Genomic DNA, 57671 nt, shown 5'->3' with positions numbered 1-57671 from the left:
AATGTTGTAGATAGGGTTGGAATTGATAGTGTGGTTCGATTTCCGGATAATTTATTTAGAAATGCGAGTATTGGATTGAAACCATTAAATTCCGGAATTATCAGCTGGTATGTGATCAGTATGGTGCTTGGACTGCTTTGTTTTTTATTGTTGTTTATGATTTAATTCTATTGGTATGAATTCAGTTTTACTGTTGATACTTTTTCCATTGATTTCTGCTGTTCTTGTTTTTTTTGCCGGCAGAAAATCAGCAGGAAAAATTGCCCTTACTGCTAGTGTATTAAGTCTGTTTATTTTTTTATACCAGATGAGTTCGTATCATCCGCATAAAGGGGTGACAGGTAGTTTTATATTCAATTGGATTCCGGGCATTAATGCAGAGTTTCACATGGGCCTTGATTCACAAAGTCTCATTCTGATGTTGCTTACCTCTTTGGTATTTCCCATCGGAATAACTGCATCTTTACCTAAAGCAGAAGAAAAAGGAGCAACATATTACGGCTTAATGCTTTTAGGTTTATCCGCATTGCTTGGATTTTTTGCGGCACAAAACGCCATTACATTTTATGTATTCTTTGAAGCGGCCCTAATTCCTTTTTATCTCATTGTACTTATGCATGGTGGACCTGAGCGGAAAAAAGCAGTTTTCAAGTTTTTTATATATACGGTTTTTGGAAGTTTGCTGATGTTGGGTGCGATCATTTATTTTTATTCATTGATTGGAATTAATAAAGCTGGTGATTGGTCTACTATTTATTTGATAGATCTACCATTGGATGCGCAAATGTGGATTTTGGGTGGCTTGTTTGTAGCGTTTGCTATAAAATCACCATTGTTTCCATTTCATACCTGGCAGGCTGATTTATATGCACAGGCAGATCGTCCGACCGTAATTCTTATTGCTGCTATCCTATCAAAAATGGGTGTCTTCGGCATGTTGAGATTTTACAATGTGGTACCGGAAGCAATTGATTCCATGAGGTATGCATTGATATGTCTTTGTTTGATAGGTGTAATATACGGGGCTTTGGTTGCATGGAGGCAATCAGAGATGACCCGAATAGTTGCGTATTCTTCCTTATCACATATGGGCATGATTGCAGCTGCATTATTTTCAGGAACGGTTTCCGGATTAGAGGGCAGTTTGTTTCAAATGTTTACACACGGAATATTGGCAGCCGGTTTATTTTTTGTAATTGATGTTTTGATGCAAAGAAATAACAACCCAAGTATTTATGGATATACCGGTTTGGCAAAATCTCAACCCAGGCTTGCTGTTTATTTTTTCGTGATTGTACTTGCTTCAGTGGGATTGCCTTTGACGAATGGATTTATTGGTGAATTGTATATGTTGTGGGGAATAACGGAATATAATTTATGGTTAGGCGCCATTGCAGGTGTAAGCATTATACTTGGCGCTGTGTACATGCTGCGCTTTTTTCAAAAATCCATGATGGGAGAGTCCTTACAGGAAAACAGTTCCTTTGCTCCGTTGAAAATTCAAGAAGATTATATTTTTATAGTGATGATATTCATCATTTTGAGTTTTGGTTTTTTTCCAAAAACCTGGCTCGAACTTTCCGAATATGCTGTTGCACAATTTGCTCATTTTAAAATCTAAGGTTTAAGCTCATGTTGCCATTAATTATACTTACCATTATAGGCGTGTTGATTTTGTTTCTTGGATTTACCAGGAAAACGAAACTGATTGTTCCCATTGCTATCTTGGGCGTACTAGGTGCAATAGCGGCTTATCTTGCAGCAACAAAAATGTACAATGAATGGATGGGAGGAATGATGAGTCTGCATGGTCCACCACTAATTTTTAATTATTTGATTTTAGTAATTGCATTGTTCATACTTCCATTTATAAATGTATTCAGCAAAAGAGGTTCTGAGGAAGTAGCTGATTTTACGGGACTCATTTTATTTTCATTGATAGGAGGGATCATGATGGTTTCTCATCTGGATCTTATTGTTCTGTTTCTTGGAATTGAGATCATGTCCATTGCCATGTACATATTGGCGGGAGCTGACCGAAGGATTTTACAATCCAATGAGGCCGCTCTTAAGTATTTTATTTTAGGTGCATTTTCAAGTGCGATTTTACTGTTTGGAATAGCCTTGTTTTATGCATCCACAGGCACTTTAAAAATATATGATCTTCATGTAGGCGATTCACCTATATTTCAATTGAGCGTGCTGATTATTTTCTGTGCGTTTGCTTTTAAAGTTGCACTGGTGCCATTTCATTTTTGGGCACCTGATGTTTATCAGGGATCTCCAACCATTTTTACAGCAACCATGGCTACAATCGTCAAGATTGCTGCTTTTGGCGCTTTGTTTCAATTTTTAAGGTACCTTGGAAATAATGTTGGCGAATGGATGTTTTGGTTGATGAGTATTGTTGCTTTGGCGAGTTTAGTTCTTGGCAACATCATGGCATATACACAGACCAGTGTGAAGCGTCTATTGGCTTATTCCAGTATCGTGCAGGCGGGATTTATTTTAATTGGTTTTCTTCAACTCAAACAAGAGGATTCATGGCCAATACTTTATTATTTGGTAGCCTATTGTTTAGCCTCTTTGGTATGTTTCTTTGTTTGTTATTTTGTAGAGAACAAAAAGGGGTCTGACCACATTGACGAGTTTGAAGGTTTGTTTTATGCGAATCCGGTTTTAGCAGTTGTGATGACCATCGCGCTCATTTCACTTGGCGGGGGGCCACTTACGGCAGGATTTATGGCAAAACTTTTTGTTTTAAACCATGCCGCCTCTGTAGGTTCAATCGCTTTGGTTGTGATGGCTTTGGTTTTTGCAGTGACTTCCATGTATTACTATTTTAAGATCATAAACAGGATGTTTACAAAAAATTCCGAACAAGCTGTATGGTCTGTTTCATGGACCTATCAAGGGGTTCTTATACTTATGTCAATCCTTACTTTCATTGCGGGTATATTGCCATTTTGGATTGTCAATTTATTCAAATAAAACAGCAGACATTTCGCTTCTTTCGTTTGAATTTTGGTTGCATTGATTTTGATGGTAGTGATACAATTAAAAATTATAAGCACCGCCATATATATTCATCTAATGTCAGCTGCAATTTGAATTCAATTATATTTGTTGTGTCAATCAAAGAATAGATGTTATTTGGAGAACCAGAAGTTGTTGTTGTCGATCATCCAAAATTTTTATGGTCTGATGAATTGATTGGACAACAGACATTAACAGAACATGTCAAGACCGTTTTAAGTCAGGACAGATTTCCACATTGCAGTTTGATAAGTGGGTCCCCGGGTAGTGGGCAGTTGGTTTTTGCATTATCGATCATTCAGACCATGTTGTGTGCTGCGGAGGACAAACCTTGCGGAGTCTGTAGTTCATGTTATAAAGTGGGCGGACTGATTCATCCTGATGTTCATTTTTCCTTCCCACTGGTAGGGTCTGGAGAATTGTGCAAGGAACATTATGGAGCTTTCAGAATTGCTGTGAAGCAAAACCCATACATGAGCATTCAAAACTGGTTGAGTTATGCCGATAAAGAAAACAAGCAAGCAAATATTGGCGCTAAAGAATCCAGATCAATTATTGAAAGGCTATCTCTTAGACCATTTGAATCTGATCGCAACATCATGTTGGTATGGTTGCCTGAGTATTTGGGAAAAGAGTCAAACATATTGCTGAAGTTGCTGGAGGAACCTCCTGGACATGCTTATATTATTTTGGTGACAGAGGATTCCAAATCTTTACTGACCACGGTACTTTCCAGAACGCAAGAATTCAGATTAAGCCCCCTGGATGATTTTATGATTGCGTCCCATTTGGAAAAATCTTTAAATCTAAGTTCGGATTTGGCACTTGGATTTGCGATGGCATCAGAAGGCAACTATGCACAAAGTCTTGAATGGGCAAAGGACACACAAATGAATTCGTTGCAACTGTCTCAAAGTTTACTTCAAATGGCTTTTAAAAAAGATCCTTATGAAATGATGAGCTGGATGGACACCTTTGCACAATTGAACCGGGATGGGCAAAGGCAGTTTCTGGCATTTCTCAATCAACTCCTTAGTCTGAGTTTAAGATTAAAATTTGGGGTGATAGACCAAAAGGATCCATCCAACCCGATTCTAAGCTATGCGGCAAAAATTTCTGGTAATTTAACTCCGTTGCAGGTTGAAACCATTGCGGATCTATCGGATGAGTGCTCATATGGTATTCAAAGGAATGCAAATATTCGTATCTTGCTGCTTGATTTCCTGATAAAATTGTCGGGAATATTACGTAACAAGCAGACATAAAGACAGTTAGCTATAATGGGATGTTCTGGATGTAAGACAGGTGATAATGGGATGCCTGCAGGATGCGGAGATAAAGGACATTGTTCCTCAGGGGGCTGCAATAAGCTCAATACTTTCGATTGGTTGACCGTAATGGATTTGGAAGATCCGACCGTTTGTGAATTTGCTGAGGTAAGTTTTAAGAATGGCGCACGGAAGACTTTCTATAAAATGAGTAATTATTACCGTTACACCACAGGAGATTTAGTGGTGGTAGATGCAGGTCATGGGGGATTTGATGTCGGCAGAATAAGTTTGATGGGGGATCTTGTCAAGCTGCAAATGAAAAAAAAGAACTTCAAGGAAGATCGCATTGCTACAGAAGTATTAAGAAAAGCTAACCCAAGAGATATTGAGCGAATGACCGAAGCTAGGAATTTGGAGAAACCTGCTTTGGTGAAAGCCCGTGTAATTGCGCGAAATCTTGGTCTCGATATGAAAATCGGAGATATTGAGTATCAGGCAGACTTGAAGAAAGCAACCTTTTATTATACTGCTGACGGGTGGATAGATTTTAGAGAATTGGTAAAACAATATGTGAAAGAATTCAGGATTAAGGTTGAAATGCGTCAAATTGGATCCAGACAAGAATCTGCCAGAATAGGGGGTATTGGATCTTGTGGACGTGAATTGTGCTGTTCAACCTGGCTTACTGATTTCAAATCTGTAAACACCACTGCGGCCAGATACCAAAACATTGCTATCAATCAATCTAAGTTATCCGGCCAGTGTGGACGTCTGAAGTGTTGCTTGAATTATGAGTTGGATTTATATGTAGATGAATTAGAGAAATATCCATCGAACGTAGAGAGGCTTAAAGCCAAAAATGGACAGGCTAGCCTTGTAAAAATTGATATTTTCAAAGGCATGCTTTATTATTTGTATGAGCCTTCCAAAGGTCGCAGTACGGTAATGCCATTGGCTCCTGATGAAGTGCGGAGGATTAAAGCCATGAATGAACGTGGTGAATATCCTGAGGACATTGTAGCAGCTGAAGAGGCAAGCCCTGCAGTAAATCCGGATGATCAATTTGTAGATGTAACCGGTGCAGTAGAATTGCCTGCTGAAAAGAGGAAGAAAAAGAAGAAAAAGAAAAAAGGTGGAAATCCGGAAGGCCAGGCAAATTTACAGCGGCCACCTTTAAATAATCCACGCCCTCCAAGAGAGGGACAAACCCCTCCAAATTCTGATCGGGAAAACAAACCTCAGGACAATTTCAACAAACCGGGAAACAGGGAAAATAACCGGCCATTTAATAAAAACAGAAACAGACCCCAATCTGACAGACCACAATCTGACCGGCCTCAAAGGGATCGACCACAATTTGATCGCCCACAAAGAGATAAATCCGAGGGAGACCAACCACCTTCAGACAAAGCTCCAGTCGAATAATAGGATTTTTATTCTTTTTTTTAAAATAGCTCCTTTCAAAACCAAGCCGGGTTTTGATCGTTTATCACCTATAAATCTTTCAAATGACTGATCTTGCAATTATTGGCTCCGGCCCCGGGGGATATGTTGCAGCCATCCGCGCAGCACAATTGGGCTTTCAAGTGACCTTGATTGAAAAGTACCCGACATTGGGCGGAACCTGTCTCAATGTAGGGTGTATTCCATCCAAGGCTTTGTTGGACAGTAGCGAGCTATTTTATCAGGCAAAAAAAACTTTTGACACACATGGCATTAAACTCACCAATCTGGACATAGAGGCTTCGCAGATGTTTAAACGAAAGGCAGATGTTGTAGCCCAAAATACCAAAGGGATTGAATTTCTCATGAAAAAGAATAAAATCAATGTGGTAAGAGGTAGCGCATCTTTTTCCGGTCCAAATGAATTAAAAATTGAAGACGGGAATGGAAAAGTGGAAAAGCTCGAATTTAAAAAATGTATTGTTGCTACCGGTTCCAAACCAAATATTCCTCAGGCATTTAACTATGATAAAAAAAGAGTAATTAGCTCAACTGAGGCACTAAGTTTGAATGAAATTCCGCAATCCATGGTGATCATTGGTGCCGGTGTTATCGGACTTGAATTAGGGTCAGTGTTTGCAAGGTTGGGCACGAGGGTGAGCATTCTGGAATATATGGATAGCATTTTACCCGGTATGGATTCAGATTGTTCAAAAGAATTGCAAAAGAGTTTACAAAGTGTAGGGATTAAGTTTTATTTGTCTCAATCTGTTGAAAGTGTTTCCGTCCGGACAAATAAAACTTTTGTAAAATACCGTTCAAAATCAGGCGGAGAAACCTCGGAACTGGAATCAGATTATTGTTTGGTTTGTATCGGCAGGAGACCTTATACCGAAAACTTGCATCCTGAACTTGCCGGGATAGAGCTTGATGAGCGGGGAAAGATAAAAGTGAATCAAGAGCTTCAGTCTACTAATCCAAATGTTTATGCTATAGGTGATGTGGTCCAAGGAGCCATGTTGGCTCATAAAGCTGAGGAGGAAGGAGTATTCGTAGCTGAAATTCTTGCCGGGCAAAAGCCACATATTGATTATAACTTGATTCCCGGGGTTGTGTATACATGGCCTGAAATGGCCTTTGTTGGAAAAACTGAGGAACAATTAAAATCAGAGGGCAAAATGTATAAAACCGGAAAATTCCCTTATAAAGCTTTGGGCCGGGCTCGTGCGAGTATGGATATGGATGGTATGGTGAAAGTGATCGCGGATGAAAAAACAGATGAAATACTTGGTGTCCATATGGTAGGTGCAAGAGCAGCAGATATGATCATGGAAGCAGTGGCTTTAATGGAATTCAGGGCTTCTGCAGAAGATATGGCCCGAATTTGCCACCCACACCCTACCTACACCGAAGCTTTAAAAGAAGCTGCTTTGGATGCTACAGCTAAAAGAGCGATTCATTTTTAGTACGTCCTTGACTTAATAAGAATATCCATCTTTGTCTCGACTATTCAAGCCTTTTGAAAAACTGCGCTGATATGGTGTATTCCTAATATGGAATCTGAATATGAGTTACAATTCAGAGTTGAGCTTATGAATTCACGCCAACAAGTCTATTGACAGGAGACTTTCCGGATAATTCATCCAAATTGACAAATTGATATCCTTGTTCAGAATAATAATTCAAAACCCTTGGGAGTACAAATTTTAGTTTTTCAAATGACTTGATGCTGTCGTGAAAAACGACGATAGAACCCGCAATGGTGTTTTTCAGCACATTTTGCAAACATTGCTCAGCGCTGATATTTGGATCAAAATCCCCACTCAGTACATCCCACATTACAATCCGATAGTGGTGTTTAAGGAATCGGGTTTGTGAGGGACGAATTTTGCCATAAGGTGGCCTGAAAATATTCGATTCACATATTTTAGAGGCCTTTCTCACGTTGAGCATGTAATCCAGATTATCAGAAGCCCAGCCTGAGATATGGTTATAAGTATGGCTACCGATGGTATGTCCCTGAGACTTCAACTGATGGAAAATATCTCCATATTTTTCGACATTTTGACCTACACAAAAAAAAGTAGCTTTTGCACCGTACTTGTCTAACTCATCCAATACCCATGGCGTAACTTCAGGGATAGGACCATCGTCAAAAGTTAAATAAACTTTTTTTTCTACGGATTCCATCCTCCATATCAGCCCGGGAAGTAATTGCTGAAGAAATTTTGGTGTGAAGCTTAGATACATGAAGTTATTATTGCTGGAGGAATGACTATTTTTGCGCTGAACGGTAAGAATAAATACAAATTTCTTATTTAAAGGTTTAGTTTCGTGTTAAATGATGCCTAATAATTACTAATAATTGACAAAACCAAATCATTTGATGAATCCGGTAAGAGTACGATTTGCCCCAAGTCCGACAGGGGCCTTGCATATAGGTGGTGTACGAACTGCACTATATAATTACTTGTTTGCGAAACAGAATAAGGGCACATTCATACTAAGAATAGAAGATACAGACCAAACCAGATATGTCCCCGGTGCCGAAGAATATATTTTGGAGAGTTTGCGGTGGACAGGATTGATTCCTGATGAAGGATTGGGTTATGGCGGTCCTTATGGTCCATACCGACAATCTGAAAGAAAGGCAATTTATTTAGATTATGCAAAGCAATTGATCCATCTTGGTTATGCCTATTATGCTTTTGATACTACGGATGAGATTGAGGAAATGAAAAAACGACTTGCGTCTGAATCCAATCCAATGCCAAAGTATGATTACCATACAAGGGGGCAAATGAAAAACAGTCTTACAAGGAGTGCTGATGAAGTTGAGAATTTATTTAATGCCAACACGCCATGGGTGATTCGACTGAAGGTGCCTCCATCAGAAACAGTGAGCATTGTGGACAAAGTAAGAGGAGAAGTTAATTTTAATTCAGAGGAGTTGGATGATAAAGTTTTGATCAAATCAGATGGAATGCCTACTTATCATATGGCAAACGTTATTGATGATCGGTTGATGAAAATCACCCACGTTATTCGTGGGGAAGAGTGGTTAAGCAGTACAGCGCACCATGTGTTGTTGTATAGATTTTTTGGTTGGGAAGCCGAAATGCCAGAGTTTGCGCACTTGCCATTGATTCTAAAGCCGAATGGAAATGGAAAATTATCCAAACGGGATGGTGCTCAATTTGGTTTTCCGGTTTTTCCTATAGATTGGAAATCAGAAGAGGGTGAAAATTTTTCAGGATTCAGAGAAGCGGGATTTTTGCCAGGCGCTTTGATCAATTTTTTAGTACTGTTGGGATGGAATCCGGGAACAGAACAAGAAATTTTTACAATGGATGAATTGATTCAAATGTTTTCATTGGAGAAGATTATTAAATCAGGAGCGAGGTTTGATTACAATAAAGCAAAATGGTTTAATTCAACTTACATTCAAAAGGAAGACTTTCAGGTTTTACAAAATCAAGTCAAAGCAATTTTTTCAGAACATGAATTGGATATTAGTGAAGATCAGCTAAAAACTATTTATCATTTGTATAAGGACCGTGCAGTTTTAGTTACTGATTTTTTTCATATGGGTAAATATATTGTATTGCCACCAAGTTCCACCGATGATGAATTCAAGACAAAAAAGTGGAAGCGTGAATGGGCAGATGCATTTATAAATTTAGGAAATGGTTTTAAAGATTTGAAGGAATGGAATCACGATAGTTTGGAAGCAAAGATTAAAGAGTTCATGAATCTGTATCAAATGAAAATGGGAGAGGTCTTGCCATCTATTCGGGTAATGTTATCCGGGACTCCTATGGGGCCGGATGTGTACCAAATGCTTATGGCAGTGGGAAAGGAAAAATCGATTGAAAGAATATATTCAGGAGTGCAACAACTGAGCAATGAATAACTTGCATTCAGTCTTAAATTAAAAGAGTAAAAATGAAAATAAAATTTTGTGGAGCAGCTAAAGAAGTGACCGGTAGTTGTCATTTACTTAAACTGGAAAATGGATTAAGAATTCTTCTGGATTGTGGATTATTTCAAGGAAGAGTGGACAACATAGATCAATTGAATAATGATTGGTTATTCGATCCCAAAGAAATTGATTTAATGATTTTGTCTCACGCGCATATTGATCATTGCGGAAGGATTCCGAAATTGGTAAAAGATGGATTTAAGGGAGATATCTTCTGTACACATGCGACGAGAGATTTGGTTTCCATTATGTTGATGGATGCTGCACATATTCAAGAGCGTGATGTGGAATTTTACAATAAAAGACTTGCAGAAAAAAAACGCAAAAACCCAAAATATAAAGGTCAACATAGAGAACCACTTTATTCTGCTAAAGACGTTGCCAATGCAATGACTCTATTTGTGGGGATGTCTTATGACAGGTTGATAGAAATTTCACCCGGCGTACATTTAATTTTTACCGATGCAGGTCATATACTCGGATCTGCCAGTGTTAATCTCCGGATCAAAACGCAAGGGGATGATCTTCGTTTTGCATTTAGTGGAGATATCGGCAGACCAGACCGGCCAATTCTGAATGATCCACATTTTATGTTGCCTTCAGATTTTATCATTACGGAGTCTACTTATGGGGATAAGTTGCATCTTGAGAAGCCTGCAGAAAAAAATCACCTCATGGAGATCATTCAGTCCACCTGTATCGATAACCAGGGAAAAGTGATCATTCCTGCTTTTAGCTTGGGTCGGACTCAGGAACTTGTTTATATTTTGGATCAATTGGTCAATGAAAAGCGATTGCCAAAAATTCCTGTTTATGTGGATAGTCCACTTGCAGTTAATGCCACCGAAGTGTTCAGAAGTCATTCAGAATGTTTTGATTTCGACCTACACCAGTATATGATTAAAGATCCAGATCCATTCGGATTCAATCACCTCTATTATATTCATGATGTGGCAGAATCCAAAAAACTTAATTTCAGTAAAGAACCTTGCATTATTATTTCTTCTTCAGGAATGGTTAATGCAGGAAGGATCAAACATCATGTTTTCAATAATGTAGAGGATCCTCATAATACCATATTGTTTGTGGGATATTGTTCGCCTGAAACACCGGGTGGAATCCTGAGATCAGGCGCTGAGTTTATTAAAATGTTTGGTGAAGTAAAAAAAGTAAATGCCAAAATTGAAATTATGGATTCATTTTCTGCGCATGGAGATCAAAAAGAGATGAGTCATTTTCTATCTAACCAGCAAAACACAGTGAGCAAAGTTTTTCTAGTTCACGGAGAAGAGCAAACACAAATTGCCTACAAAGGGCATTTAAATAAGATTGGGTTTGATCATGTAGACATTCCGGATCTTGGGCAGGAAGTCATCATTTAGAAAGGAATAAGACTTAATCCGTTAGCAGAAATTTCATTGGATTCTGTGGCGTTTTTCCTTTCCAAACTTCAAAATGTAATTCATGCCTTCCCTGTGGGGTAGCTTTACATTGACCTATGTGGTTTCCTTTTGCAAGGGTTTCTCCAGCCCTGACAAGGACCTTGTCTAAGTTAGAATATACCTGATAGAAGTTTCCTTCTTTACATAAAACCAAGTAAGTCCCGTTAGCAAGTTGACGTATTTGTAATACTTCTGCATTATTGACGGCAGAAACAAAAGAGTTTTTGGATTGGATATCTACGCCGTTGTTTTTTATTTTGACTGCTCGATTATTAGGATCATTTTGGGTGCCAAAGGTGGATACTACAATTCCCTCTTTTAAAGGGAATCGCCAATCTGATTTTAAAGAAGTTGAAATATTTTTATTTTTTGAAAGATCTAGGTTGTTTTCTTTAATTCCACTGCTGACAATGGATTCAATTTTGCTCATTTCTTTTTGATACTTTTTGATTAAGGTCAGCCATTCTTGTTTTTTAGTTTGGTTTTCCGAAATCATAATTTGTTGCTTCTTCAAGTCTTCGGCCAGTTTATTTTTCTCTGTTTCTTTTGAATGAAGCAATTCTTTTTGAATATTTATTTGCTTGAGTATTTCATTTTGTTTTTCCAAAACAAGTTCCTGTGATTTTTTAAATTGAGTATATTTTTCTTTTCTTTCTCTATCCAATTGGTCATACCAGACCCATGACTTTATGATGGCATTTAATTCTGAATGAGGTGCAAATAAATAATTTGCCTTTACCGTATTTCTCTGCATCCATTTTCTGCGAAGGCTCTTAAAGTACTCTTCTTTTAATATTTCCAGTCTATTCAAATTTTCGTGATGTTCTGATTTTAATTTGGTAAGACTTTGGTCCAGTTTTTCTAATTCTTTGGCTGTATTTTCAATGAGCTCATTCCTGTTGGCAATCTGTGTAATCTGGATCTGCATATTTTTAAAAGCAGTCATTTTTTCTTTTTCTGACTGCAATAAAATTTCTTCTGTCTTTTGGATTTGTTTGGATAGGTAATTTCTTCTTTCCGAAGCTGTCTGTGCTTGTAGAGAGTTACTATAGTTCCATGGGCATGAAAACCAAAAAACCATCAAAGGCAGTACGTATCGAAATTTGAAATTATTCATTTTGGACTACCTTGTTTCGTTGGTGTAACTTGCCGGAATGGTAAATTTAAAACTTTCTATTTTTCTGGTGTGTATTTCACTCCATTTTAATTTTACATATTGAATTTCAGAATTGTCTTCATCATAGGTCAATTGAAGGTTGACTGGAATTAAAAAGTGGCCAGATTTTGACAACTCCTTAATAATCATCTGCGCATGTTTACCCGATTGATGAAATGAAGTATTTAATGGAGCATATTCATTAGAAAGCAAAGATGACTGTAAAGAATAGTTTTCAGCTACTCCGTCAACCAATAATGTATCCCTTTTTTGTTGGGTGGTATATTCGGGACCAACAGGCAGATGAATTCCAGAAATAAGTATATTTTGAATGCCATAAAAATCAATTGGTATATTTAATTTTTCACTCCAAACTTTAGTGTCCAATTTTACCCAACTCTGGTTAATTCGATCTATGATAATAATGCTGTCCGGCTGAATAAGCGCACGGGCAACCTCAAAACCTAATTTGCGCAGGCTAAGTATAATAAGGCTATCTTTTTTACTTTGCAGGGTGACTTGAGCAGAAGTGCTGATATCCTGGTTTTCGAATTCCATGTTCCCCTTGAGTGTGAGGTATAGATAATCCTGTCTGAGTTTTAATTCTTCGGTTAATTTATTAATATTAATGGGGGGGTGAATGTAACCGGATTCAGATGATTTTCTTTTTGTTGTACTGCAAGAAAACAGGGTTAACATTATCGCTGAAGCTGCAAATAGAAAATTATCTTTCAAAGGATTAATTTATTTTTTGAAGTAAGGCATTATATTTTAACTTATCTTCTGATAACTCAACAGCTTCTAAGATATATTTTTTTGCATCTGTCGAATTGTTTGATGCAGTGAGAATATAATATGCCAGTTCAAGAATTTCAGGGATATGGGCCTGAGGAAAATTCAAAGCATTTATTATAGATGCCAAGGCAGAAGGATAATCTTTTTTCAGGTAATAAATTTCAGCCAACTTATAATTTCTGAAATATTGAGGAATTGAAATATTATCAGCTGCATTTTTTAGTGCTTCAGCAGAGTATTCCTTGCCGTTTTTTTGACAGTAAACCAGATATTCAAGTTCGCCGCCACTTGCTTTGTTTTTTATTTGCCTCATGGCTTCCCATTGTACATTCGCCTGGGTTTCATTTTTCATTGCGAAGTATATTTTTGCAAGGATCACATGGGCAAGCGATTTATTTATTTCATTTTTTCGGTTGATCAACAAGAAATGTTCTGCGTTTGTAAGTGCTTCTTCGTAGTGGCTGTTGTGATATTGAGTAATTGCTAAAGCGTAATAAGGATAACTGTTGTTAGGGTACTGATCCAAAGCAAGATTGGCATATTTTTCTAAACTTTTCCAATGACTTAGCTGGTATAAACAAAAGATAAGGTTGTCCCAAACCGGATAGGGAACAGAGCCCAATGCAACAGATTTTTTATACCATTCCGCAGCCTTCCATAAATTATTGTGGTGAAAATATATATCTCCTACCAATGCTGCAGATTTTGGTTCTTTTGGGTAAAGTTCTGTCAGCTTTAAAGCAGGTGCAAGCAAAGTTTGTTCCTGAAGACTATCCTGACCATCGGCCAGTTTTTGTAAGGATGGAATCAATATTTTAATAGCCTCATCCAAATTAATTATTCGCTCCACTATACTTTTCATCAAGTCAGCAGAAGACATATTTGCAGGAGGTGCATCGGATTGTTTACGAAAAAGGGGATGTTCCGGATCCAAAAATTTTAGTTTGGCGAGTGCAGCATCTTTTTCCTGAATTTTGTTTTCCGCACTATAACATTCTATCAAACTTGGATACAATTCTTTATGATTTGGGTAATCTTTCAAAGATAATTCTAAAGACTCTGCAGCTTTTTTATATTTCTTTTGGACTTTCAGGATCTCCGCTTTTTTTAAAACCAGGGGAGGCATTGGACCGAATTTGATTTGGGCCTGGTCGAGGATGGTTAATGCCTTTTCGGATTTCTCAGCCTTTAAGTAGTTAATGGCAGCCAAGTCATAGAAAGTATAATTCTGGGGTTCGATTTTGACAAGTTCTTCAAAGACACTTGCCACCTGTTCATATCGTGCAGTTTTTTCCAGCAGATTTGCTTTAAAAACCTTAAACCATTTATTGCCTGGATCGGCAAGTACACTTTCTTGAATCGCAAGAAGAGCTTCTTCATGTCTGGAACTTTTTTCATACAGTCTTGCGAGATAATAATTGACTGTTGCTTTAGTTTCGGGTTCATATCTCATTTTTTCTAAAATGAGGATCGCCTTCTCAGGATTTCCGATTTCTTCTTCCTTGATGGCATCAATAAGTTTGGATTCCAGTTCTATTTGTGTAGTTGTTTTTTGACTGAGGGCAGGTAATTGAATTAGGCAATATAACCCGAATATAAAAGGTATCCGGATACCAATATATCTGGTAAAAAGTAAGAATTGTTTAAATGAGTATAAAATTCCGGCTGTATTCATGTAACTGTCAGACATTGCTTTTTGATAACGAAAAGAAAGACTTTTTATTCGACCTCGGTTACTTTGAGCATGTTAGTACGAAGTTTTTTATGTACAGGCATACTTCCTGTATTCACAATGAAATCGCCGGATTTAACTTTGCCATCCGTCTTTAGAATTTCCACAACATCCTCGATGGTATCATCAGTTGAACTCATTTTGTCATAATAATAACATCTTACGCCCCAAACCAAATTCAATGTCCCCAACATGTGGTGTGCACTGGAAAAGATATAAATGGGGCAGTTTGTTCGGTAAGAGGAAGTTTTAAATGCAGTATATCCGGAGACGGTCAACCCAATAATGGCAGTTGCTTTAATTTCCTCAGCTGTTTTTGCTGCATTAAAACAAACAACATCACTAATAAAAGTGGAAGACTTCTCGGAAGGTTTTGGTCTTCGTGTCTGGAAGGCATAATGTTTTTCAGCTTCCGAGATGATTCGGTTCATGGCTTCCACTACAATCACCGGATGTTTACCCACAGAGGTTTCTGCACTGAGCATTACCGCATCCGCGCCATCGAGTACAGCATTTGCCACATCTGTAACTTCTGCACGCGTAGGGGATGGGTTAGTAATCATACTGTCCATCAATTGTGTGGCAACGATTACCGGTCTGGAACGCTGGATGCACTTGTTTATGATCATTTTTTGCATTGCGGGAAGTTGTTCAATGGGCATTTCTACTCCGAGGTCACCGCGCGCTACCATGATTGCGTTACTGACTTTAATGATGTTATCAATATTGCGGATGGCTTCCGGTTTTTCAATTTTAGCGATCACTTTTGCATAATGACCAGCTGCCGCGATTCTTCGTTGGAGATCTTCCACATCAGAAGACTTCCTCACGAAAGATAGCGCAATCCAGTTGACCGGTTTGGTCAGGATAAATTCAAGATCGGCCAGATCTTTTTCCGTCAAGCAGGGTAAGCTAACTTCGGTGTCTGGTAAATTAACTCCTTTATTGGAAGACAAAATCCCTCCATAAAGACAAATCAGTTTAACAGTATCCTTAAAATTGGTTTCCAGGACTTCAAAAACCAGTTTGCCATCGTCGATCAGAATTTTCTCACCTGGTTTGACATCTCTCGCAAAATGGTCATAACTCATATAGATTTGTTGGGCATTGCCCATACATTCTTCATCTTTAAATGTCAAAATGTCCCCCGGATTCACAGGAAGAGCATTATTCTCAATTAGGCCGATTCTCAATTTTGGTCCTTGCAGGTCGGCCAAAACGCCCACGTGCATGTCAAATTCTTCGTTAATTCGGGTAATATGCTCAATGACAGAGGCATGATTTTCATGTTTGCCATGAGAAAAATTAAGCCGAAAGACCGCTACACCAGCCAAGGCAAGATCTCTCAAGGCTTCATAAGAACTTGACGCTGGGCCGATTGTAGCTACAATTTTTGTGTTATGTAATGACATTTATAATATTTTATCAAACTATGGAACAAAATTAACCCCTATGCATGTTTAGTAGTTGCATAAAATACTTGATAAATTTTAGCTCATTTATTTGAAATGGCTTTTGATATTCATTATTTTTGCGCTCTTATAAAAAAATCTTAATAAAAATGTCAACAATTGCTGAAAGAGTAAAGAAAATCATTATCGATAAATTGGGTGTAGATGAAGCTGAAGTTACGCATGAGGCGAGCTTTGTCAACGACCTTGGCGCCGATTCATTGGATACGGTAGAGCTGATAATGGAATTCGAAAAGGAATTTGACACTTCCATTCCAGACGATCAAGCAGAAAAGATCCAGACAGTGGGCCAGGCTGTAGAATATTTAGAGGCCAACTGCAAATAAGGGAGTTTTTTCAGGAAAACGATTTACCTTTATGATGTCTATCCGGCAAGCCGTCGGAGGGCTTTAACTTAATTGAACTTTTGCATGAGAAGAGTTGTAGTCACTGGTATTGGTGCTTTAACACCTATTGGCAACAACAAGGATGCCTTTTTAAATGGGATAAGGAGTGGCAGCAGTGGAGCCGGACCCATTACTCGTTTTGATGCAACTTTATTCAAAACCCGCTTTGCCTGTGAGCTTAAGGGATTTAATCCGGAAGACTTTCTGGATAAAAAGGAGGCTCGCAAATTGGATCCCTTCGCACAATACGCTTTGGTTGTAGCAGAAGAATGCATCAAAGATTCGAATATCGATCTGGAGTCCGTCAATAGAATGAAGTTTGGCGTAATTTGGGGATCCGGAATTGGTGGTTTTTATACCTTAGAAACAGACCTCTCCGAAGCAGCATTGCACACAGGTGCTCCGAGATACAGCCCTTTTTTGATTCCAAAATTAATTTCTGATATTGCCCCGGGACATATTTCCATCAAATATGGACTTATGGGTGTAAATTATGGAACCGTATCTGCTTGTGCATCGTCCAGTCATGCAATTTCAAATGCATTTGATTTTATACGCCATGGCAAGGCCAACATTATATTGGCAGGTGGTTCGGAGGCAGCCATTACCAGAGCAGGTGTTGGTGGGTTTAGTTCCATGAAAGCGCTTTCAGAAAGAAATGATGATTATGCAACAGCTTCCCGTCCTTACGATAAGGAGAGGGATGGATTTGTTCTTGGCGAGGGTGCCGGTGCATTGTTGCTTGAAGAATATGAACATGCAGTGGCCCGCGGTGCAAAAATTTACGCTGAGCTCTGTGGTACAGGGTTAACCGCAGATGCCTACCATATTACTGCGCCACATCCTGATGGCATTGGCGCTAAGGCAGCCATGGAACTCGCTTTAGAAGAAGCCGGCATGCAACCAGGGGATATTGATTACATCAACACACACGGAACTTCAACACCACTTGGGGATATTGCAGAAGTTAAAGCGATTCAACAAGTTTTTGGAGATCACGCATATGGACTGAACATCAGTTCGACTAAATCCATGACAGGCCATTTGCTTGGTGCAGCCGGCGCTGTGGAATGTATTGCAGGGATTCTGGCTATGAATCACCACTTCATCCCACCTACGATCAATCACTTTACTGACGATCCGGATTTGGATCCGAAACTTAATTTTACCTTTAACCAAGCGGAGCAAAAAACCATTAATGCGTTTTTAAGCAATACCTTTGGATTTGGGGGGCATAACAGTTCAGTGATATTTAAGAGATGCTAGGGTTCTTATTCAGGTTTTTTAAGAGAACAAACCATAAGTATTTTTCAAAGGATAAGTTTTTTGTTGAAAGGCTCAGGACGGTATTGGGCTTTACGCCTTCGAACATTTACCTTTTTAAACTGGCATTTTATCATAAATCCACGCTTAACAATCAAAACAACGAGAAATTAGAATTGTATCAGTCAAACGAACGACTGGAATTTCTGGGCGATGCCTTGTTAAGTTTTGTGGTTGGTGAATATTTATTTAATAAATACCCAAGTGCAAATGAAGGTTTTTTGACCAAGATGCGTTCAAAAATCGTCAAAAGAAAGACCCTGAATGATTTAGCTGAACAAATGGGATTGGATAGATTAATGATGGAATTTAACCAGACTGCGATTTCACAATCCATGTTGGGCAATGCTTTGGAGGCTTTAATTGGGGCCATTTATCTAGAGCGCGGATTTGACTTTACCAAGAGATATATTCTCAAAAAGATACTCCGGAAATACATCAACATTGTGCAACTTGAAACGTATGATGACAATTTCAAAAGTCAACTTTTAGAATGGTGTCAGAAAAATACCAAGGAGATAGATTTCAGAGTAATCAGTAAATATAAAACAGATAAACGCGATCGATTCAAAGTAGGTGTTTTTGTGGATGGCGTAGAAATTGCTTCTGCCGAAGATTACAATAAAAAAAGTGCAGAACAAATTGCATCTGAAATTGCCCTAAATCAATTAAATATTTAAACTTATCCAATGTCTACATGAACTATCCGGTCTTTAAAGCAGGGCGGCTTCCTTCGGCAAGATCAAAAAGGATTGCCGATGGATTAAAGTTGCTTGAAGATTGGATAATTCATTTGTTGAGTCAGGGATTCGAAGTACTTCAAAAGGATGAATCCAGAATTCAGGAAATGGCAACCCGGGCAGTGGATAGCGGCATGCCTGCTATTGGCCGCAGATTAAGAACTCTTCCGTATAAAATAAAATCAGGAAAAGATTGGGTGGAGGAGCTGATGAATGAAATCGGATTAATTTATTTATTTCTGCAAATGGTTAAGGCCAGGGAAAAACATGACTTTATCCATGAAGAAGATCTGCTGGCATTCATGGGCGTAAGTATAAAGAAATCAGATCTCATTAAAGAGACTACACCTGTTGAGGATGATTGGATTTATTTAGGTACGCACCGGGAAAAAGAAGAGAATATTTTAATCCATCGCCATTGGTTTTATGGTCGCAACCAGCATAAGTTTGGACTGTACTTAGAATTTCAGATCAATCGTTTTGTTCAGATTAGAAATTTTGATTTTGGAAAAATGTATTGTGGTTATGTACACTTTTATCCATCAGCTTTGCCCATCAGAATGCATGATGTACCAGAGCAGCATCACATTATCCCGGAGCAAATATCCTGGAAGACTCATGACGTTAAAGAATATCTCGATGTCTTGACCAAGGCTTTATTGCGTAACCCTTTCCTGAAACAAATGCCGGCTTTAATCAGAGATTCTAAAACGATCAAGATTGAGGACAGATGGTTTTTAGTTGGGGTAGATGGAGTTTCTATTGAATTAAATGCAACAGTGGATAAAATATGGCATTTAATGTCTTACCAAATGGATGACACGACTGTCGTCATTGGTGAATATGAGGATAGAAAAATTTTTCCTCTTGCTGTTTATTCTCATGGATACCTCAGAAAAATTTAATGGAAGTATTCTGTTAATTTTTATTTACAGATTTCCCATTTACCTAAATAAGTATTTTTTTTTAGTGTATATATTCCGACTTAGAGTAATTAAAAAATTGATTCAATATTTGTATAAGAGAATTTTAATTTTCAATTTATAGTTTTAACTCTTTACCCTTCTATAAGAGAATCCAATTAGAATTATAAAGAAAACAGAATTATAGGATTAATTCCATCTTACTTTTGAAGCAGCGTAAATTGTAATCGCGATAAGCAGTCCATAAAATGAATATAAGACAAGGTTAGCTGCTTTTTGATGATGAACCTTATGGAAGTAGTACACCAAGGCAGATACGAGTCCGCATAATACAGTTATTGAGCCAAAGGTCAGTTTTGTATTCAGGCTCGCATCTTTAGAACCTGTAGGCATGTTGAATAAGATAAAACAGTTATAAAGGAATAAGGCTGTAATTCCGAGCAACCCATAAAATAGGAATTTAAACATCTAGATATCTATTTTAAATCAAGGCATTAATATATACCTCTACAAACCTAATCATTATTACTCCACCGATTAAATTTGATCGCCTAAATTTGAAGGTTAAATCAAAATAAAAGTGAATGGTCAAGTTTAAAAGCCATAAATAAGCAGAGTTGCGTTGTATTCGGGAGTTAATTGTAAAGTATACCAAATAAACAAATCATCGGGGCAGATGTTAGTCCTCCGATTTCAAAAGAAAAAATTAATACGTGGATTCACTGACTCAAATGGTTTTGGGAGCTGCATGCGGAGAAGCGGTTCTAGGAAGAAAAATTGGAAATAAAGCTTTGATATGGGGTGCATTTGCCGGCACCATACCAGACCTGGATGTGCTGTCCAATTTTTTTATGGGAGATCTCGATGCGCTTGCCTTCCACCGTGGACCAATGCATTCCTTATTGTTTGCCTGCATCATGCCTTTTCCATTGGCCTGGATGGTATTGAAATTTTACGGTTCCGGAATCTACAATCGAAAGGAATATCGGACGGTTGGTTTTATCACGAGTACTTTATTTTTTATACTCATGGCAGGGATATTGAGCTTTCTACTCATCTTCCTGATTGGATCTAAAGGATATTTTCTACCTGTTTTATTGGCCATTGGTTTGTATTTTCTAATCAAAGATCTGTATAAGGAGTATTTAACAAAAGACCAGGAACATCCACAAGTTTCTTATAAAGAGTGGGCATGGTTGTTTTTCTATGCCATTGTCACGCATCCGATTCTGGATGCTTTTACCACCTTTGGAACCAGATTGTTCTGGCCTTTTTCGGATGTAAGAGTTTCTCTTTCCAACATCTCTATTGTAGATCCTATTTACACCATTCCTTTTCTCGCTACTGTAATCGCCTGTGGTTTTTATTCACGTACAGATCGCAGAAGGCAAATTACCAACTGGGTGGGGATTGGGGTGAGTTGTTTCTACATGATGGCCACTATGTCCACAAGAAAGCATGTAGATAAAGTTATGGAATCATCACTAAGTAAACAAGGAATTGTACCTGATAAGATGATTTCTACACCTACTATTTTTAACAATATTCTTTGGTTTTCGATAGCCCAGAAGGACAGTAATTATTACTGTGGGTATTATTCCTTATTCGATAAGGAGCGGAAAATTGATTCAATCAGGGTATTACCCCAAAATCAATACCTGGTTAAAGAGTTTATGGATCAGAAAGAGTTAAAAATTCTGACTTGGTTTAGTGAACAGTACTACAATCTGATGGATTTGGGGAATGGTCGTTTACAATACAACGATTTAAGGTACGGGACGCTTAGTTTTAAATTTGATGATCCCAAAGATTTTATTTTTCATTTTAATCTGACAAGAGAGGGAGACCACTTAAAAGTATTGCCTGAACGGGAGAGGCCTAATCGAGACCCGGAGGAATTGCAAAAATTCTGGGAGCGATTAAAGGGAAACTGAAGGACGAAATAATTTAACTAAGAAATTATTTTCTTTCAACCAAATCAAACCTGACAGCCTTCAAGCCAGGAAATGAATCTACTCTTGAATACTGTTCTATTTTTAATCCATAATCACCCATTACCGGAAACACCGTATTCAAAATGAGTGGGATTTCTGCAGTGCAGGTTCCCATGTTGCAAGTCCCATTTGGTTTTCCGGCAGCATCCAGCAATTCAAGAGATACTTCCTGGGTTTGGACCGATTTATCAGGATAAGAAGAGTGACACCTGACATAAATATTTTGGTATTTCAGTTGGTCATCATGTCGCACATACAAAATCAGGTCATAGGCTTTATGAGTATCCTGAATGGACCAGTTGTATTCGAGCGGTTGATTGTATGTCCAGATCTCTTTGGGAAATTTTATTTCTTTTGAATAGAATGGCCTTCTGCAGGACAGGAAAGAGAGAATGCCAAAGGTCAAAACAAATAAGAGGCTAGATGTCGTTCTATGCATTGAAAAATTCTTTCATCCGGTCGAAAAAGCCTTTTTCTTCAGCGGAAGGATGCGGCTGAAAATTGTTCATACCTCTCATTTTTTCCAACATGGCTTTTTCTTCATTAGTGACACTCTTTGGTGTCCAAATATTTACATGGATCAAATGATCACCTTTGTCATAAGATTGCACAGATGGAATGCCAAGGCCTTTAAGGCGGAAAATTTTTCCACTTTGTGTTCCAGGCGGAATTTTTATTTTAACAGGATTTCCCAGAGTTGGGACTTCAAATTGATGGCCTAAAGCAGCGTCGGCAAAATTGATGTATAGATCATAATGGATGTTCATGCCATCCCTTGAAAATAATTCGTGAGGTTTTTGTTCGATATTGATCAACAAATCTCCGGTCATGCCTCCATTGGCCCCTGCATTTCCTTTACCCCTTAAGGAGAGTTGCATGTTGTCTTCTACTCCTGCAGGGATTTGGATTTCGATCGTTTCCTCACCCATTTCGACGCCACTACCTCGACAACTTGTACAATTGTTGGCTATTTGTTGACCTGTTCCATTGCAAGTAGGACAGGTTGTGGTGGTCTGCATCTGACCCAGGAATGTGTTTTTAATTTGTCTTACGTATCCTGAGCCATTGCAACTTCCGCAGGTTTTTACCGATTTAGCATCCTTAGCACCACTTCCGTGACAGGTCTTGCAGGTTATTTGTTTTTTAACCTTTATTTTTTTGGTCACGCCGGTAGCGATCTCCTCCAGTGTCATGCTAACCTTAATGCGCAAATTACTACCCTTCTGGCCACCGGATCTGCCGCCTCTACCTCCTCCTCGTCCACCGAAAAAGGCATCAAATGGACTTCCTCCATCCCCAAATATATCTCCAAAATTTTCAAAAATGTCTTCCATGGTCATTCCGCCATGACCATTGAAACCTCCACCTGCCTGAGGATCTACTCCGGCATGTCCATAGCGGTCGTATCGGGCTTTCTTGTCGGGATTGCTAAGGATTTCATAGGCTTCTGCAGCTTCCTTAAATTTATCTTCCGCAGCTTTATCGCCCGGATTGCGGTCCGGATGATGTTGCATTGCCATTTTTCGATAAGCTTTTTTGATCGTATCCTCATCCGCATTTTTGGAAACGCCCAATACCTCGTAAAAATCTCTTTTTGCCATATGGTCTCTTTAAGAAAAGTCTGATAATGGAGTATGGAAAAAATTATTTTCCAACGACCACCTTTGCAAACCTTATTATTTTATCGTGCATGTAATATCCCTTTTCCACGGTATCTACAATTTTGCCTTTCATTTCTTCAGAAGTGACAGGAATTTCAGTGATTGCCTCATGGATGTTAGGGTCAAAAGGCATACCGTTGGATTCCATGGCTTCCACTCCTGAATTTTTCATAATGCCTATTAATTTGTGGTGCATCAGTTTCATGCCTTCAGGAAAAATCAAATCATTTTTTTGTTCCTCTGCCAATTTTTGTGCCCGGTCAAAATCGTCTAACACAGGAAGAATGGTTTGCACAAAATCCTGCGCCGCAGTCTTAATTAATTCGATGCGCTCTCTGGTGGTACGTTTTTTATAATTATCAAACTCAGCAAATAACCTGAGGTATTTGTCTTTTTGTTCAGCCAGTTCTGCTTCAAGCTTTTCCTGTGAATCTGTCTTGTTTTCTGTATTTTGAGGTTGAGATTCCTGAGGGGTAGTTTGGTCTATATGCTCGATCTCAATTTCATGTCCTGACATTTTATGCTCTTCTGAACTCATAATTCTTAATTGTTTAACGAATATTTATCTGCTCAATATACTTGCCATTTTGATTTTTCGGTCAAATTGTCAGTTTGCCGGGTGGTCTTTTGCCAGGTAGTCGTCCAGTTCCTTAATGTCAGGGTCAGAAAGGATTATTTTGCCACCGGGCCCGATCAGAAATTTGGTGGGCACTTGTTTGATGCCAAAAATAGAAGCCATGGGGCTCTTGAGCATTTGGGTTTCGACGATGTGGCCAGGCCAGACCAGGCCATCTTTTTCAATGGCTTTTAAGGCAGATTCCCGATCTTGTTCGAGGGCCACGCTTAAAAATTTTATCCCGGAAGCCGACTTGAATTTCCTGTCCTTGTATTTGTCATACATCATGGCAAGAATCGGGTTTTCTCGTCGACAGGGTGCGCACCAACTTCCCCAAAAGTCTAGTAGAAGGTAGTAGCCCCGGTAATCTGAAAGGCTGATATTTTGGCCATTGATGTCCGTAGTGGTAAATGCAGGGGCATCTTCACCAAACACCAGCATAGGCTTGAAGTAGAAATACCTGACAATTAAGAAAGATGCAATTAACGCGAGTCCGATGAGAAAGGATCTAAACATATTTTATAAAGCTTACACAGAGTTAATGGTTTTAATTCCAAAAAGTTGACAGATGGAGATGCACAGGCTTTAAGTCTAAAGAACTACTTTTGGAAAAAATTAAGGATCCGCCAGAATTATGAAAAAAACTATTATCCCGGGCACCCTTCCCACATCTGATCTCCATCAATACTTGTTGGGATCCGTTGCGCCAAGACCCATTGCATTCGTCAGTACTATAGATGAGCAAGGAAGAACCAATCTGGCTCCATATAGCTTTTTTAACGCCTTCAGCAGCAATCCTCCCATCCTTGTGTTCTCCTCAAATCGCAGAGTGGAAGGCAATACCACAAAAGACACCTTGCACAACATTATGGTCGGCAAGGAATGTGTAGTCAATGTGGTTAATTATGAAATTGTGCGGCAGATGATGGTCTGCAGTGTGGATTTTCCACATGAAATCAGTGAGTTTGAACAATCGGGATTGACACAAGAAAAAGCCAGTCAGGTAAAAGCTCCGATGGTTCTTGAATCTCCGGTAAACATGGAATGCGTAGTTCAGGAAATTATCCCATTGGGAGACCAGGGTGGAGCGGGTCATCTGATTATTTGTAAAGTGGTGTGCATGCACATCCGGGAATCGGTACTTGATGAGAATGGCCGGATAGATCCGCATAAGATTGATCTGATGGGCAGGATGGGTAGAGCATTTTATGTAAGGGCCAGCGGAAAATCAGTGATGGCAATGCCTCAGACACAACATCTACCTATCGTAGGATATCCAAACCTTCCAATGCATATAAAAACGAGTAAAATTCTTACCGCAAATGATATTGGTATTCTATCCGGGTTAAAAAATTGGCCGGATAAAATTCATTCTCTGGAGCTACTTAAAGAGGAAGAACAATATGATCTGCTTGTCAAAAATAAAGAGGACATTACAGCTCATCACCAATTAGCCAGGAAATTTTTTGAGGAAGGGAAGATTGAAAAAGCTTGTGCAGTGTTGGCTGTTTGTTAGTTTTGTTAGTTAAACATAAATTCTTTTAAATTGGCAAAATATCCTGATTCTTTCCAGCTGATTCTACAAAATGTGTCCAGACACATTAGCCTGAATGCAGCAGAAATAGAGCGTTTTTTTTCAGTGCTTCATGTTAAAAAATACAAAAACAAACAATTGATTTTATCTGAAGGTGAAATATGTTACAATACCTGGTTTGTTACAAAGGGATGTCTCAGAGGCTATACCACAGATCAAAATGGTTTTGAACATGTGTTAAGTTTTGCTCCGGTAGATTGGTGGATTGGGGATATTTACAGTCTCATTTCACAAAAACCAGGGACACTTAATATTGAAACATTGGAGGCTTCAGAAGCCATATTGCTGCACAGAGAGCATCAAGAATTATTGTATGCTGATGTGCCAAAGTTTGAACGTTTTTTTAGAATTATCATTGAAAAATCTCTGGTACACAACCAACAAAGATTGATAGAAAATCTGAGCCTTTCCGCGGAAGATCGCTATGAAAAATTCTGTCTTCGATATCCTCAATTGGTCAACTATCTGCCTCAAAAACAAATCGCTTCCTATATTGGTGTTACACCTGAGTTTTTTAGTAAAATGAAAAGCAGATTTTACAAAAAGTAAATTTATAAAAATAAGTCATTGAGAATTCTGCTGGATTTATACAAAATGAAAACACTGAACAGTGGTCTGGGTCAGTTTTCCAAGAATTTTGCTGAAACGGCATTGCGATGGACACCTTCAGAATATCAATTGAATTTTTTATTGCCTGCGGGATCAAATTTTGATACACAGCATACCCCTGCGATCAGTGCCAATTTATGGAGAAGATATTTTCCGCAATTCAATCCAAATTATGATTTGTGGCATAGCTTACAACAGTATCCGTCTTTTTTTCCTAATTCAAAGACCAAACAGTTACTTACCGTCCACGACTTAAATTTTTTAATTGAAAAATCAAAAGTCAAACAGCAAAAATATCTGGATATCCTAAAACGAAATATCGAAAAAGCTACCGCGATAAATTGCATTTCAGAATATACAGCTTCGGTATTAAAATCCAGGATAAATGTAGAGGGGAAACCGATGCGGATAATTTATTGTGGAAGTAAAGTGCAAGAATTTCCGGAATTCGTTCCAGATTTTCCCTGGCTGAAAAAGAAATATTTTTTTAGTGTTGGCATATTTAATGCAAAGAAAAATTTTGAAGTGTTGATTCCGTTGATGAATTATTTTGAAGATTATATGCTGGTTATAGCTGGGAATCATCAAACAGCCTACGGAAATAAAGTAAAGGATCTAATAGAAAAGCACCAGCTTCAAAATCGGGTAATGCTCCCGGGGCAAATTAGTGAAGAGGAAAAGTATTGGCTATATGCACACACAGAGGCATTATTATTTCCATCCTTGGCAGAAGGATTTGGATTGCCAGTAATTGAATCCATGAGTCAGGGAAAGCCGGTTTTTCTCAGCAGAGAGACCGCCTTACCGGAATTTGGAGGTGATTTAGCTTATTATTTTGAATCCTTTCAAGCAGAGGAAATGGCGAATTTTATCCAAGAAAAATTGAGTTTATTTTCTCAAAATGGTGTTGAACTAAAGGGAAAATTGAAAGATCAGGCAGCAAAATTCAGTTGGGAGAATTGTCTGAATGCATATTTAAGTTATTACAGTGACATCCACTCCATGAAGAAGTAATATTTTATTAGCGGGTGATCACTATTTTGGATACTGCCCCTTCACTCGTTTCAAAATCTTGTGTACTGTTGGCGAACACTAAATAAGTTCCGGAGCTTACGGGTTTGCCAAGATAATCCTTTCCATACCAAATTGCCGTTCCCCCATTTGCTAAAGTTTCAAAAACAAGTCGACCTGTGAGGTCTGTGATTTTTACGCGGGCATCTCGTGCAAGACCTGAGATGGCTACCGGGCCGGTATAATCCGCATGAACCGGATTGGGATAAACAAGAATGTCCGTCGTGAAAACATCTTTGGCAAATGTAGCCTCTGTCCGGTAAACTTGGATTCCTCTTTCTGTACCAATCCAAACATCACCATTTTTCTGATTGATGGCAATATCAAAAATAGCGTTACTCATCAATGGGCTATTTTCTGTATTAAAAATATACACTTGCTCATCACCGGCAGAAGACTGAACGTATAATCCATTTCTTGTACCAATCCATTTGCGGTTTGCTCCGTCAATTGCGATACTCAGGATATCTTCTGTTTCCAATAAATAACCAATGATACCATCCTGATCCACTTTCCTTCTCGAGCCTTTACAATTGCCCTCAAAAATGGAAGCGCCGCATTCAAAAATGACCGGACCCTGATTAGTCCCCACCCAAACATCACCATCGAGATCTACTTCAACTGTATTGATTAAATTGGAGGTGAGTGAGCTATTGGAAGTATTTAAAATTATGCTGCGGTCGTCTCCCGGATTTGCAGGATCTCCTTCATCAAAAACCATCACTCCGGATTCTCTTCTTGGAATGATCCATTTGTAACCATTACGGTCTACTGTGACACCGATGATTTCCGTGCTAAAACCCGGTAGGTCATACGCCTGCCAGTTGCCATCTTTAGATAAAGAAACCAAAGGTTTTGTTGCCAGAAAATCACATGCCCATAAGGACTTATCTTTTGGACTGATGGCAATGCTGCTTACACGCACTCTGGTCTCATCTCCTTCTGCAACGCCAAGGGCAGAATTGGTTTGATCAAAAAGTGTATATTCATTTTTAGCACGATCATATTGCAAAATGCCTCGGTGGTAACTTGCAAAATAAATTTTTGAACCATCGGCTGTTTCTGCAACATCGACAATATCCCGTATATCTTTTTCATTAAACAAGGGCAAGTTGGATCCATTTATCACATCCCATTTCTTATCCTTATAGGTGTATATACCTGTAGTTTTAAACCGATATTCAAAACGATTGACGATCGATCCACTTGCAATATAAATTCCGTCCGAACCGCTGAATATTTTTTGATAATCTTCATTGAATGGTCCGCTGATGTAAATGGCTTCGCAAGATGAATTAAAATCATTCATGTATCTGAAACCCCAACGATTATCCGCATACCAGATTCTTCCATTTTCTTCCTGCTCCATGCCAAGATTCATGGAAGCGCATTCACCGGTATATTCTTGCCATCCGGTCGATTCCTGGTAATACGCAATTTTTGTATTGCAGTTGGCATTACACTTTAAGTTTAAAATCAAATGTTTTGTTCCCGCTTTCACAAGCTGAGGAGAATATCCCTGACTGGAGTAAGAAGGAATAAATTGTACATCATCTGTAACAAATAATCCAATTGAATTGGCGGTATAAAGTTTATTTTCCCAAATAGCCAGCGAGGTGTATTCTATTGTTGGGTTTAATCCTTCGCTTACACCCAGTAGTTGCCAACTTCCAAAATCCTGTACCAAAAGATTTTTTTTCAAATCAAATTTGTACAGGCCTTTAGCGGTGGCGCTGTATAGAGCATCCTTAAATTGAATAGTAAAATTAATTTTAAGGTTTGGGGTGAAAGCTGTGTAAGCTATGGCACCTGTTATTAGATTCAGGTAACTGATGCCATAATCTGCATTGATAAAAACATGTTGTGCATCCCCATGCGAAATGGATCGGATGGTTTTGTTGATGGGCACATTGTTGTAAATTTTTATATCCGGAACTGCAGATACTCCATCTTCTTTTACCAAATCCAACAGTCCATCAGAGTATGCAACAATAAGGGTTTTGGATTCAGGATGAAAATAAATACAATTTATCTGGCTGCCGGATAAACCTTCCGTGCGTGTGATTTTCTTTGAACTGAAATCACTTTTGTCTATTTGCAGCAGGGAGAAAGCGGTTGCGTAGTAAATATAATCCTTACTTTGGGTGATTTGAAGACCATTGTTGTAGGGAAGATGAGTAACCCACTGGCCTATAAACAATTCAGATTGCGCGCACGCAAACAAAGGAAGAAAAAGGATTAGCAGAAAAGGCTTCAGCATATTTATTGCATTTAACAGCTAGGTATTAACGCAATTTGAAAGTAAAAAGTCTAAGCCTGAGTAAATTTTATCTCAAGCTTAGACTTGAAATATGTGCTCAAAAATTAATTCAAGTTTTCTGGCTGGTCCGGTTTCATTTTTTTGGAAGCCTGTTCTACATCTTTGGTCGCCTTCGTAAGCGCGTCAATCTGAGATTTGCGATCAGATTCCCTATGCAACGCAATACCGGTTGATTTGCCATTAAAAGTGAAGCCTTTGGCATCTGTATCTAAGGTAATGCTTTCATCCTTGACAAGGTCGTTAGAAAGAAGCAGCTTGGCCAATTCGTTGACCACTTCTTTTTGAATCACCCTTTTCAATGGTCTGGCACCAAATTGAGGATCGAATCCAAGATCAGCCAACAGATTTAATGCGTTATCCTTTATGATCAATTCGACACCTTGTTCTTTGAGATTGCGGGTTAAGCCTTTCAATTGGAGCCCGGCAATTTTTTTGATTTCTTCTTTGGTCAATGGCAGGAACATGATTTTATCATCTATCCTGTTCAAGAATTCAGGCCTTACACTGGATTTTAATTTTTCAAAAACTTCTAATCTCGTTGTCTCAATGATTTCTGTGCGGTGTTTATCGCCGACAGCTTCGAGGTCTTCAAAATTCTCCAGAATAATTTCCGAGCCAACGTTAGAGGTCATGATAATGATGGTGTTTTTGAAATTGGCGATGCGACCTTTATTATCCGTCAAGCGCCCATCATCCAATACCTGAAGCAGAATGTTGAAGGTATCCGGATGTGCTTTTTCAATTTCATCCAGCAGCACGATAGAATATGGTTTGGTGCGAACTGCTTCTGTCAATTGACCTCCTTCATCGTAGCCAACGTAGCCTGGAGGAGCGCCTACTAATTTGGATACGGCATGGGATTCCATGTATTCACTCATGTCGATGCGGGTCATGGCTTTCTCATCATCGAACAGCACTTCGGCCAAGGCTTTTGCGAGTTCGGTTTTACCAACACCTGTTGGGCCAAGGAAAATAAATGAACCGATTGGTCTGTTGGGATCCTGGAGACCTGCTCGACTTCTTCTTACGGCATCAGAGACAGCACGCACAGCTTCAGCCTGACCGATCACCCGTTTGCCCAATTCTGTTTCCAGCTCAAGAAGTTTTTCACGTTCTGATTGCAACATTTTTTGGAGTGGGATTCCGGTCCATTTACTGACTACCCCGGCAATGTCATTTGCGGTGACGGTATCAGAAGTAAAACGGCTTCCTTCCGGAAGAATTTTTAATTTATCTTCAGCAGTCTTCAATAAGAGTTCCTGTTCTTTCAGGTCACCATATTTTAACTTAGCCACCAGACCAAAATCAGATTCACGTTCTGCTTTTTCGGCGGCAATATTTATTTCGTCAATTTTTTTCTTGATGACCTGGATTTCATCTACGATTTCTTTTTCAGCCTGCCAGCTTGCTTTTAAGGAAGCAAGTTTTTCTTTGGCATTAGCTAATTGTTCTTCGATGAATTTTATTTTGACATTTTCTTTTTCCCTTTTTACGCCTTCACGCTCAATTTCCAATTGACGCACTTTACGATCCATCTCATCCACTTCTTCTGGAACGCTGTCCAGTTCCAAGCGTAATTTTGCACAAGCTTCATCAATTAGGTCAATGGCTTTATCAGGGAGTTGACGATCGGAGATGTATCGATGAGATAATTCTGCAGCTGCAACAAGCGCTTCATCCAAAATAGCAATCTTGTGATAGACTTCATATTTATCCTGTACACCCCTAAGGATAGAGATGGTATCTTCTACAGAAGGTTCATCAATGATTACCGGCTGGAATCTTCTTACCAGAGCCTTATCATTTTCAAAGTATTTTTGGTATTCATCCAGTGTAGTGGCACCGATTGTGTGTAATTCTCCCCTTGCAAGTGCAGGTTTTAGAATATTTGCTGCATCTATGGAACCGCTGCCACCGCCGGCACCAATGAGTGAGTGGATCTCATCAATGAAGAGAATTATTTTACCATTGGATTCATTAACTTCTTTAACGACCGCTTTTAATCTTTCTTCAAATTCACCCTTGTATTTTGCACCTGCAATCAATGCAGCCAAATCGAGTGTAAATATTTTTTTCTCTTTAAGATTTTCGGGAACATCATTCTTGACAATCCGCCAGGCAATACCTTCCACTATTGCAGTCTTACCAACCCCGGCTTCTCCAATGAGTATTGGGTTGTTCTTTTTTCTGCGTGAAAGAATATGCAGAATCCTTCTAATCTCTTCATCTCTGCCGATGATGGGATCCAGCTTTCCACTTTCCGCGGCGGCATTTAAATTTACGGCAAACTTGTTCAGTGCGTTGTATTGTTCATCACCACTTGCTTCACTGACCTTTTTTCCCTTGCGCAATTCGATGATGGCCTGCTTCAGGTTCTCATAGTTGACGTTGTTTGCTTTTAGAATTTTAGAGACGCTGTCATTGCCTTTTAAAAAAGCCAACAGAATTAACTCTAATGAAATAAACTCGTCGCCAAACTCGGTCATTATTTTTTTGGCATTGATCAAGACCTGATTGGCCTCATTGGAGAGGTATTGTTTATCTGCACCGGAGACTTTTGGTAGTTTTCTGATTTCAGCATCCAACTCTGATTTAATTTTTGGGAGTTTGGCGCTCATTTTTTGGAAGAGAAAATCACACAGGGATTCATCTACTTCGATCACACCTTTACAGAGGTGCAGGGAGTCCACCACTTGCTGATCCAGGTTTTGAGCAATTTGTTGAGCTCTTAGAATAGCATCTTGAGATTTGATGGTAAAATTTTCGTATGTCATTAATCAGATTTTAGCTAATCGCATCAAAAAATTATCCAAACTTACTTTTCGGAAAATTTGGCAGTGAATCTACTGTAAATACTGACAAATTTACTTGATCTTTGAAGTAAAGTAGGAAATAATTTCCGATTTAATTTGTGGGAATATAAAGAAGAGATTTTTGGATTGATGCTGAATTTATGGTAAGAACTTCTTCGTATTGATCTTATTACTTCTGTTTACTAAAATGATTAAGTCCACGAAAGAATTAGAGAATTAGAGAAATTGAAAATTAGCCAATTAGTATTCACGTACCTTTTAATTGGTACTACTTTAAATAAGTATAAAGTTTGACGCTTTGAAGCATCAAACAACCGTGGTTATTTCGAGCTTCCGAGCTTGAAATTCACAGGGAGTTTTGCAGGTATTATTTGTAATCTTCATTATTAAAATATTAGCTAATTTTCAAATTCTCAAATTCTCTTTAGTGCGTTGGTTATTTCGAGCTTCCTAGCTTGAAATTCACGTGGTGTTTAAAAGCCCCAATTTTTATGTACTTTTTTTATTTGCGTTTAGTTTGACGCTAGGAAGCATCAAACAACCACGCCGTTAGTTTGACGCTGGGAAGCATCAAACAACCACGAAATAATTTTCAAATTCTCTAATTTTCAAATTTACTTGTAGTCGCTTTCCATAAAATCTTCTGCAATCAGGCGCAATACTTTTTTTGCGAGGGAGAGGTTATCATTAGTAATTACGTAATCGAAGTATTTGCAATATTCCAGCTCTTCGGCAGCACGTTGTAATCTTTTTTCTATAACCTCCGGAGATTCTGTGCCTCTTTTTGTCAGACGATCTCTTAAAACTTCTAGTGAAGATGCTTTTACATAAATCGTAAGCACATTTTCATAACCTTGTTGTTCGACAAAGTGAGCGCCCTTTACATCAATATCAAAAAGCGCCATTTTTCCTGCTTTCCAAATTCTTCGGATTTCTGAATGCAGGGTACCGTAAAACTGGTTTGTATATACTTCCTGATATTCGAAAAGTTTACCTTCGCTGATCAGGTTTTTAAATTCATCGGGCGATACGTAATAGTAATTTTCTCCATCCACTTCACCGGGTCTGGGGCTTCTGGTGGTGGCAGAAACAGAAAAGGAAAGATTTTCAAATGTCTCCAGCAAGTAATTGGCGAGGGTGGTTTTTCCACTTCCGCTGGGTGCAGTAAGAATGATGATCTTTCCCTTCAGTGTACTCATAGAATGTTGGCAAGTTGTTCTTTTACCTTTTCCAGTTCGTCTTTCATCACCACCACCATTTTTTGCATGGGAGAGTATTGAGCTTTTGCCCCGAGTGTATTTATTTCTCGGCCCATTTCCTGACTGATGAAATTGAGTTTCTTAGATTTGCTCAACACTTTAGTTTTGAGTTCGTCAATAAAGTAATCGCAGTGTTGTTTTAGTCTCACTTTTTCTTCCGTGATATCCAGGCGTTCAAGGTAGTAAAGCAACTCTTGTTCGAATCTGTTTTTATCTATATTTTCATTTGCGAAAGTAGAGTTGAGCGATTTCAATATTCTGTCTTTCAACATCTGCATTCTGTCCTGCTCGTATTGTTCGAGATCTTTAAGATGGTCCATGATGATTTTCAACCGAAGGATAAAATCATTTTCGATAATGGTCCCTTCGATAGATCGGAAGTCGTTCAATTTTTCTATTGCCTCATTGAGTACCTGCAAAGTAAATTCAAATTCTTCCTCATCCAGATCCGTCTCATGGGATTCTATGACATTAGGAAACTGGAGGATGGCATTCAGGATGTCTGTTTTACCAAGGTCTATTCCAAGTTCCTGGATCTGATTGTAAAAAGAGGTGAATAATTTTTTATTCAGGCTAAATTCTTCGTCTCCTTTTGATGATACCACCGAAATAACCACATCTAATTTTCCCCTGACGACAGATTCGTTTAGCAATTTACGCAACTCCAATTCCTTTTGTTTGTAGGCATTTGGAAGTTTGAGACGAAAATCATTGATTTTAGAATTCAGACACCGGATTTCTACGGTAATTTCTTTGTCGCCATATTGCGATTTTACGTGGCCGTAGCCGGTCATTGAATAAACCATGCAATTATTTTTTGCGAAGGTAGGAAGATTCGCTTAATGTGGGCAGAGTTATCGGGGAGCGAAAATTTGTTGGGTAAGTTTTGGAGATTTGGATTATTTTTGGCTTATTCCTGTCTATGTGGTATTCTATCTTATTGATAGAGAAAAGCTTAGAAAAATAATTTTTACAAAAAAGTTGGTTAAAAATTTTGAGTTCGGGTTAAAATTGCGAAATTTGCACACTCTTTTAAGAGAAAAATTCATAACTGTCTAAATATCAAGCAAATGAGAAAAGCTGATTTGGTCTCAATAATCTCGGATAAGTCTGGAGTGCCTAAGGTTGATGTATTGGTTTCCCTTGAAATGTTTTTCAAGGAAGTTAAAAGTTCTTTGGCAAACGGGGAGAATGTCTTTATCCGTGGTTTTGGTTCTTTTGTAGTAAAAAAACGGGCAAAAAAGATAGGCAGACACATTAAAAAGAATGTGGCCATTGAAATTCCAGAGCATTTTATCCCTTCCTTTAAGCCTGCAAAAATATTTGTGGACCATGTGAAATTGGGTACTGAACCGGAGGGCGCTGCTTACGAAGATGATGTAGAAGAATAGGCATGTTGAGGAATCCCGGCCGAATAGCTTTGCTTTTTTTAGGATTTATTGTCTTCAGTTATTTTGCTTTTGACATTGTGTCCGCTGATTTAAAGAGTTCAGGCGAAAAGGGTGATCGCAAGTTGTCTGAGACTTCCGAAATAAATAAACTAGCTGAACAGGCTACTAAGGATCTTAATCCAGATCAGAAAGCTGAGCTGGAAGAATTGAAAAAGAGTTTGAATTCTGGAGAAGAGGATTTGGCTAAGTCAGCATCTTTAAAAGCGATATCCGGATTCTGGTATCGAATGCAAAGAATGGACTTGGCAGGGGGATATGCAAATCAGGTCGCTGAAATTGAAAAGACAGCAGAAGCCTGGGGTATTGCCGGGACGACATTTCTGGCCGGTCTGGATCAGATGAAATCAGAGAAGGATAGGCTTTATTGTCGGGAGAATGCGGAAAAAGCATTTGATTTAGCGATTTCTTTGGCACCGGACGAACCACAGCACCAGATGAATAAAGCCTTATGCTTGGTAAAAATGCCTGATGAAGAGCCCATGAAGGGAATTATGGCTTTGTTGAATCTGGATAAAAAGTATCCTGATTATCTACCCTTGCAAATTACCTTAAGCCAACTGGCGATTCAGACAGGTCAATGGGAAAAGGCCAAAAAACGACTTGGGGTTATTTTGGAAAAGACTCCGAATCAAAGGGAAGCTAACTGTCTGATGGTAGAACTGATCACAGGAGGACAATTGAACGAAGATCCAGAACCATTCAGGAAATTATGTGAGGTGAAATAGAAAATTAAGCACTTCACCGACAAAAAGATTTTAAAGAAACTATATATAAATTTATAATTATGCCTTGCGGTAAGAAAAGAAAAAGACATAAAATCGCGACTCACAAACGTAAGAAGCGATTGAGAAAAAACAGACATAAGAAAAAGAACAGATAGATTGATCAGGCGGGACAGAGGTGTTTTCCGAAGAGTTCGTGATTTAACCTTGACCAGGTGGAAGATATCATCCCAAGTCCAAATTATTCTTTCTGAAGCTTGATTGATCAAGTGCAAGTCTTCGGAAACGATCCAAGAACCGATAAGAAATTTTTCTTGGGATCTTCCGGATCTTTCGCCATTCTGTTTCTATTTATCTGCCTCCTACCCGCATCTAAAAAAGATGCATGGACAAAGAGTTAATTATCTCCGCCCACCAGGGTACTGTTGAGATAGCGTTACTTGAAAATAAACGGTTGGTTGAGCTGCACAAGCAGAAAGCCAACACGCTCTATAATGTAGGGGATATCTTCCTTGGGCAAGTGAGGAAACTCATGCCCGGTTTAAACGCTGCATTTATCGATATAGGACATTCAAAAGAGGCCTTTCTCCATTATACAGATATGGGTCCTGTTTTGAATTCTGTCAAAAAGTACACTCACGATGTCATTCATGGAAATCAGACCAGTCCCATGTTGGATCAGTTTGAAATTCAGGCAGACATCAATAAAAATGGTAAAGTTTCTCAGGTTCTGGACAAGAAGACCTTTCTTTTGGTACAAATCCTTAAAGAACCTATTTCTACCAAAGGCCATCGATTAAGTTGTGAGATTACTATTCCAGGTAGATTTGTAGTCCTTACTCCTTTTAGCAACACCATTGCAATTTCTAAAAAAATTGCAGGCACGGAGGAGAGGGAGCGACTATTTAATCTGATAGAATCCATTCGGCCGAAAAACTTTGGGATTGTGGTGCGTACTGCAGCTGAAGGAAAAAAAGTTGCAGAGCTTCATGAAGAAATCAACCTTTTATTGGAAAGATGGAAGCACATGCACCAGCAATTGGTCAAAGCAAGACCTCCATTAAAGCTGCTGAGTGAGCTGGATAAAACTTCCAGTATGATCAGGGATTTGCTGAATAAGAATTTCACGGGAATTCATATTAACGACCGGGAAATGTACCTCAGCATAAAGGATTATCTCAATACCAATCTTCCGGAGAAAAACAACATCCTTCATTTTTATAAAGGCACTAAATCAATTTTTGATGCCCATGGTGTCAAAAGACAAATCAAGTCATCTTTTGGAAAAACCGCTACACTACCAAGCGGGGCTTATGTAATTATAGATCATACAGAAGCGATGCATGTGATCGATGTAAACAGTGGCCCAAAGGTTCAAAAGATGGATCAGGAAAATGCATCGATACAGGTAAATCTGGAGGCTGCGGAGGAAATAGCCAGACAGCTGAGGTTAAGAGATATAGGTGGGCTTATAGTGATAGACTTTATTGATATGAAAAGCAATGAAAATAAATTGTTGCTTTATAAGAAAATGAAGGAATACATGGAAGGTGATCGCAGTCAGCACACCATTCTGCCTTTGTCAAAATTTGGATTAATGCAAATCACCCGTCAAAGGGAAAAGCAGGAAATGAGTATTGACACTGCTGAGCTTTGTCCGTGTTGCAATGGATCCGGAAAAGTAAATCCAACGATCCTTTTAGTAGATCAGATAGAGAGGGATTTGGATTTTATCATGCATACAAGACCACCAAAAGATCCAATATTAAAGGCACATCCTTTTGTGATTGCATTTCTCAAGAAAGGTTTCTTTAATTTTGGCTGGAAATGGTATTTTAAATATCAGAAGAGGGTAAAGCTGGTTGAAGACCAGGACTTGGGGATGATACAATTTAAGTTTTATGATGGTTCTGAGGATGAAATACGATTAAACGAATAGATATTCCTTTTTTTCTAATTTTACCATCGCAAAGTTGTAATCACTTTGCAGGAATATATGCCGACTGCATCCCGTAAAAACGTACTTATCGCACCACAACATTGGGGTCTTGGTCATGTTACAAGAACTATTCCTGTCATTCGTTATTTTATCAGAAAGGGTTATGAGCTCGTACTCGCTTCCTCAGGCGCAGGAAGTAATTTATTAAGAAAGGAATTTCCAGAACTTGTGGTTTATGATGTTCCGGATTACGGAATTACTTATCCCAGCAGAAACATGTTTTGGAATATGACCTTTCAGATTTTTAAATTGCACAAGGCAATACTTTTAGAAAAAATTGCCCTCGGCAAAATATGTAAAGAACATCAAATTGATTTGGTAGTATCCGATGCCAGATTAGGTGCAGCTCAAAATGGAATTGCATCTGTTATCATATCACACCATCTTCATATTCCACTAGGCTCGAAATTAATTGAATTTATTTCAGATACCTGGATGCGTTTTTTTTATCTTCAGTTTAATCAAATTTGGGTTCCGGATTTTGGCGGCGACCATAATCTATCCGGAGATCTTGCTCACCAGTTTAAATCAAGTAAGCATTTTTTTATAGGTCCGTTAAGTCGTTTCAGGACAATGGACTTGCCACAGCGCTTTGATATTTGTTTTATGTTGTCCGGACCCGAACCGCAGCGAAGGTTCTTTGAAGAAAAGATCCTCAGCCAAATAAATGATTTGGGTCCGGCCAAGATGATTTTGATCAGAGGTACAACAACAGGCGCGGTTTTACCTAAATATGTAAATCTGGAAGTGAAGGATCTTGTCACCTCTGAAGAATTAAATGAAATCATGTGTTCTTCAGGATTAATCGTATGCAGAAGTGGATATTCTACTTTACTGGATCTTTCGGTCATTCAAAAAAAGGCATTGCTCATACCCACTCCGGGCCAACCAGAACAAGAATATTTAGGCCGTGGATTAATGGCGAAAAATCTTTTTCTCAATGTGGATCAGGACGATTTAAATTTAAAGAAGCATGTTAAGGAGGCGTTGGCCTATCCCGGCTATTTAGAATTTCAGCCAAGCTCTGGGCTAGAATATTATCTGGATCCACTGATCCAAAAAATGTTACCCGAGCAATAGCTAAATCTTTTTGGAATATATAGAACCCTGGAATCATTTCCAACCATTTTGAAAAAAGACAGTTGCGAGTTTGGACAGAAGGCAAACCGAACCCAGCAAAGGCAATCTCCATTTTTAACATTTCTTTAATAACCAAGTTGAAAGATAAGTTAATACCTTTGCCATCTGTATAAACCTATGTCTTGTATCAAAGGAATTTTATTGTTGTTGGTCATTTTGGGGGATGTGTCCTTCAGATGCATTCAGCTTATGGATTCGTCCTTACTCTATGAGCTTACAGATTGCAACAGCGACAATTCTGAAAAGGAGACAAAGGTTTTTGATGAGGACAATTTTTACCACGTTCGATTAGCACTATCTCCGCATCATTTTGTTTCCGAATTGGAACAACAGAACACCTCTGTTTTTTCAGAAATTAATGGATACATTTCCACTTCTGATCCAAAACTACAGGATATACCACCTGAATATTTTATCTGATTTTCAGATAATCATCCTCTAGCTTTTAGCTCAAAATCAGAGAGCCTGGCAGTTTGCAGGATTATTTAAATTTATTTCATCTTAATTTATTTGTCATTCATTCTTGAAGTTTTCTGACTCTGTTCTAATTTGATAAAATCAAAAAAAAATTGGAATATGAATCAATGAATACCATGATTGACCGTAGGTATTGCAAAAAAGAAATTCGTTATTCATGAAAAAGTATACTAATTATTTTTGGAAAGACATCCAGGCAGGGTTGGTGGTGTTTCTGGTGGCATTGCCACTATGTCTTGGGATTGCATTAGCCAGCGGGGCGCCACTGTTTGCAGGTATCATCTCAGGGGTTATTGGAGGTGTTGTGGTAGGCTTTTTAAGCAACAGTCAATTGAGCGTAAGTGGTCCCGCAGCCGGGTTAACTGCAATTATATTGGTTGCCATCAGCAGTCTTGGAGATTATAGTGTTTTTCTGATGGCCGTGGTGATTGCTGGACTGATTCAGTTAATATTAGGTTTTGCAAAGTCAGGTACAATTTCTAACTATTTTCCATCCAATGTTATTGAAGGGATGTTGACGGCCATAGGGATCATTATCATCTTGAAACAAATTCCACATGCCATTGGATATGATAAAGATAATGAAGGTGATTTTTTCTTTATCGAAAAAAATACAGGTCACAATACTTTTTCAGGAATTATAGATGCCATTAATTTCTCTCATCCGGGTGCTACGGTGGTATGTCTGGTTTCTATCGCCATTCTGGTTTCTTTCAATAAAATTAACTTTTTAAAAAATATAAAAATAATTCCAGGCGCTTTAGTTGTGGTTATTTCAGGAATTGTAATGAACGAAGTATTTCGTCATTTTCTTCCTGAGTTTCTAATCGGTTCTGAACATTTGGTTAGTCTGCCGATTCCGGGATCCATCGAAGAGTTTTTGGGCCAGTTTTCTTTTCCATCATTTGAATCCATTTTACGTCCGGATGTGTGGATTGTTGGTGTAACCATAGCGATCGTAGCATCTATTGAAACCTTATTATGCATTGAGGCTTCAGACAGACTTGATCCTTTGAAACGATTTACCAATACCAACACCGAACTCATTGCACAGGGTGCAGGAAATATCTTAAGTGGATTGATTGGAGGAATACCAATGACTTCAGTTATTGTGCGTACATCAGCTAATATAAATTCAGGAGCGAAAACAAAAATTTCTACTATTGCCCATGGAATTTTGTTACTGCTTTCCGTTTTGATTATTCCTGGCCTCCTCAATAAAATTCCTTTGGCTTCTCTTGCTGCAGTATTGATTATGATTGGATTAAAGCTAGCTAGTCCTAAGGTTTTTAAACATATGTGGGATAGTGGTAAATATCAGTTTATCCCTTTTTTAATTACCGTACTTGCAGTAGTATTTACAGACCTGTTGAAGGGGGTTGGAATTGGTTTAATCGTGAGTATTTTCTTTATACTTCGTGCTAATCTTAAGCTTGCATATTTTTTTAAACGAGAAAAATATCATGAGGGAGACATCATCACCATGAAACTAGCTCAGGAAGTTTCATTTCTCAATAAAGCAGCAATCAAACAGACATTGAATCATCTTCCTGAAAATTCCAAATTGCTTATTGATGCATCAGATACCTTTTACATTGATCATGATGTGCTTCAGTTGATTCGTGAATTCAGAGATATTGGTTCAAAGGAAAAGGATATACAAGTGAATCTAAAGGGTTTCAAAGAGGAATACCAAATGGATCATTCAATTGAACACGTAACTTCTAACTAAATATAAAATATTTACCAATTGATGAAAACACACACTTCCATCACGCAAGCAAGTATTACCCCACAAGGGGCTCTTGATTTTTTAAAAGAGGGAAATCTCAGATTTGTCAGCAACTTAAAAGTAAATAGAAATTTGTTGCAACAAGCAAATGATACAAGAGATGGCCAATGGCCCTTTGCAGCCATTTTAAGTTGCATTGACAGCAGAACATCTGCCGAGTTGATTTTTGATCAGGGACTTGGGGATATCATGTCTATTCGCATTGCAGGCAATGTGGTAAATACAGATATCATCGGTAGTCTTGAATTTGCCTGCAAGGTTGCTGGATCAAAACTTATTGTAGTACTGGGTCACAGTAATTGTGGTGCAATCAAGGGGGCGTGCGATCATATTGAAATGGGAAATCTTACGGAACTCTTGTCCAAGATTCAACCAGCAGTATATGAAGAGAGAACTATAAGTGATCCTGAATTAAGAAATTCTAAAAACTCTGAATTTGTTGAACAGGTAACTGCACTGAATGTAAACAGATCGGTGATATCTATTGTCAACAGAAGTTACATTTTGGAGCAAATGATTGAGAAGGGTGAAATAGCAATTATAGGCGCGGTTCATAATTTGGAAACTGGCATTGTGGAATTTATGGAGGATACCTACATATCCTGTAAAAAAGACATTAAGGCCAAGTTTGTTTGATCAAACAAATTACCCAATGAATCAATAGTAATTGCAAACCAATAAATTTTATAAATGACTTCAGTTTATCAATTGCCTAAAAAGAAAATATGAATTCCAAAAATATAGGTGGTATTGATTACTTCATTGAGGAAATGAAGCATTTTTTGCCAAGTCAATTGTCGCTGAAGGATTTTATTCACCACAATACACTCCATGCTTTCCAAAATTTAAAATTTAGGGAAGCTATTTTTAAGGCATCTTATTTGTTTGGGTATCAGGTAACTTTTCAACTAGAAGAATATAGAAAATTATTTGAACAGGGTAGAATTAGCGAACAAGTTTTAGAGAAGGTTATCCTGAATAATATTGGAGCGGCAAGGATGCATGAAGTTAAGTGGGATTTATTTCATCAGGAATACGACCAGCATAAAGTGCCAAAAGTAGGTCAATTGAGATCGAAGGCATGTGAGAAGTTTGGAATTGATTTAGATAGGGATGTGCATCCTTTTCTTTTTAGAATATTAAGTCATTATCTGGATCAAGGAGTTTCATTTTGGAATTGGCATGTTAGCCCAGATGGATTTCTTTCCTCTCTTCGAGCTTTAGAATCTAACGGAATAGTTAGTTTATTCAAAAGCAGAAGAGCAAGGGAACTTTTTGCGGACTCAAAATTAGGCATCGAAGATCTTTTAAAAATTTTGGTGGCGGATGAGAGACTATACAAGAGGTATTTATTCGATCAGCAATTCAGCCATCATGGATGGTCAGGTTTTGTTTCTGCGGTGGAAGACAATCCCGTAACTTTACTGGATACCAGGAAAATTTCATTAAAAGAATTAATTTTCTTTGAATTGCTTCTAGAAATTGATGCGCTGGAATACAAAAAGAAAGGTGAATGGAGGCCATTAAAAGAATCCTTAAGAGACTATACTCCAGAGTGGGATGAAAATTTCGCATTGTCTGAATTAGATCAAGTTCTTTTCTTATGGCAAGAAGCGTTTGAATGGAGTTATTATGATGAAGTGTTGAGTGGTATCATGACACATTTGCCGCAATCTCAGGCCAGTCACCCGGATTATAGTTTTCAAGCTGTATTTTGTGTGGATGAGCGGGAGTGTTCCCTTCGAAGACATCTGGAAGGAACGGATGACAATTGCGCAACCTACGGCACACCTGGGTTTTTTAATGTGGAGTTTTATTACCTTGCTGAAGGTGCTCAATTTTATGAGAAACTATGTCCTGCGCCAGTGACCCCCAAACATCTTATTAAGGCAGTAAATGGTAAGCATAAAAGAAAATTCGAATTGTTGTATGGATCTGGTTCGCACCATCCATTGACTGGTTGGTTTTTTGCTACAGTTTTAGGATTATGGGCTTTCGTGAAGACTTTGCTTATGCTTTTCAGACCAAGGATGAGCCCTGCCATTTCCGATGCTTTTGCACACATGGATGAGACTAGTGCGTTGCAGTTTGAAAGTTCAGAGCCACCACAATATGAGAATGAGTTACAATTGGGATTTACCGTTACACAAATGGCGGATAGGGTCGAAGCTTTGCTAAAGAGCATAGGATTGGTTGATCATTTTTCACCTATCGTATATATCCTCGCGCATGGGTCAAGCAGTGCAAACAATCCACATCACGGAGCGCATGATTGTGGTGCTTGCAGTGGACGACCCGGGTCAGTTAATGCAAGAGTTTTTAGTCTGATGGCAAATCATTCTGAAGTAAGAAAATTATTGGCAGTTCGGGGAATAATTATACCTGAACAAACTTCTTTTATTGGAGGGATGCACGACACAGCTGCGGACGAAATTCGATTTTTTGATGTGGAAAAACTCAGTGAATCCGTGAAGGAATTCCACCATTCTAAATTAAATAATTTTCATTATGCACTCGAGCTTAATGCAAAGGAGCGATCCAGAAGATTTGCTTCCATTCAAACTAAAAAGTCAGCAGGTTCAATTAGGAAATCCATTAAAAGTAGATCAGTTTCTTTATTCGAACCCAGGCCGGAACTTGGGCATGGCACCAATTCTGTTTGCATAATAGGCAGGCGAAGTATTTCAAGACGTTTATTTTTAGATCGGAGGGCGTTTTTAAATTCTTATGATTACAGAATTGATCCGGAAGGTAAAATATTGACAGCTGTCATGCGTCCTATTGGACCAGTTTGTGGGGGAATTAATTTGGAATATTATTTCTCCAGAATGGACAACCATAAATTTGGAGCTGGCACCAAATTGCCTCATCATGTAATAGGACTTTTTGGCGTAACCAACAGTGTGGATGGAGATTTAAGGCCGGGACTTCCTGTACAAATGATTGAAGTGCATGATCCTGTGAGATTATTAATTGTTGTAGAACATTATCCCGAGATCATATTAAAAGCCATTCAGAGTACCCCTGAAATGTATGAATGGTATATCAATGAGTGGGTAAATTTGGTTTGTGTGTACCCGGGACGCGCAGAATTATTGTATTTCAGAGATGGTGCGTTTATGCCTTACACTTGTATTAAAAACGACATCAATCGTCATGATGACTTTCATCAATTGGTGGAGTCTGCAACTGAGATGAAAACGAATCATATTCTGGATGCTACCAAAGAAAATTTACCAGTATACACTATATAAATTTTAATATTATGATTGCACAAATTTTTCTATCCATAGTGTTACTTCCTCTCGTGACTTTGTTCGTATTACTTTTTGTACAAAAGAAAAGAGAAAGATTTATTTCCAGTCTGGTATTGATTTGTACAATTGCCAGTGTTGTTTTGTCTTTCGTTCTTGTTGCATTCTGGTTAATAGAAGGAGGCAAGCCTATTTATTATCGTGCAGGAAGCATTTATCAGTATCATGAATTTGATTTTATTTTTGCTTTTTACTATGATGTAATTTCTGCTGTTTTCCAATTGCTTGGTGCTTTATTGTTTTTTGTGGTGGCATTATTTAGCAAGTTTTATATGCACAGAGAGGAAGGATTTAAGAGATATTTTGTGACTTTTCTTTTTTTTATGACCGGTTATAATGTAGCAGTATTGTCTGGTAATTTTGAAAGTTTTTTTACGGGTTGGGAAATCATAGGCATTTCTTCGTTCTTGTTGATTGCATTTTACCGAGATCGGGTATTGCCTGTTCGCAATGGTTTTAAGGTATTGTCATTTTATAGACTCGGCGATATTTTTTTAATACTGGCACTATTTTTTTGTCATCATCTTTGGCACAGAAATATTCAATTTGATGAATTAGCGCAAGGGAATATAATTCTGGGTTTTTCGGGGGCGCAGGAGTCCTTGCTTTTCTGGTTAGGCATATTTATAGTTTTGGCTGCGCTTATCAAGTCAGCACAATTTCCGTTCTCTAGTTGGTTGCCAAGAGCGATGGAAGGTCCTAGTTCTTCCAGTTCCATATTTTATGGATCATTGGCAGTACACATCGGTGTCTTTTTATTACTGAGGACATTTCCACTATGGTCTCATGATATTTTCATTAGGGGACTTTTAATTGTAGTTGGTTTAGCCAGTGTTGTTTCAGGAACCTTAATTTCCCGGGTGCAATCGGGTGTAAAAAGTCAATTGGCCTATTCAACTGTTGTTCAAATAGGATTCATGCTAATGTGTTTAGGATTTGGTTTTAATGGATTTGTGTTAATTCATGTGGTGGGACATTCATTTCTAAGGGCTTACCAATTTCTGGTATCTCCATCTGTGCTTAGTTATTTGTCCCATCATATGATTTTTCATTTTAAACCAAGAATTAAAATCTTGCGGAGCAAATTTATTGAACGAGTTCATTCTGCGCTTTATTTGTTTTCGATTAAAGAGTTTGGCTTGGATTATTTTATGTACCGCTTTCTTTGGAAGCCGTTTAAATCCATCGGCACATTCATTCAAAAGAGATATCGTTTTCTTGCAATTGTTGCACTGTGCATGTTTTGTATTTTGTTGTGGCTAAGAAATTTTCTTAGTCCTTCGTTGGTTCTGATTTTAGATGACCAACTACCGGTTTGGAGTGCGGGCACAGGACTAATTATTGTGTTATCTGCATTCAGTTCTTCTGGAAAACCTATGGATCAGTGGTTAAAAATATGTTTATCTCAAGTCTTTACGGTTTTTGCATTGAGTTATAATAAACCTTTAGGATTTGCCCAATTAGGTTTATACATCATCGGGTTGATCCTTGCAGGAGTTCTGGGATATATTTGTTTGGTGCAGGTGGAACAAAAAGAAAAATCCTTGGGGATGAATCAATACCATGGGCATGTTTATGAATACCGTAAACAAGCACTTGTTTTTTTGTTGGCTTGTCTTGGCTTTGCCGGTTTTCCTATTACCACTACCTTCATTGGGATTGATTTATTTCTGACTTATATACACTATCATGAATGGTTGATACTCACTTTTTTGTGTTTGAATTATTTATTTTTGGAATTAGCTCTGATCAGAATATACATTCGTGTTTTTCTGGGCCCACACATTAAACAGTATCATCCAATAGCATTCAGGGCTTCGTAGACCTATTCCATTTTAATTTCTGATAATTCTGTATAAAGTAAGATATTCGTTTCCCTTTCGATAGGAGCCTAGTTGTATTATGGGCTAAATTGAAGAATTGCGTATTTTTAAACTTCATCTAGTTATTCATGAGCGAGTATATAATTGATCAGATGTTAAGTGAGAACAAAGCCTGGGCATTGGAAAGGATCCAAGAAGATCCTGACTTTTTTTCACGTCTGGAGCACCTTCAATCACCAGAATTTTTATGGATTGGTTGCAGTGATAGCCGTGTTCCTGCAAACCAGATTACCGGTACGCAACCTGGGGAAATATTTGTTCACCGGAATGTGGCCAACATGGTAGTGCATACGGATTTAAATCTGCTTACCGTACTCGAGTATGCTGTACATCATCTCAAAGTCAAACACATAATTGTTTGTGGCCATTATGGATGTGGGGGTGTTAAGGCTGCAATGACAAGACATAATTTTGGCATCATAAACAAATGGTTGAGAAATATTAAAGACGTGTATAGAATTCATCGGGAGGAAATTGATGAATTGGAAGATGAAGGGGATAGAGTCAATAGGCTTATTGAGTTTAATGTTCAGGAGCAGGTTATGAATCTGGCCAAGACCTCCATTGTGCAAAAAGCCTGGAAACATGAACAAAGGCCCCACCTTCATGGTTGGGTTTACAGTTTAAAGAATGGAATTATCAAGCCTTTATTAGACCTTTCACCGGGGGATCATTTGGATGAATTTTATGAGTTTGATGATTTATAATTTTGGTTTTCCAGGTTCATTGATGAAATATCAAGCTGGATTTGTAAGCTTTGCCCTATTTTTGACCAATAAATTACTTATCAGATGAAAAAAATATCCTTTAGTTTCCTACTTGGATTGTTTGTAGTGTTGTTTGTAACAGGTCAATCCAGAGTATTAGTACTTAATGAAGGGGTCTTCGACTATACAAACAATAAGATTTTAATCCCGCCTTCAGTAGGGGCTTATTTGCCTTCTAATAAGGAATACCGGCCCTTGGTAGATATTCCTCAATCGAGGTTTGCATCGGACCTAAAAATTCATGATGGTTCCTATTGGGTGGCTGCAGATCAGAAGGTAGTTCGTTACCATTTGCAGACAAATACAGTTCAATGGACATTGCCTGTAGAAGGAGTCAGGAAAATAGATTTTTGGGAGAATTATTTGATTCTTACCCGGGGAGAATATGAAAAAACTCTTTCTGCTTATGTCCAGATTTACGATATGAATAATGCGGGTTTGGTTTTCGAAATTCCTCATTCAGCGTTGCCATATACAACAGAGAGTATCATTATAAAAGAGGATCATGCTTTCATAGGGGTAAACAACGGATTCCAATTTGGAAAGGAAGTTGGACAGATTCTTGACATAGATTTGCAGAAATTAAAATGGGTGAATACCATTGATCTTGGATCTGATGGAAAAAATCCTGAAAATCTGATGCTTAAAGATAATGTCTTGTATAGCTTAAATAACAGGGATTATACCGGCAGCTCGCTTTCTAAAATTAATCTAAACAGTGGTGTACAAGTCTTGACGAACAGATTGCCTGAGGTGAATTCCTTATGTGCTACATCCACGCTTATAGAAAACTCAATTGTGTATCAGGAAAGCGGCAAAACAGGCGTAGGCAAATACGATCTTGCGACAGAAAATGCAGGCCCTTTTCTTGATCCCGGCAAACAATTTTATGGTTTGAGTTTTGATGCCCGGTCAAAATATATTTATGCAGCAGAAACCGATTTCTTTTCATTTGGAAAAGTTTTCATTTTTGATCAGGACTTTACAAAACTTGATGAATTTGATGCAGGAATCACACCAGGATATTTTGCCTTTGATTATAGTTTAAGCAGTACGGAACAAGGTAAAAGTGAAACAACTTTCCAACTTATCCCTAATCCTGTGAGAGATTATATAAGTTTACCTGAGCATCTTAATGCAGAGCAAATACAAGCAATTGATTTAATGGGTAAACGAGTTAATCTTGAAATGTACAACGGAAATCTTAATTTATCCACGCTGCCTTCAGGAATCTATTTAATCAAGCTTATTTCAAACGGAAGAATATATCAAAGTTCTTTTCAAAAAATTTAACCGGGTATTAAGGGAATTTGATTTTTAAAATCTTAATTGCTTTCTGGTTTTTTCTTTGTGATGGTCATTCAGAAGTATTATTGGTTTATGGGATTTGCTTTAATTGTCTATTTGACAATTGAGACAAATGTCCGGAAAAAGTCTTTACCTTCAAAAGATGCCATGGCAGAACTGGGTCATTACTTTTTTTTTGACAAAAAGCTATCTTATAATTTTTCAAGATCATGTGCTTCCTGTCATGATCCGTTTCTTGCTTTCACGGATGGTTATCGGCTTTCTTTAAACTCAGAGGCTCAATTGTTGAAAAGAAATGCACCCAGTCTTTTGAATATTAATCAGCGCACCAGTTTTGACTGGTCAAATCCGGAAGTGAATAATTTGATCCTTCAAATGGAGCGACCATTATTTTCAGTAAAGCCAGTTGAATTGGGCTTAACAGGCAATGAGGAAATTATTCTGCAGAGATTCCGGCAAGACAAAATATATCAACAACTTTATGAGAATGCATTTCACAAAAGCATTTTAAATTTGTCCGTAAAGGAAATTATGGAGTCGATTGCAGCGTATGAAATAAGTCTTCAAAGCCGCAATTCAATTTATGATCAATATTTGAAGTATAGGGATTCTACCTTGTTTACAAGTCAGGAATGGATGGGATTAAATTTGTTTTTCTCAGATTCGATATCCTGCAACAGGTGTCATGGAGGATTGGATTTTTTCGAACCGGAGCGAGGTGGTGATTTTGCCAATATCGGATTGTATAATTGTGAAGGTTCTTATCCGGTAAGAGATTTGGGTTTACAGGAACATACAGGAGACGTTGGGGATAATGGAGTATTTCGAATACCCGGATTAAGAAATGTTGCATTGACAGGCCCATACTATCACGATGGTTCAAGCAACAGTCTGGAAGAAGTGATTAAAAATTATGAAAGGGGAGGAAGATTAAATTCAGTGGATGATTGTGAGGGAGATGGGGCAATGCATCCCAATACAGATGGCAGAATGCAGAATTTTCAATTGGATGAAAAAAGCAGGAAAGCCATCATTGCTTTTCTACATACGCTAACCGATACAAGTTACCTAAGAAATGAGTATTTTTTAGATCCATTTAATCCATGAAACATAATAAGAAAGATATTTTCCATTTATTAAGATACCTATTATGTATCGCAGTTTTAATTGGCTGTTCTTCTGAAATGCAGAGAGGGATTGCTCTGCCAAAATTAGTCGAAGCCAGAGTAAAGGAAATTTACAGTATTTTGCAAAAGGAAATTCCTGTGATTAGATTAAAAAAGTCGGATTTAAGAAATGCGTCTGATATTCAGGACATTTTTTTGAGCACCCCAAAATTGTCAGAATTTTATACAGACAAGAGGAGCAAACAGAAAATGTTGAATGAAATATTTTCCGTCAGTGCAGCACGAACGTCTGATTTGCCCACTGGAACTTCAACGTGTAGAGACGGGAATTGCTACCGTGTGGAAATGTATAATTATGCATTAAATGGGACGGTGGTAGGAATTGTTGATTTAAAAAATAAAAAAGTAACGAGTATAACCTTTTATAAGGAAACACAACCCGATGTGCCGCCACATTTAGTGGAGCTGGCTTTGGAAATTGCCAGGAATGATACAGCAGTTATTCATGCCTATGGAGAGAACAAGCAGTTATCTGCACCATTGATGCCTGGAACAAAAACAGCTTTAAATCGCACAAAATGTCAGCGATCCAGACACCTGTGTGTAGCACCAACCTTTATTAATGGCGAAAGGGCACTATGGGCAATTGTAGATTTGACTGATCTGAATGTTGCAGGGGTAAGATGGACTCAGGTAGGTGAGACTGGCATGGCTGTAACCCAAAGAAAATGCAAAATGATCACATTATGCAATGCTTCTGTGACAAGGATAATAAATATGAAAAAGATGGGTGGTCATTTAAATACAGTATGAGTCGTTCTGATGGGTTGTTGGTTTCCGAGGTTAAATTTAATGGTCGCGCATTGTTTCGCAGCGTTAAGTTAGTGGATTGGCATGTTTCTTATTCCAAAACAGAAGGATTTGGTTACAGTGATGCGGTGGGTTGTCCGGAATTTTCAACTGCAGCTGTTTTGGCTGTGGAGCCACCTTATTTTGAACCAATAGTTGAGGCGGGAGATACTACAGGATTTTTATTGGGTCAACGGTATTACAGTGAGGGATGGCCCACTCCTTGCAATTATAATTATCATCAGTATTTTGAATTTTATAAAGATGGAAGATTCAGACCAGTTGCAGGCAGTATAGGCAGAGGTTGTGGAAATAATGGGATGTATAGACCTGTGACAAGAATAGCACTTGCAGATTCCAAATGCAATTTTTATGAATGGAAAAATGATGACTGGAAACAATGGAAAACAGAGCAATGGACATTGCAAAATGAACAGACTATTTATAGGGGTGATCATGAATGGATGAAAATTGAAAATGCGGGAAAGCAGGGAATTTACATCATTGCTAACACAGGACAATTAAGGGATGCAGGAAGAGGAGACCAGGCTTATGTCTACGTAACTAAATGGGACAATGACCGCGATGAAGGAGAAACAGATCTGCCAACCATCGGACCTTGTTGTAATAGAGATTATCAACAAGGACCTGAAAAATTTATGGATTCCGGGAGTGAATCTATAGAGAATTCTTCGATTGTAGTTTGGTATGTTGCCCAAATTCAAAATGATGATACAAAAGGAAAGGAATATTGCTGGGCAGAATCGATTTTAAAAAATGGTGTTTATGTCCCCGTGATTTACCCATGTTATTCCGGCCCGATGTTTAAATTGTTTTAACCCAGATATGCATTATGCATAATTTTATAATTAAGTACAGCTTTCTTTTTTGCATGTTGATTAACAGCAATCATCTGGTGGGGCAGATGGATCAATGTAAAGGACTACCGACTTACTTTGCCAAAATGGGTATAAATCCTTCTAGAGCATATTTATCGACTACAGAAAGGAATTTGGTTGGTATGGCACTTATTGAATCCGAACAACCTGGAAATCACAATGCCAGGATAATAACAATAGTTGAAGATTAAAGTTGGAAAGACACGGGATATCTTGGTGCCATTTGTACCGATCACTTTGGAAATTCGTATGTACTGCCATCGGCAAAAGTGAACATGTTGCAGAATCCTGTTGAAAAGCAAAATAATATTTATAAAGTGGATGCCAATTCCGGTAAAATGGAAGAATTTGTAAAAATTCCAATGGAAAGAATGCCCGGTTCATTCAATCCATTTGGTGTTTTGGGAAGTTTTTATGATTGTTCGACGAAACAACTTTTGGTCAGTACCGTGGCAGGTTCAGATGAAAAAAGAGAGATTGGTGGTGTTTATACAGTGGATGTACTTACCAAACAAATCAAAAAGATAATTTCCAATAAAGACATATATGGTCTTGCATTACACATGCATTCAGGAAAAAGAATTTTGTACTTATCCTCCGCACGGGAGTCAAAATTATATTCCATCGAATTGGATGCCACCAACAGTCCCACGAGTTCCTTAAAAGAAGAAATTTCAATTCATGGACTTGGGCCGAGGGGGGATGATAAAATTCGTAAGATAAGATTTACCAAAGATGGAAGGATGCAGTTGTTTACCGTGTTGTTTTACTACAACCTTTCCTCACCAAGTGAAGAACAACAAAGTCAAATGTTTTTTACTTATGACCCAACCAATAAAAATTGGAAATTAAGTGGAATCGAATAGATAAAAAGCTTTATTCAGGGTCTTTAAAACTTGAGCTCACTGTGTTTTGGGAGTTTTATTAGTATTTAAGTAATTTTAGGCAACGTGGACAAAAAGTAGGCTAAAAAACGTGAAACCCATTGTTGGCATTGAGTTTGAGAGTTATGAAAGTATATGAATAAAAAAATTGCTTTCATTGCGGCAGTAAAATCACCAAGAAGAATGGTAAGAGGTTTAACAAACAGTTGTTTAAATGCCTAACATGTAATCGCCAATTTATTGGGGGAGACAGGCTTAGAATTGAAGAAATATGGCATGAATACCTTTATGGTAAACAGACATTATCTCAACTAAGTAAAAAATACAAAAAGAGCGAAAGGACAATACGAAGGATTTTATCTAAAGTTGAAATCCAAACTCCAGCGAAACAAATTCGTGAGATTGTAATAGTCATGGACACAACCTATTGGGGTAGGGAATTTGGTGTTATGTTATTTAAAGACGCTTGGACGGGAGAGAACATATACAAGCAGTACGTTAAATATGAAACAGTTAACTTGTACAGACAAGGAATAAAAAATATTGAAGAATTAGGCTTTAAAATTAGAGCTATAGTATGCGATGGAAGGCGAGGATTATTAGGTGGATTTGGAGAAATCCCAACACAAATGTGCCACTTTCATCAAATAGCAATAATCACTAGATACTTGACCAGAAAACCCAGAACTCAGGCCTCACGGGAACTTAGACAGCTTGGAAGTCTACTGCCAAGAACAGATAGAGAAAGCTTTGAAGGTTCATTGAGTGAATGGCATAGTCGATGGGAGAAGTTCTTAAATGAACAAAGTATTGATGAAATTACAAACAAAAGAAGTTATGTTCACAAAAGATTGAGAAGTGCATATAAAAGCTTGAAAAAGAATTTGCCTTGGTTATTTGTAAGTTATGAAAACCTTCATATGAGAATACCACAAACTACCAATTCAATAGATGGTCAATTTGCAGATCTTAAAAATAAACTCAGGGTACATAATGGATTAGGAATTACTCAAAAGATCAAAATGATAGATGAGTTTTTGAAGGCATAATGGCCTCTAGAATGAATAAAAAAAGGGTCTTAATAAAGACCCATTAGACATTCCGTCAGCCATCTAGTTTATCCCTAGTAGGTTGCTCTCCAGCAGAGCCTGTTCTGTTTAACTAGACGCAGCAAAATAAATCAAGCTAGTTAAATTCTCAATCCTTCCGTAAAAAAAAACAGCCTACTTTTTGTCCACGTCAGAGCAATGACTCAAAAACAGCCTACTTTTTGTCCATTAAACCTAATTTTAATTAAATTATATAGTATTGAAAAACAATTAAATACATATATTAATATAAATATATTAAAAATAATATTAATATGTATTGGATTTGTCTTTACTTTGCCTTTCTATACAAGCAGTGTTTAAGAATGACACCGAATTTGTATAGGAATACCATAATGGTGCCAAATTTTTGGAAATGTGGTATGATTATTGTTCCAAACCTCCTGAGAAACAGAATGAATGAGAAAGGGCAGGTTCCTAGCTTGTGCTGAAGAATGAAATCCTACAGCATTTAGATTCCCACCTTTTCTTTTTATGGATTTGAATTTGAAACTTCAATAGATGATGTTCATCTTTTGAGTTTTGGGTCATGTTATTATTGGTTTGCAAGAAATTGTCAATCAAATCTGCTTGTATGCATAAACTGTATACTTGTGTATTCTGCTTAACGATTGATTTGTAAATCTGAAACAAAGTAAATCTATCATCATTATGATGTTTTACAGTAATCATGAATTAGGATTACTGTATATTTTATGATGTTGGTTACTATTTTTAGAATTGATAAATTAAAAATTTATATCAACTAAGTATACAGCCATATGAATTATTTAAAGTTACTTTTTTACTCTTTTTCTTTGGTTTTTCTGATATTGTTATCAAGTTTCCAAAGACTTCACGCTCAAACATGTCCTACAATTCTTTCTGCCGGAGGTATGATAGAAGTATGTAAAGGCGGTACTGTAGATCTTTTTGCAGAACTAAACGTAGCTCCTACTGGTATTAAGTTTACCTGGACTGGATCTTTTTCTGGATTGCTAAAAATGGCGACAGGTCCTGCAGGCACATTTATGAGCTACACACCTACTGTTACTGAAGTAGTTACTATTACAGCAGAAAAGGCTGGCTGTACTACCTTGGTAGATAAGGTTAAGGTTATAGTGCATGACGGAGCTACTTTTACCAAGTGTCGTATCATTGACAATTTTGATGAACCAGATGGTACTACACAACAAACAGTGCAAGTCAAGTCTCCAATCTTAGGTGGCCCCATTTTTGAAACTAAAACTTTTACCGGCTTAAATGCAGGTGGTTTGATCGGAAATAAGCGTACGATGAATATTTGGTACGTGGTTGGTGACCTAACTTCCCGAGCCGATGTTTTGAAAGAGTCCGATATAACAAGCCCATATTTTAATGAGTGGTTTTACAGTAGTAGCAATGATGAAGGGAATGAATCCAATACAGAATTGGTCTACGGTGGTACCGGGGCAAATCAATTAAATTGGGATGGAATCTGTGATTGCCTCGACCCCAATGGTAAACCAGATGCTACTGCTGGATTTAGACTTTATAATTATTTTGCCGATCAATCTGGTGTGACAATGACTGTGACTATAACAGATGGTAGTGGAAACACCGGTACTATTTCCAGAAATATGCCTGGATCCGGATTTGGTGACTATGATGAAGAGTTTTCATTGCTTGATTTTACTGTGGCCAATGGGTTCAATTGGTGTGATATCGACAAAATATCTTTGTATATGAATACAAACTTTATTTCTGTCGATTTTAAGTTTGACCAATTTGATTTTTGTTGTTTAGTTAAAGCTGAACTGGGTGATAATAGCATTAAGAAATGTCTGGGATCTTGTATAAAATTAGACACATTATTTAATTGTCCGATTCCAAGTGGTTTAATTGGATCACATAATGTCAATTGGAAAGATCCTAATGGTAATTCGGTAGCTTATAACGCTCTTATTTGCCCATCTACAGCAGGTATGTTTAACTACACTGTAAACATTAAAGACAGTTTGGGATGTGAATCAAACTTTACCCAAACTTTTAAAATTTGCGATACACCTTCAGTAAGTATACCCAATGTGGCTATTTGCAAGGGTAAAAGTGTGGTATTAAGTCCAACCATCACTGGTGGAAACGCACCTCTATCTTATTTATGGTCTCCAGCTACTGGTTTGTCATGTACAACTTGTGCAAATCCTACAGCGAATCCTACTACTACTACTACCTATACACTAATCGTTAGTACAACTGAGAACGGAGATAATGGAATAAATGCTTGTTCTGGTTCTAGACAAGTGACTGTAACAGTCAACGATCTTCCAGATGGCAGTATCACAGGAGCCACTGGATTGTGTAATGGGGCCACCACGACGCAAATCTGTGCAAAACAAGCTCCTGCCGCAAATATTACATACAGTTGGAGTACATTGGAGACAACTCGATGCATTAATGTGGAGCAGGTACTTATACTTTAACTGTTACCAACACAACTACTGGTTGTACGGCTACTTCTCAAGTGACCATTAGTCCAGTCCCGAGTCCATCTGTGACAGTGAGTTCGGATAAGAACAATGTTTGTGAAGGAACAAAAGTAATTTTAACCGCTGTTGGTAGTGGAGGAACAACACCTTATACTTTTACCTGGAGTACCGCGCAGAGTGGAAACCCAATTCAAGTAACGCCATCAGCTCCTTCGAGCACTTACATTGTAACTATTACTGATAAGAATGGTTGCACTGGGACCAATACTATAACGATAAACGCAACTCCTAATGATATTCAGGTGAATGTAACTACAAACCCGGATATATGTAGTAAAAAATGGTGAAGCAACTGCAAATCCAACTGGAGGTGCACCGCCATATTCTTATGCATGGTCCAATGGAGGAAATACCCAGACCATCACAGGTTTGTCTCCGGGCAGTTATACCGTGACTGTGACTGACATTTCAGGTTGTTCTCGTTCAGCCACTGGTACTGTTGGAACCGTAGCTGGACCTTCTGTAAATATAACAGGAGCCAGCCCAATTTGTGCTGGGGGATCCGTTACATTAACAGCAAATGCAACAGGAGGTACAGCACCCATTACCTATAGTTGGTCACCGGGTGGCATGACTACATCAGCAGTAACAGTTAGTCCTGGTTCAACAACGACTTATACGGTTGTGGTAACTGATGGCAATGGTTGTACAGCATCCAATTCAGTGGAGGTATTTGTCAATCCTAAACCTCAAGTGACCATTACACCAGTGAATCCAGTTATATGCAATGGCTTTTCAGTCAATTTAACAGCGATTACTTCAGGAGGCACACCTACTTTTAGTTATTTATGGAGTCCATCTACCGGGCTTTCGTGCACAACCTGCCAAAATCCAGATGCTTCACCGACAGCTGATCAAAATTATCAAGTCATTGTGACTGATTCCAAAGGTTGTAAGGATACAGCTCAAGTATTAGTGAAAGTAAATAATAACCCAACTCCAAGTTTGGTTGGAAAAACCAACGAACAATGTGGTAAGAAAAATGGTACCATCACAGTGACAGCCACTGGGGGGGGATCGCCATGTTCTTATTTATGCAATACTTCACCACAACAAACAGGCAACACTGCTACAGGTCTCGCCGGAGGTACTTATACCGTTACAGTTACAGATAAAAATGGATGTACAGGGACTTTCTCCACAAGTATTATTAATGAAGGAGGTCCTACTGTAGATATAACAGGAACAAATCCGAATTGTATAGGAGATAATGTGATCTTGACTGCCAATCCTAGTCCAAAATTACCAAGTGAATATACCTATCAGTGGAGTGCAGGTCTTGGAACCAATCAAACTGCAACTATTAATAATGTTTTGATAACAAATGATTACCATGTGACGATTACGGATAAGGTGACAGGTTGTACTGCAACTGCAACTTATACCGTTCAAGTGATTGGATGCGCTGTCGTAACTCATTTTAAAGAATTTGTAGGTGTCACTCAAACTGGTTTGAATACTTATGATGTTTCTTTTAAAATCACAGTGGACAATATTGGCACAGGAAATGGAAAATATAATTTAAAAGATTCATTGGCATTTGATAAAGACGTAATAGTTAATACAATAAAATATAGCACCAATGCTGTTGGAAATCCAGGTAATCCTGGTTCAATCGCACCGCCATTGGATGGTAGTAACAGATATGATTTAGCGGTAAATCAAAATATAACGGATGTAGAAGTCCATGTGTACAATTTAACAATTTCTGTTACCTTAAATCTAAAAGGAACGCCTCCTCCAGGAGGAGATGGCTCATACAAACCTTGCGCCGAAGTTACACCGGGAGATTATATTCCAGAAAA

50 protein-coding genes and 1 pseudogene (2 of these 51 only partly in view) are annotated in these 57671 nt (G+C 38.2%); 37 read left to right on the top strand and 14 right to left on the bottom strand.

Features of this window, described 5'->3' with window-relative positions; translation table 11 throughout:
* From nuoL to lpdA, 6 genes are all read left to right on the top strand, one after another.
* Positions 1-165: the final stretch of an NADH-quinone oxidoreductase subunit L gene (nuoL, locus tag IPJ83_07385; GenBank protein ID MBK7880364.1), read on the top strand. 1713 nt of this gene lie to the left of the window's left edge; 165 of the gene's 1878 nt are visible here — the last part of the coding sequence; its start codon lies beyond the left edge, outside the window; it ends in the stop codon at positions 163-165.
* 10 nt (positions 166-175) lie between these two features.
* The gene (locus IPJ83_07380) at positions 176-1621 is read left to right on the top strand and encodes an NADH-quinone oxidoreductase subunit M (GenBank protein ID MBK7880363.1); all 1446 of its coding nucleotides are present in this window, start codon (positions 176-178) and stop codon (positions 1619-1621) included.
* A gap of 11 nt (positions 1622-1632) precedes the next feature.
* A complete protein-coding gene (locus tag IPJ83_07375) occupies positions 1633-2991 on the top strand; it encodes an NADH-quinone oxidoreductase subunit N (GenBank protein ID MBK7880362.1) in 1359 nt (452 codons plus the stop codon).
* Positions 2992-3146: 155 nt separating this feature from the next.
* A complete protein-coding gene (locus tag IPJ83_07370; protein ID MBK7880361.1) occupies positions 3147-4301 on the top strand; it encodes a hypothetical protein in 1155 nt (384 codons plus the stop codon).
* Between the two features lie 15 nt (positions 4302-4316).
* Complete coding sequence (locus IPJ83_07365) at positions 4317-5732, top strand: hypothetical protein (GenBank protein MBK7880360.1); 1416 nt, start codon at positions 4317-4319, stop codon at positions 5730-5732.
* Between the two features lie 83 nt (positions 5733-5815).
* Positions 5816-7216 carry a dihydrolipoyl dehydrogenase gene (gene lpdA, locus IPJ83_07360; protein MBK7880359.1) on the top strand — a complete coding sequence of 467 codons (1401 nt, stop codon included), beginning with the start codon at positions 5816-5818 and terminating at the stop codon, positions 7214-7216.
* Between the two features lie 124 nt (positions 7217-7340).
* On the opposite strand, the gene IPJ83_07355 is transcribed toward lpdA, so the two are convergent.
* Positions 7341-8000, bottom strand: coding sequence for a polysaccharide deacetylase family protein (locus IPJ83_07355; GenBank protein MBK7880358.1), 660 nt, complete (start codon positions 7998-8000; stop codon positions 7341-7343).
* Positions 8001-8136: 136 nt separating this feature from the next.
* Between IPJ83_07355 and IPJ83_07350 the strand changes: the two genes are divergently transcribed.
* Together IPJ83_07350 and IPJ83_07345 are read left to right on the top strand one after the other, a co-directional pair.
* Entirely contained in the window at positions 8137-9663 is a 1527-nt protein-coding gene (locus tag IPJ83_07350; GenBank protein ID MBK7880357.1) for a glutamate--tRNA ligase, read from the top strand.
* A 32-nt stretch (positions 9664-9695) separates the two neighbouring features.
* Complete coding sequence (locus tag IPJ83_07345) at positions 9696-11114, top strand: MBL fold metallo-hydrolase (protein MBK7880356.1); 1419 nt, start codon at positions 9696-9698, stop codon at positions 11112-11114.
* Positions 11115-11127: 13 nt separating this feature from the next.
* Here the strand turns inward: IPJ83_07345 and IPJ83_07340 are convergent, their stop codons facing one another.
* The 4 genes from IPJ83_07340 to pyk are packed head-to-tail and all read right to left on the bottom strand — an operon-like array spanning position 11128 to position 16269.
* Positions 11128-12291: a peptidoglycan DD-metalloendopeptidase family protein gene (locus IPJ83_07340; protein MBK7880355.1), complete on the bottom strand. Its 1164-nt coding sequence runs from the start codon at positions 12289-12291 to the stop codon at positions 11128-11130.
* Positions 12292-12297: 6 nt separating this feature from the next.
* Positions 12298-13065: a DUF4292 domain-containing protein gene (locus tag IPJ83_07335; GenBank protein MBK7880354.1), complete on the bottom strand. Its 768-nt coding sequence runs from the start codon at positions 13063-13065 to the stop codon at positions 12298-12300.
* 4 nt (positions 13066-13069) lie between these two features.
* Positions 13070-14815 (bottom strand): hypothetical protein, encoded by a 1746-nt coding sequence (locus tag IPJ83_07330; protein ID MBK7880353.1) that lies wholly within the window; start codon positions 14813-14815, stop codon positions 13070-13072.
* A 29-nt stretch (positions 14816-14844) separates the two neighbouring features.
* Positions 14845-16269, bottom strand: a complete 1425-nt coding sequence (gene pyk, locus IPJ83_07325) for a pyruvate kinase (GenBank protein MBK7880352.1) — start codon at positions 16267-16269, stop codon at positions 14845-14847.
* Between the two features lie 149 nt (positions 16270-16418).
* On the opposite strand from pyk, the gene IPJ83_07320 reads away from it, so the two are divergent.
* The 4 genes from IPJ83_07320 (at position 16419) to IPJ83_07305 (ending at position 19683) form a co-directional block, all read left to right on the top strand.
* Positions 16419-16655, top strand: coding sequence for an acyl carrier protein (locus IPJ83_07320; GenBank protein MBK7880351.1), 237 nt, complete (start codon positions 16419-16421; stop codon positions 16653-16655).
* Positions 16656-16739: 84 nt separating this feature from the next.
* On the top strand, positions 16740-17981 hold the full coding sequence (fabF, locus tag IPJ83_07315; GenBank protein ID MBK7880350.1) for a beta-ketoacyl-ACP synthase II: 1242 nt from the start codon (positions 16740-16742) through the stop codon (positions 17979-17981).
* Positions 17975-18718, top strand: a complete 744-nt coding sequence (gene rnc / locus IPJ83_07310) for a ribonuclease III (GenBank protein MBK7880349.1) — start codon at positions 17975-17977, stop codon at positions 18716-18718. The genes fabF and rnc overlap by 7 nt, the downstream gene beginning before the upstream one ends.
* Positions 18719-18735: 17 nt before the next feature.
* Positions 18736-19683, top strand: coding sequence for a hypothetical protein (locus IPJ83_07305; GenBank protein ID MBK7880348.1), 948 nt, complete (start codon positions 18736-18738; stop codon positions 19681-19683).
* A 207-nt stretch (positions 19684-19890) separates the two neighbouring features.
* On the opposite strand, the gene IPJ83_07300 is transcribed toward IPJ83_07305, so the two are convergent.
* Positions 19891-20169: a hypothetical protein gene (locus IPJ83_07300; GenBank protein ID MBK7880347.1), complete on the bottom strand. Its 279-nt coding sequence runs from the start codon at positions 20167-20169 to the stop codon at positions 19891-19893.
* A gap of 245 nt (positions 20170-20414) precedes the next feature.
* Between IPJ83_07300 and IPJ83_07295 the strand changes: the two genes are divergently transcribed.
* Entirely contained in the window at positions 20415-21635 is a 1221-nt protein-coding gene (locus IPJ83_07295) for a metal-dependent hydrolase (protein ID MBK7880346.1), read from the top strand.
* A gap of 25 nt (positions 21636-21660) precedes the next feature.
* Here IPJ83_07295 and IPJ83_07290 read toward each other — a convergent pair whose 3' ends face one another.
* From IPJ83_07290 to IPJ83_07275, 4 genes are all read right to left on the bottom strand, one after another.
* Entirely contained in the window at positions 21661-22134 is a 474-nt protein-coding gene (locus tag IPJ83_07290) for a gliding motility lipoprotein GldH (protein MBK7880345.1), read from the bottom strand.
* Complete coding sequence (dnaJ, locus tag IPJ83_07285) at positions 22127-23296, bottom strand: molecular chaperone DnaJ (protein MBK7880344.1); 1170 nt, start codon at positions 23294-23296, stop codon at positions 22127-22129. The genes IPJ83_07290 and dnaJ overlap by 8 nt, the downstream gene beginning before the upstream one ends.
* A 43-nt stretch (positions 23297-23339) precedes the next feature.
* Positions 23340-23894, bottom strand: coding sequence for a nucleotide exchange factor GrpE (locus tag IPJ83_07280; GenBank protein ID MBK7880343.1), 555 nt, complete (start codon positions 23892-23894; stop codon positions 23340-23342).
* A 69-nt stretch (positions 23895-23963) separates the two neighbouring features.
* Positions 23964-24488, bottom strand: coding sequence for a TlpA family protein disulfide reductase (locus tag IPJ83_07275; GenBank protein ID MBK7880342.1), 525 nt, complete (start codon positions 24486-24488; stop codon positions 23964-23966).
* 118 nt (positions 24489-24606) lie between these two features.
* Here IPJ83_07275 and IPJ83_07270 point away from each other — a divergent pair, with 118 nt between their 5' ends.
* The 3 genes from IPJ83_07270 to IPJ83_07260 are packed head-to-tail and all read left to right on the top strand — an operon-like array spanning position 24607 to position 27189.
* Positions 24607-25488: a flavin reductase family protein gene (locus IPJ83_07270; protein ID MBK7880341.1), complete on the top strand. Its 882-nt coding sequence runs from the start codon at positions 24607-24609 to the stop codon at positions 25486-25488.
* Positions 25489-25518: 30 nt separating this feature from the next.
* Positions 25519-26115 carry a Crp/Fnr family transcriptional regulator gene (locus IPJ83_07265; protein MBK7880340.1) on the top strand — a complete coding sequence of 199 codons (597 nt, stop codon included), beginning with the start codon at positions 25519-25521 and terminating at the stop codon, positions 26113-26115.
* Between the two features lie 45 nt (positions 26116-26160).
* Positions 26161-27189: a glycosyltransferase family 4 protein gene (locus IPJ83_07260; GenBank protein ID MBK7880339.1), complete on the top strand. Its 1029-nt coding sequence runs from the start codon at positions 26161-26163 to the stop codon at positions 27187-27189.
* A gap of 7 nt (positions 27190-27196) precedes the next feature.
* Here the strand turns inward: IPJ83_07260 and IPJ83_07255 are convergent, their stop codons facing one another.
* From IPJ83_07255 to IPJ83_07240, 4 genes are all read right to left on the bottom strand, one after another.
* The gene (locus tag IPJ83_07255; GenBank protein ID MBK7880338.1) at positions 27197-29506 is read right to left on the bottom strand and encodes a hypothetical protein; all 2310 of its coding nucleotides are present in this window, start codon (positions 29504-29506) and stop codon (positions 27197-27199) included.
* Between the two features lie 104 nt (positions 29507-29610).
* Positions 29611-32340, bottom strand: a complete 2730-nt coding sequence (locus IPJ83_07250; protein MBK7880337.1) for an AAA family ATPase — start codon at positions 32338-32340, stop codon at positions 29611-29613.
* Between the two features lie 653 nt (positions 32341-32993).
* A complete protein-coding gene (gene gmk, locus IPJ83_07245) occupies positions 32994-33578 on the bottom strand; it encodes a guanylate kinase (protein ID MBK7880336.1) in 585 nt (194 codons plus the stop codon).
* A complete protein-coding gene (locus IPJ83_07240; protein MBK7880335.1) occupies positions 33575-34444 on the bottom strand; it encodes a YicC family protein in 870 nt (289 codons plus the stop codon). The genes gmk and IPJ83_07240 overlap by 4 nt, the downstream gene beginning before the upstream one ends.
* 264 nt (positions 34445-34708) lie before the next feature.
* Between IPJ83_07240 and IPJ83_07235 the strand changes: the two genes are divergently transcribed.
* The 21 genes and pseudogenes from IPJ83_07235 to IPJ83_07135 form a co-directional block, all read left to right on the top strand.
* On the top strand, positions 34709-35029 hold the full coding sequence (locus tag IPJ83_07235; protein ID MBK7880334.1) for an integration host factor subunit beta: 321 nt from the start codon (positions 34709-34711) through the stop codon (positions 35027-35029).
* A gap of 2 nt (positions 35030-35031) precedes the next feature.
* Positions 35032-35814, top strand: coding sequence for a tetratricopeptide repeat protein (locus tag IPJ83_07230; protein MBK7880333.1), 783 nt, complete (start codon positions 35032-35034; stop codon positions 35812-35814).
* 382 nt (positions 35815-36196) lie between these two features.
* On the top strand, positions 36197-37750 hold the full coding sequence (locus IPJ83_07225) for an Rne/Rng family ribonuclease (GenBank protein ID MBK7880332.1): 1554 nt from the start codon (positions 36197-36199) through the stop codon (positions 37748-37750).
* Positions 37751-37807: 57 nt separating this feature from the next.
* Positions 37808-38890, top strand: a complete 1083-nt coding sequence (locus tag IPJ83_07220) for a hypothetical protein (protein ID MBK7880331.1) — start codon at positions 37808-37810, stop codon at positions 38888-38890.
* Positions 38891-39067: 177 nt separating this feature from the next.
* Positions 39068-39370: a hypothetical protein gene (locus IPJ83_07215; GenBank protein ID MBK7880330.1), complete on the top strand. Its 303-nt coding sequence runs from the start codon at positions 39068-39070 to the stop codon at positions 39368-39370.
* Between the two features lie 214 nt (positions 39371-39584).
* Positions 39585-41159: a SulP family inorganic anion transporter gene (locus tag IPJ83_07210; GenBank protein ID MBK7880329.1), complete on the top strand. Its 1575-nt coding sequence runs from the start codon at positions 39585-39587 to the stop codon at positions 41157-41159.
* A 21-nt stretch (positions 41160-41180) separates the two neighbouring features.
* On the top strand, positions 41181-41855 hold the full coding sequence (locus IPJ83_07205) for a carbonic anhydrase (protein ID MBK7880328.1): 675 nt from the start codon (positions 41181-41183) through the stop codon (positions 41853-41855).
* A gap of 89 nt (positions 41856-41944) precedes the next feature.
* The gene (locus IPJ83_07200; GenBank protein MBK7880327.1) at positions 41945-44473 is read left to right on the top strand and encodes a DUF2309 domain-containing protein; all 2529 of its coding nucleotides are present in this window, start codon (positions 41945-41947) and stop codon (positions 44471-44473) included.
* Positions 44474-44484: 11 nt separating this feature from the next.
* Complete coding sequence (locus IPJ83_07195; GenBank protein ID MBK7880326.1) at positions 44485-46356, top strand: hypothetical protein; 1872 nt, start codon at positions 44485-44487, stop codon at positions 46354-46356.
* Between the two features lie 128 nt (positions 46357-46484).
* Positions 46485-47123, top strand: a complete 639-nt coding sequence (locus IPJ83_07190; protein ID MBK7880325.1) for a carbonic anhydrase — start codon at positions 46485-46487, stop codon at positions 47121-47123.
* An 84-nt stretch (positions 47124-47207) separates the two neighbouring features.
* On the top strand, positions 47208-48476 hold the full coding sequence (locus IPJ83_07185) for a T9SS type A sorting domain-containing protein (protein MBK7880324.1): 1269 nt from the start codon (positions 47208-47210) through the stop codon (positions 48474-48476).
* 36 nt (positions 48477-48512) lie between these two features.
* The gene (locus tag IPJ83_07180; GenBank protein ID MBK7880323.1) at positions 48513-49598 is read left to right on the top strand and encodes a hypothetical protein; all 1086 of its coding nucleotides are present in this window, start codon (positions 48513-48515) and stop codon (positions 49596-49598) included.
* Positions 49595-50431 carry a hypothetical protein gene (locus IPJ83_07175; protein MBK7880322.1) on the top strand — a complete coding sequence of 279 codons (837 nt, stop codon included), beginning with the start codon at positions 49595-49597 and terminating at the stop codon, positions 50429-50431. The genes IPJ83_07180 and IPJ83_07175 overlap by 4 nt, the downstream gene beginning before the upstream one ends.
* Positions 50365-51306 (top strand): hypothetical protein, encoded by a 942-nt coding sequence (locus IPJ83_07170; protein ID MBK7880321.1) that lies wholly within the window; start codon positions 50365-50367, stop codon positions 51304-51306. Before IPJ83_07175 ends, IPJ83_07170 begins: the two co-directional genes overlap by 67 nt.
* A gap of 14 nt (positions 51307-51320) precedes the next feature.
* Positions 51321-51557 (top strand): hypothetical protein, encoded by a 237-nt coding sequence (locus tag IPJ83_07165; GenBank protein ID MBK7880320.1) that lies wholly within the window; start codon positions 51321-51323, stop codon positions 51555-51557.
* 84 nt (positions 51558-51641) lie between these two features.
* Positions 51642-52232, top strand: coding sequence for a hypothetical protein (locus IPJ83_07160; GenBank protein ID MBK7880319.1), 591 nt, complete (start codon positions 51642-51644; stop codon positions 52230-52232).
* Positions 52233-52510: 278 nt separating this feature from the next.
* A complete protein-coding gene (locus IPJ83_07155; protein ID MBK7880318.1) occupies positions 52511-53299 on the top strand; it encodes a hypothetical protein in 789 nt (262 codons plus the stop codon).
* Positions 53300-54120: 821 nt separating this feature from the next.
* Positions 54121-55800 (top strand): hypothetical protein, encoded by a 1680-nt coding sequence (locus IPJ83_07150; GenBank protein MBK7880317.1) that lies wholly within the window; start codon positions 54121-54123, stop codon positions 55798-55800.
* A 41-nt stretch (positions 55801-55841) separates the two neighbouring features.
* Positions 55842-56153: a hypothetical protein gene (locus IPJ83_07145; protein ID MBK7880316.1), complete on the top strand. Its 312-nt coding sequence runs from the start codon at positions 55842-55844 to the stop codon at positions 56151-56153.
* Positions 56131-56217, top strand: a pseudogene (locus IPJ83_07140) (SprB repeat-containing protein). Before IPJ83_07145 ends, IPJ83_07140 begins: the two are co-directional and overlap by 23 nt.
* Before the next feature lie 18 nt (positions 56218-56235).
* Positions 56236-57671, top strand: the 5' portion of a protein-coding gene (locus tag IPJ83_07135; GenBank protein MBK7880315.1) for a hypothetical protein. Its footprint extends 547 nt past the window's final position; only the first 1436 of its 1983 coding nucleotides appear in the window; it begins with the start codon at positions 56236-56238; its stop codon lies off the right edge, out of view.

Origin of the sequence: Candidatus Vicinibacter proximus (assembly GCA_016713905.1) — a bacterium.
Classification (GTDB): Bacteria; Bacteroidota; Bacteroidia; order Chitinophagales; family Saprospiraceae; genus Vicinibacter; species Vicinibacter proximus.
This window is presented reverse-complemented; position numbering and strand designations above follow the sequence as displayed.

Coding starts and splice junctions, on each gene's coding strand:
- IPJ83_07150 (MBK7880317.1), top strand. CDS start 54,121: ATGAATTATTTAAAGTTACTTTTTTACTCTTTTTCTTTGGTTTTTCTG.
- rnc (MBK7880349.1), top strand. CDS start 17,975: ATGCTAGGGTTCTTATTCAGGTTTTTTAAGAGAACAAACCATAAGTAT.
- IPJ83_07370 (MBK7880361.1), top strand. CDS start 3,147: ATGTTATTTGGAGAACCAGAAGTTGTTGTTGTCGATCATCCAAAATTT.
- IPJ83_07345 (MBK7880356.1), top strand. CDS start 9,696: ATGAAAATAAAATTTTGTGGAGCAGCTAAAGAAGTGACCGGTAGTTGT.
- IPJ83_07280 (MBK7880343.1), bottom strand. CDS start 23,894: ATGAGTTCAGAAGAGCATAAAATGTCAGGACATGAAATTGAGATCGAG.
- IPJ83_07290 (MBK7880345.1), bottom strand. CDS start 22,134: ATGCATAGAACGACATCTAGCCTCTTATTTGTTTTGACCTTTGGCATT.
- IPJ83_07170 (MBK7880321.1), top strand. CDS start 50,365: ATGCAATGCTTCTGTGACAAGGATAATAAATATGAAAAAGATGGGTGG.
- IPJ83_07340 (MBK7880355.1), bottom strand. CDS start 12,291: ATGAATAATTTCAAATTTCGATACGTACTGCCTTTGATGGTTTTTTGG.
- IPJ83_07220 (MBK7880331.1), top strand. CDS start 37,808: ATGCCGACTGCATCCCGTAAAAACGTACTTATCGCACCACAACATTGG.
- IPJ83_07250 (MBK7880337.1), bottom strand. CDS start 32,340: ATGACATACGAAAATTTTACCATCAAATCTCAAGATGCTATTCTAAGA.
- gmk (MBK7880336.1), bottom strand. CDS start 33,578: ATGAGTACACTGAAGGGAAAGATCATCATTCTTACTGCACCCAGCGGA.
- IPJ83_07195 (MBK7880326.1), top strand. CDS start 44,485: ATGATTGCACAAATTTTTCTATCCATAGTGTTACTTCCTCTCGTGACT.
- IPJ83_07235 (MBK7880334.1), top strand. CDS start 34,709: ATGAGAAAAGCTGATTTGGTCTCAATAATCTCGGATAAGTCTGGAGTG.
- IPJ83_07240 (MBK7880335.1), bottom strand. CDS start 34,444: ATGGTTTATTCAATGACCGGCTACGGCCACGTAAAATCGCAATATGGC.
- IPJ83_07165 (MBK7880320.1), top strand. CDS start 51,321: ATGCATAATTTTATAATTAAGTACAGCTTTCTTTTTTGCATGTTGATT.
- IPJ83_07210 (MBK7880329.1), top strand. CDS start 39,585: ATGAAAAAGTATACTAATTATTTTTGGAAAGACATCCAGGCAGGGTTG.
- IPJ83_07205 (MBK7880328.1), top strand. CDS start 41,181: ATGAAAACACACACTTCCATCACGCAAGCAAGTATTACCCCACAAGGG.
- IPJ83_07380 (MBK7880363.1), top strand. CDS start 176: ATGAATTCAGTTTTACTGTTGATACTTTTTCCATTGATTTCTGCTGTT.
- IPJ83_07350 (MBK7880357.1), top strand. CDS start 8,137: ATGAATCCGGTAAGAGTACGATTTGCCCCAAGTCCGACAGGGGCCTTG.
- IPJ83_07160 (MBK7880319.1), top strand. CDS start 51,642: ATGTTGCAGAATCCTGTTGAAAAGCAAAATAATATTTATAAAGTGGAT.
- pyk (MBK7880352.1), bottom strand. CDS start 16,269: ATGTCATTACATAACACAAAAATTGTAGCTACAATCGGCCCAGCGTCA.
- IPJ83_07330 (MBK7880353.1), bottom strand. CDS start 14,815: ATGTCTGACAGTTACATGAATACAGCCGGAATTTTATACTCATTTAAA.
- IPJ83_07175 (MBK7880322.1), top strand. CDS start 49,595: ATGAAACATAATAAGAAAGATATTTTCCATTTATTAAGATACCTATTA.
- IPJ83_07190 (MBK7880325.1), top strand. CDS start 46,485: ATGAGCGAGTATATAATTGATCAGATGTTAAGTGAGAACAAAGCCTGG.
- IPJ83_07275 (MBK7880342.1), bottom strand. CDS start 24,488: ATGTTTAGATCCTTTCTCATCGGACTCGCGTTAATTGCATCTTTCTTA.
- IPJ83_07255 (MBK7880338.1), bottom strand. CDS start 29,506: ATGCTGAAGCCTTTTCTGCTAATCCTTTTTCTTCCTTTGTTTGCGTGC.
- IPJ83_07225 (MBK7880332.1), top strand. CDS start 36,197: ATGGACAAAGAGTTAATTATCTCCGCCCACCAGGGTACTGTTGAGATA.
- IPJ83_07355 (MBK7880358.1), bottom strand. CDS start 8,000: ATGTATCTAAGCTTCACACCAAAATTTCTTCAGCAATTACTTCCCGGG.
- IPJ83_07230 (MBK7880333.1), top strand. CDS start 35,032: ATGTTGAGGAATCCCGGCCGAATAGCTTTGCTTTTTTTAGGATTTATT.
- IPJ83_07270 (MBK7880341.1), top strand. CDS start 24,607: ATGAAAAAAACTATTATCCCGGGCACCCTTCCCACATCTGATCTCCAT.
- IPJ83_07365 (MBK7880360.1), top strand. CDS start 4,317: ATGGGATGTTCTGGATGTAAGACAGGTGATAATGGGATGCCTGCAGGA.
- IPJ83_07215 (MBK7880330.1), top strand. CDS start 39,068: ATGTCTTGTATCAAAGGAATTTTATTGTTGTTGGTCATTTTGGGGGAT.
- fabF (MBK7880350.1), top strand. CDS start 16,740: ATGAGAAGAGTTGTAGTCACTGGTATTGGTGCTTTAACACCTATTGGC.
- IPJ83_07305 (MBK7880348.1), top strand. CDS start 18,736: ATGAACTATCCGGTCTTTAAAGCAGGGCGGCTTCCTTCGGCAAGATCA.
- IPJ83_07375 (MBK7880362.1), top strand. CDS start 1,633: ATGTTGCCATTAATTATACTTACCATTATAGGCGTGTTGATTTTGTTT.
- IPJ83_07200 (MBK7880327.1), top strand. CDS start 41,945: ATGAATTCCAAAAATATAGGTGGTATTGATTACTTCATTGAGGAAATG.
- IPJ83_07300 (MBK7880347.1), bottom strand. CDS start 20,169: ATGTTTAAATTCCTATTTTATGGGTTGCTCGGAATTACAGCCTTATTC.
- IPJ83_07320 (MBK7880351.1), top strand. CDS start 16,419: ATGTCAACAATTGCTGAAAGAGTAAAGAAAATCATTATCGATAAATTG.
- IPJ83_07260 (MBK7880339.1), top strand. CDS start 26,161: ATGAAAACACTGAACAGTGGTCTGGGTCAGTTTTCCAAGAATTTTGCT.
- IPJ83_07185 (MBK7880324.1), top strand. CDS start 47,208: ATGAAAAAAATATCCTTTAGTTTCCTACTTGGATTGTTTGTAGTGTTG.
- lpdA (MBK7880359.1), top strand. CDS start 5,816: ATGACTGATCTTGCAATTATTGGCTCCGGCCCCGGGGGATATGTTGCA.
- dnaJ (MBK7880344.1), bottom strand. CDS start 23,296: ATGGCAAAAAGAGATTTTTACGAGGTATTGGGCGTTTCCAAAAATGCG.